The following is a 57,671-nucleotide window of genomic DNA, read 5'->3' on the forward strand; positions in this document are numbered from 1 at the left end:
TCGAGACGACATCGGAATCGTAGAAGTAAAGCCCGGTCACCGCCCAGTTGGATTTCGGGTTGGCGGGCTTCTCCTCGATCGACAGCGCCCTGCCGTCCTTGTCGAACTCGACGACGCCGTAACGCTCCGGATCCGGCACGTGATAGGCGAAGACGGTCGCGCCGCTGCTGCGGTTCGAGGCGCTCTCGGCGAGATCAGACAGGCCGGCGCCGTAGAAGATGTTGTCGCCGAGCACGAGCGCAGCCGGGTTTCCGGCAACGAAATCCTCGCCGATGACGAAGGCCTGCGCCAGCCCGTTCGGAACGGCCTGCTCGGCATAGGAGAACTCGACGCCCCAGCGCTTGCCGTCGCCGAGCAGGCGGCGGAACAGCGGCAGGTCGTGCGGGGTCGAGATGATCAGGATCTCGCGGATGCCGGCGAGCATCAGCACCGAGAGCGGATAGTAGATCATCGGCTTGTCATAGACCGGCACGAGCTGCTTCGAGACGGCGAGCGTGATCGGGTGCAGGCGGGTGCCGCTGCCGCCGGCGAGGATGATGCCCTTCATGTCCGCGTAGCCTTCGTTTCCTTGATGATCTCGTCCATGCAGCGCCCGAGCGCATCGCGCCAATCGGGCATCGCCAGGCCGTAAACCTGCTTGAGCTTGTCGCCGGACAGCCGCGAATTGGCCGGTCGGCTGGCCGGCGTCGGGTAATCGGCCGTGGTGATGGGCCTGACGCGGGCATGCGGCAAGCCGCGTCCGGCGGCCTGGGCGAAAATCTCCTCGGCGAAGCCGGCCCAACTGGTCTCGCCCGCGCCTGCCAAGTGGAAGACGCCGCGCATTGCAGCCTCCTGCGGCTTGTCGCGCAGGCGCTGGGCGACGCCGAGCACGATATCGGCGATATCGGGCGCATAGCTCGGGCAGCCCTGCTGGTCGGCGACGACCGAGAGTTCGTCGCGGGTCTCGGCCAGCCGCAGCATGGTGCGCAGGAAATTCTTGCCGTGCGCGGCATAGACCCAGGCGGTGCGCAGGATGACGTGATCCGGGTTCGCGGCTGCCACGGTCTCTTCGCCGGCGAGCTTGCTGCGGCCATAGGCACTGATCGGCCCGACCGGATCGTCTTCCAGATAGGGCGCTGTCTTGGTGCCGTCGAAGACGTAGTCGGTGGAGATCTGGATGATCGCCGCGCCCGCCGCGCGAGCGGCCGCGGCGACTGCGCCGGCGCCGGCGCCGTTCACCGCCATGGCCAGCTCAGGCTCGCTCTCGGCCTGGTCGACGGCGGTGTAGGCGGCTGCGTTGACGACGATATCGGGCGCGAGCGCGCGGATGGCGGCAGAGGCGGCCCGAGCATCGGCGAGATCGAGTTCGGGCCGGCCGATCGCGACGAGCGCAATTCCGGGGATGGCTGCCGCGCGAGCGCGCAGCGCCGTGACGACCTGGCCGTTCGTGCCGGTGACGACGATCTTCATCGTGTCAGCCAGCCTGCTTCAGCAAGCCGAGCCGTTCGCCCGCATAGACCTTGTCGCGTAGCGGGCGCCACCACCATTCGTTGTCGAGATACCAGCTCACCGTCTTCTCGATGCCGGTCTCGAAGGTCTCCTCGGCCCGCCAGCCGAGCTCGGTCTCGAGCTTGGTCGCGTCGATCGCATAGCGCTGATCGTGGCCGGGGCGGTCGGTGACGTAGGTGATCAGCTCCTCGTGCGGCTTGGCGCCTGGGCGCAGCCGGTCGAGGATGCGGCAGATGGTCTGGACCACGTCGATGTTGCGGCGCTCGTTGCGGCCGCCGACATTGTACTTCTCGCCGACGCGGCCTTCCGTGGCGATGACGTCGAGCGCTCGCGCGTGATCCTCGACGAAGAGCCAGTCGCGGATGTTGTCGCCCTTGCCGTAGACCGGCAGCGGCTTGCCGTGGAGCGCGTTCAGGATGACGAGCGGGATCAGCTTTTCGGGGAAATGGTAGGGGCCGTAATTGTTCGAGCAGTTCGAGATCAGGCCCGGGAAGCCATAGGTCCGCGTCCAGGCGGTGACGAGGTGGTCCGAGGCCGCCTTTGAGGCGGAATAGGGCGAGCTCGGATCATAGGCCGTGGCCTCGGTGAACAAGCCGTTCTCGCCGAGCGAGCCGTAGACCTCGTCGGTGGAGACGTGCAGGAAACGGAAGGCGTCGCGCCGCTCGCCCGGCAGCTTGTCCCAATAGCCGCGGGCGGCCTGCAGCATGCTGAACGTGCCGACGATGTTGGTCTCGATGAAAGCGCCGGCGCCGACGATCGACCGGTCCACGTGGCTCTCTGCGGCGAGATGGACGATCTGGTCGGGCTGGAAGTGCTGAATCTGCGCCGAGACGCTGTCGCCGTCGCAAATATCGACCTGCGCGAACTGATAGCGGGGCGAGTTCCCGATATCGCGCAGCGAGGCGGGATTGCCGGCATAGGTCAGCTTGTCGAGGTTGAGGACGTCATGACCGGCGCCGACGAGGTGCCGGCACAAAGCCGAGCCGATGAACCCGCATCCGCCTGTAACCATTATCCGCCGCAACGCCATACCCCTTTTAATCATTGCAAGCCCTGACCTCGCACGCGGTGCCCGATGTCCGGGCGGCGACGTGTTCGGTCAGTCTGAAGTGAAGGTTATCGTAAGGACCATACCGTGTGAAAGAATCGCTGCCCTTCAATGAGGAAAGGGCCCCGGCTGACGTGCCGCGTTACAGGACGCAGGTTTTCAAGGCAAGGGATGCTTGCCCAAAGGCAGATGTTCCATAGTCGAACATGGCGACCAGTTCTCCGCGATTTACTCCCATTGTCAGATGACAATTTGCTTACACTCGCAGCGACGGCCTGAACTGCTTCCGGCAAAGGCCGGGCAAGCCCTGGCCCTTTCAATTCAAGTTCCGGCCCTTTCAAATCTCGAGTCCGCGCTTGCGCAGCGCCGAAACCAGCATCTCTGCGGCCTGTTCGGGCGTCTGCTGGTCGGTATGCAGGTGCAGGTCCGGATTCAGCGGCTGCTCATAAGCCGCTCCCATGCCGGTGAAGCGCGGCATGCCGCCTTGCCGGGCGCGGGCGTAGAAGCCCTTCGGGTCGCGCTGCTGGCAGACCTCCAGAGGGGCATCGACGAAGACCTCGAGGAACCTGTCGGGCCCGATCACCTCGCGAGCCTCCTGCCGCTGTTCGCGGAACGGCGAGATCAGCGAGACGATGACGACGAGGCCGGCATCGGCCATCAGCGCGGCGACATGCGCGACGCGCCGCATGTTCTCGACGCGGTCGGCATCGGAGAAGCCGAGATCGGCGTTCAGGCCGGAGCGGAGGTTGTCGCCGTCGAGCACGGTCGCGTGGCGCCCGAGCGCGTGCAGGCGCCGGTCCAGCAGATCGGCGACCGTGCTCTTGCCGGCCCCGGACAGCCCGGTGAGCCACACCACCGCCGGACGCTGCCCCATGCGCTTGGAGCGATCCTCCGGGGTGACCTGCATCGCCTGCCACGGCGTGTCGCCGCTGCGCTTCTCGACCGAGAGGACGATGCCGGCCGCGACCGTCTGCGATGTCATGCGATCGACCAGGATGAAGCTGCCCAGCGCATGCGAGCCGCTGAAGGGCAGGGCCGGCAGCGGCTTCGCCAGGGTAAGTCGGCCCACCGCGATATCATTGGTCCCGATCTCCTCGTCGGTCGAGGCGATCGTCAGGTCCTGGAGGTCGAGCCGGCCCTCGATGCGCGAAACGGTCGCGTTCGTCTCGCCCTTGCCGAGCTGGAAGGAATAACTGGCGCCGGGTCTGAGCGGCTCGTTCCCCAGCCAGACGAAGCGCACCCGCAGCTGCGTCGCCTGGGCGATCTCGCCGTCGCCGGATACCAGGACGGCGCCCCGGCCGAGATCCCGCTCGGGAACCAGTTCCACGGCGACGGCCTCTCTGGCACCAGCGCGTTCGACGGCTTCGCCCGCAGACCAGAGGCGGGCGATCGTGACGTCGAGCCTGGCCTCCGTCTGCATCGCCTGGCCGACGGCAATCTCGCCGGCTGCGATCTCGCCGAAGGAGACCCGTCCGCCATGCGGCAGCCGGCCGGTGAGGGCGACCGGCAGGATCGCCGTGCCGCTGCTCGAAGCGGGCGGCTCGAAGGTTTCGAGCACGTCGAGCAGGGTTGGCCCCTCGTACCAGTCGAGGGCGGCACTGTGCTTGACGACATTGTCGCCGCTGCGGGCCGAGAGCGGAATCGCTGCGACGACCTTCAGCCCGAGGCTCGCCGCGAAGGCCTTCAGTTCGCCGGCGATCTCGTCGAAGGGCTCGCGGCGCCAGTCGACCAGGTCCATCTTGTTGATCGCCAGGACGACATGGCGCACGCCGAACAGAGCGGCGATCGCCATGTGGCGGCGCGTCTGCACCCTGACGCCGTCGGCGGCGGAGACGAGCACGTTGGCGAGCTGCGTCTGCGAAGCCGCCGCCGCCTGGTTGCGGGTATACTGCTCGTGGCCCGGAGCATCGGCGATCAGGAAGGCGCGCTTGGCGGTGGTGAAGTAGCGATAGGCGACGTCGATGGTGATGCCCTGCTCGCGCTCCGCCTTGAGGCCGTCGACCAGATAGGAGAAATCGAGCGTGCCGCCGCTCGCCCGCTCGGCTTCGAGGAGATGATCCTCGAAGACCGCGCCGGATTCGTAGAGCAGGCGGCCGATCAGCGTGCTCTTGCCGTCATCGACCGAGCCGCAGGTCATGATGCGAAGCCGCGGCAGCCGCAGCGGTTCGGGCAGCGTTTGCGCTGCGTGCGTTGCGTTCGCCATCAGAAATACCCCTCGCGCTTCTTGTCCTCCATCGACGAGCCGACATGGTCGATGATGCGACCAACGCGTTCGGAGGTCTTGGTTGCGAGGAGTTCCAGGATGATGTCCTCGACGCTGGTGGCGGGCGCTTCGATCGCGGCGGACAGGGGATAGCAGCCAAGCGTGCGAAAGCGCACCAGTGCGGTCTCGACCTGCTCGCCGGGGAGCAGCTGGAAGCGCTCGTCGTCGACGACGATGAACTGGCCGTTGCGGCGGACGACGGGGCGCTCCTTGGCGAAGTAGAGCGGCACGACGGGAAGCGCCTGCGCGAGGATGTAGCGCCAGATGTCGAGCTCGGTCCAGTTGGACAGCGGGAAGCAGCGCATGGTCGCGCCGGGCTGCAGCCGCGTGTTGTAGAGGCCGAAGAATTCCGGGCGCTGGCTGCGCGGATCCCAGACATGGCCGGGCTCGCGCAGCGAGAACACGCGCTCCTTGGCGCGCGAGCGCTCCTCGTCGCGCCGCGCCCCACCGATCGCGACATCGAAGCCATGCGCATCGATCGCCTGGCGCAGCGGCACCGTCTTCATCGCGAACGTATAGGTCGAGGCGTCGAAATCGAAGGGGTTGATGCCCTCGGCCAGCGCCTTGTCGTTGGTGGCGGTGAGTAGCTCGACCCCGTCGCGCGCGACCAGCTCGTCGCGGAACGCGATCATGTCCTTGAACTTATAGGTCGTGTCGACATGCAGCATCGGCATCGGCAATTTCGTCGGAGCGAACGCCTTCTTGGCGAGATGGTAGAGGACCGAGGAATCCTTGCCGATCGAGTAGAGCAGGACCGGCCGGGCAAAGCAGGCGCGGGCTTCACGAAGGATCGCGATCGCTTCGGCCTCGAGCGCGCGGAGGTGGGAATCCATTGCCATCTTTCTGCTGGAAACGCTGTTGCCGGCTAGGCGGCGCTGTTGCGCGGATGTCTCTGCGGCGGCGAAGGCGAAGTCAAGCGCCAGCCGGCCGGCGTCCGCAAGAACGAGCGGTTTGGCGCGAGCTTCCCGACCGCCCCCGAGACGGGTCAAGGCGGCAATCCTGCAAGCTCGGCCGAATGGTAATAGGAATATAATCTTGACATTCCCGTCTGTTTATGCCACGCATCGAGGCCTGCACAGGAGGTCTCATGGCCCATACGTCCCGTCTCGAACTGCCTTTGCTGGCCGCATCGCAGGCCCAGAAACACGTCACTCACAACGAGGCGCTGCTGGCGCTCGATGCGCTCACGCATCTTGCGGTGACCGATCGTCGCGCCACGCCGCCAGCCGCACCAGTCGAGGGCAGCCGCCATCTCGTGGAAGCAGGTGCAAGCGGCGCCTTCGCGGGGCAGGCCGGCAAGATCGCCGTCTTCGAGGATAATGGCTGGCGATTCCTCACGCCGCGCCAGGGATGGCTGGCCTGGGTGGCGCAGGATCAGGCGCCGCTGGTCCATGACGGCTCGGGCTGGACGGAGCTGAAAGTTCGCTCCTCCGATCGGCTCGGCATCGGCGCGACGGCTGACGCGACGAACCGGCTGGCGGTGGCGAGCCCGGCGGCGCTGTTCACCCATGCGGGGAGCGACAGCCGCGTCACCATCAACAAGGCCGCGGCCGGCAATACGGCGAGCCTGCTGTTCCAGACCGGCTATTCCGGGCGCGCGGAGATCGGCCTTGCGGGAAGCGACAATGTCTCGGTGAAGGTGAGCAGCGACGGCGCCACCTGGCGCCAGCCGCTGACTGTGAAACGCGACACCGGCTTCGTCGGTATCGGCACGCCGGATCCCGGCGCGCCCCTGACCGTCGACAGCAGCACCAATTCGCTGCCGGCAGGCAATGGCAGCCTGCTGATCCAGGGCGACGCCAACAAGGAGCGGCTCGATATCCGCAGCGCCGGCGTGGCGCCTGGCGCAGGCATCCAAGGCTTCGGTGCGCGCGGCACGCTCGCGTCGCCGCAGGCGCCGCTCAGCGGCGACCGGTTGATGGCGCTGCTTGGCTCAGGTTGGGACGGTACCCAGTTCGTCATTCCGCTTCCCGCCCAGATCGACATGGTGGCTGACGGCGACTGGTCCTCTTCAGCCAATGGCACCGCGGTTATCATCCGTACCACGCCGCCCGGACAGACAGTGGCTGCACGTGCGGATCGGATGAAAATTACGGGAGACGGCCGGGTCGGCGTGGGGACCGCGACGCCTCAGGCGCTTCTCGATGTCGCCGGCACTATGCGGGTGGGGCAGTACGGCAAGGCAGCTTTGCCCAGTGCGTCGGGAGTTGGCGCGGGCGGCCTCGTTTACGTTTCCGACGAAGTTGGCGGCGGCGTACTCGCCTTCTCCGATGGGGTCGCATGGAGGCGGGTCACAGATCGAGCTATCGTGAGTTGACGCGAATGGGCGGGAATTACTGATCTGGATAGTCGCCAAAAAACTCCTTCTGGAGCTCAAGAGGCCTCTTTTTTCTTTCCTTGATTCGCTTGGCAGGCGTTCCTGCGTAAATGCTCCACGGAGCTAAGGATTTGTTAACGAGAGAAAGCGCGCCGACGGTTGCACCGGTGTCGATTGTCACGCCGGGCAGAACGACCGTTCCGGCGCCGACGACCACATGCTGACCAATGACGATTTGACCGGACGTTACTTTCCGTAGCTCCGGACGGATAAGTGGTCCAGTCATCGCTTCGCCTGAGAAGTCATCTGTGGATGATACCAAGCGTACTCCTTGGGAGACTCCAGCAAAATTCTTGATTCTTGCTCCTCCTGAGCCCAGAATCGAGACGCCTGCCGCTATGTGAACGTAATCCTCAATGTATATTTCTCCAGATGCAGATAAAATGCAGAAGGCATCTATTCTTACATTGCTCCCTAGAAAAATCTTATCCGAATTCGCTATAATGCATGTTTTGTGAATTTTTACGTTATTCCCGATTTGTGCCCAATTAAAATTTGATATTTCACCATCGCTTAGGTATTCGGCATTATAGAATGTTTGCATTGCGCTGCGACCTATCTTTGATAGTGCCATTCTTTAAGGAGCGGAACAATAACGCTGTTCGCGTCATTGTTCATCGTGTCGGATAGTCCATTGACATAGTCCGGATCATATATCTTTGATCTATCTAATTCTGCAGTTCTTAGGTAATGAATCACCCGAAAATCCTCTCTTTTCTTATGATTCAGTTTTTGATGGGTGGAATCATTTGACATATTATATTCTGCTCCCAACGTAATAATCTTAAATTTTTCTCGCTGTGACACTAACGTTAGGCCAATCTGACAGCGCATGAAACTCTCTGTGACACTTGTTAAGCGCTCGTGCACTTCATCGATTTTGCGCCCCAGTATTTCAAGCGCTAGAGGGTTCATTGCGACAAAGCCAAGATTAAAATAGGGTGGAATTTTTGGTAATAGTCCCTCAGCGTCCATCGAATATTGATGTAGTTCTTTTGGCCATTCGATATTAAATATTCTAAATATTTCTGGCCAATATCGATCAGAAGTCGATTCCGGGAGTATGGTGCCTTTTGTTTCTGGTGGAGAATGAGCGTTGTGCCCAGCTATTGCTGGAAATGGGATATCAATTTGACGAATCACATCGTCTATGTCGCGCACAAGCACCGTGTCCGCATCGGATTGAATAACAACTTTAGCTTCAGTTTTATCATTGTAGCGCCAATTTGCAGTTCCGTACATGTCGTACTTATTAAAAATTTGTTCTGGAACTGCTTTCCACTCGACGTTGTAGTCGTTACTCCACGAATTTTGCTTTATAGCTTCGCCAATTTTAAAATTTTCTCCAACATATACGTTTATTTTGGCCTCGGTGTAGATTCCACCAAGCCTACGCAGGCAGAAATTAAAAAATTCAACTTGCCCAAAAAAACCTAGTGTTGGCGCGATCGGGATTCTGAACTCGATATTCATTCCGTGTTGCCTTCAATCTGTTCAATAAGTGAGGCTAGCGCTTCTACGATCTCCTGTCGTTTGGCGAGATCGTTAGTTGCTCTCACCGGAAGCGCGCACATCCTGTCTGCGAGCGACTCGGAGACAGGGCATGCATGGGCCGTGTCGATCTCGGGCCAATTCGATAGGCTGGGGCGGTAGTAGCGGCGAAGCTCTATCCCAGCCATCGCTGCGCGCTGTTCCAGCTGATCTGCGGCGGATTTGCTTGACAGAAGGTATGGGAAGCACTGCCAAGGCGAGGAGCTGGCCGAGCCGGGTAATATTGTCGGCAGCCGAGCGAGATAGGCTGCTGCAAACTCCTGTCTGTAGCGCACGGCCTCGTCGATGATGTCCAGCTGAGCCAGGCCGATTGCAGCCTGAAATTCGGAAAGCTTTCCGTTGAAGCCCCAGTTCACTTTGCTCTGATACCCCCGGCCGAGGCCGAAATTGAGCGCGCTCTGTATATCCTGCAGACGTTCGGCATGGCCGAATATGAGCCCGCCTTCCCCTACCGCAAATGCCTTTGTGGCGTGTAGGGAAAATACCTCGAATAGGTTGAGATCCGTACAGCGTGGCTTGCGTGGCACGCCAAGGCCTGCAGCGTTGTCTATGACAACCGCGATGCCCCGGGCCAAGCAGAACGCTATCTCCTCGTCGAACCCATGATTGATGCCAAAGGGGGATACCAGCATGACCGCCGCAGGCAGAGAAGCCTCACAGTGCCTCGCAATTATTTCGACAGAGAGAGCCCAGGTCTTCTCATCTACGTCAGCTATGACGGGTCTCAAATTCGCAGCTCGTACGGCGCCAGACGATGCCGGGAATGTGAATGCCGGGACGAGGACATCGCCCTTCACATTCGCGGCGATTAGCGCTGCAGAAAGCCCCGCGGTCGCGTTAGCTGCCGCTACGCAGCATTCGTTGGCGTCTCCGTACTTGGCGAGAATCTGTGCTTCGAACCGCCGAGAAACGGGGCCAAAATTGGAAAAAGTCCCGCTGTCATAGATTTGCTGGAAAAGCTCAAGGTAGGCGGAGACCGGTGGCAGCCTAGGCTCGATGAAGCGATGCTTGAAGGTTGGGGTATGGCGCATTGTTTTAAATTTCCGCGTGCTGATCCACGCTGACGGGGCCGGCTTTCAGATTGATGGTGCTGGAGCAGAGGAGATCTGCGCCGAACTGATGCACGCGAAACACAAAGCCGTCGACGATGCGATGAGCATACATGACCTCGCCGTCTTCGTACTTACCTACTCCGGCATTACAATAATACAATCCGGGTGACAGAAGATTTAGAAAGGGGAACGTAACGATTAATTTCTCACCTTTGTTGAATTTCTTTCCTTTTCCTATTTCTCCTGAGCTTTGTCCAAATAGATGGAGGCCGGAAGTGTCGCGTATGGCCATGCCGAAACCCGCATTCTCGGCGCTTTCTAAGAATTCAACATCATACTGATATCTATATGGCCTTCCGAAACTGATTGAATTAACGGCGTTTCCTGATTCATCCAATATTCTTATGTTTTTTATTTGCGCTCCATTTATCGTATATTCGACAATGGACTCGCTTCTAAGATTTTCATCAAATGAGTCGTAGTTATGCGATGAGGTTTTATCCTCTTCTTGGCGGCTCTCGTCTTTTTGCCAAAATGAAGCGGTGGTTTCACCTTTGGGCGATGTGGTAGCTCCTATGGCGAGCCCTGATTTGATTTCTTGTCGATATCTTTTCTGGTCTTCCAAAGAGGCGGAGATAAGCCGCTGATATTGGTTGACTACCGCCTTCGGCTCTCCCTCCAGCAGCTTCTCTCCCGCATCCAGCAGGATCGCGCGATCGCAGAGCTGCACGATCGTCTGCGCTCCGTGGGAGACGAAGAGGATGGTGCCGCCGCGCTCCTTGATCGCTTCGATGCGGGCGTAGCATTTGCGCTGGAAAGCCTCGTCCCCAACCGCAAGTGCTTCGTCGACGATCAGGATATCGGGCTCGACGGCCGTTGCGACAGCGAAGGCGAGCCGGACATACATGCCGCTCGAATAGGTCTTCACCGGTCGTTCGATGAACTCACCGATACCGGCGAACTGCGCGATCTGGTCGAAACGAGCGTCCATTTCCTCGCGGCTGAAGCCGAGGATAGCGCCGTTCATATAGACATTCTCGCGCCCGGTGAATTCGCCGGAAAAGCCGGCTCCGAGTTCGAGCAAGGCGGCGATACGCCCGCGGACTTTCACGGACCCTTGCGTCGGCTGGAGTGTGCCGCAGATGATCTGTAGCAGGGTGGATTTGCCGCAGCCGTTCCGGCCGATAATGCCGATGGTTTCGCCGCGCTTGACCTCCAGCGAGACATCGTGCAGCGCAGCGAACTCCTTGAACGGCCTGATGCGGCCGAGCGTCGCCATCTGCACGAGCCGGTGCTCCGGCTTGTTGTAGATGCGGTAAACCTTGGAGAGGTTGCCGACCGAGATCGCGACTTCAGAGGACATCGGCGAAGCCCTTGCGGGTTTTCTGGAAAAAAGCGTAGCCAAGCGCGGCGACGATCAGGCCGCCGACGATTCCAAGCAGCCACATAACGAGGTTGGGCAGGCGGCCGAAGATAACCGCCTCGCGCACCGTTTCGATGCTGAAGGCAAGGGGGTTGTTGGCTGCAAACGGGCGAATCCATTCCGGCAAATTGGAGGAAGGGTAAAAGATCGGACTCAGAAACATCAGCGCTGTGACGATAGATGGCATGAGCTGGCTGACATCGCGAACGTAGACACCTAAGGCAGCGAGAAACCACGTGACGCCCAGCGTGAACAGGCAAAGCGGGAGGACAAGCAGGGGCAATAGCAACACCACGGTGTGAAAGCCGGAGCCAAGCGTGATCTGGAATACGAGCAGGACGACGATCGCGATTGCCGCTTGGAAAAGCGCGGAGCCCATTGCAACAATCGGTAGAACCGCCAGAGGAAATACGACTTTCTTCACCAGATTGGGTTGCGCGGTCACCAAATTCGGTGCGCGACTTACCATTTCGGCGAAAAGGTTGAAGGGTGTAAGCCCCGCGAAAACAATCAGGCCGAACTCGGTCGGGCTTGTCTGCCCCTGACCCCAACGGGATTGAAACACCACCGCGAAGAAGAAGGTAAAGACGGCGAGCATGAATAGTGGTGTGGCGAGGCTCCAGATTAGGCCTAGCATCGAGCCGCGGTATCGAGATGCGACCTCTCGCACCGTGAGTTGGCTGATAAGGGAGAGGGGTATCTTATTCACGGCAACGGGAACTCAATTTCATTTTACTTCTCGCGGAGTTCGAAGGAAAAATTGTGTTTCTAAATTCCATCCCCTTTTGTTAAGAAATCTTTGGTTAATTTTAACCCATCGTAGAGATTTACCTTCGGCGCCCAACCTGTTTCCCTGCTGAGTTTATTTATGTCAAGTATATTCCTTTCAACGTCAAATGATCTTGAGGGCTTGTAAATGACATTTGGGGGTGTGCCGACAATGGTCGATACGATCGCCAAAAGCTCGTTTAAGGACGTTCCGATGCCGCTTCCGAGATTGAATATTCTTTCGCGCCCGCTGTAGGCCAAGCTTGTCATCAAGCCTGAAACCGCGTCCGAAATGTAGATGTAATCGCGTATGACCGAGCCATCGCCCCAAATCTCTATTGTTTCGCCGCGCAGCGCCCGCGCCAAGAATACGGTTACGGCCCCCTGGGCGCTGGATGGCCTCTGGAATCGTCCATAAGGATTTGAGAGCCTATAGACTAAATATGGCAATTGATGGAGGTGCCAAAAGAGTTCGAGATATTTTTCGATAGTAAGCTTGCAAATTCCATAGGATGAAAGCGGATGGTTTGGATGGGTTTCAGTGATCGGGATGGACTGAGGTTGGCCGTATACCGTTCCTCCTGACGAAACGAATACGATGCGGCGTACGCCTGCCTCTTTGGATTTCTGCAGGACGCCAAGCGTCGCGACAACGTTACTAATGACGTCATGACGAGGATTGTCGTTCGACGTCTTTGGCAGCGTGCTACTTGCCAGATGAAAGACATATTCCTGACCTTCCAAGGCTCGCTCGATATCGGAATCGACGGCGAAATCGCCATTGACCCATTCCAATCGCGGATTGTTCCGAAGGAACTCAGGGGGCTGCACGCCCGCACGCTCCAGGATTCGGACACAGTGCCCGGCGGCGAGTAGCGCCTCCGACAGGTTTAGACCGATAAATCCCGCGCCTCCTATGACAAGTGTTTTCATGCTCTCGGATTCCTGCCTGCAAGGAAGGATTGAACGGCTTCCTCGACATGGCGTTCGACCCTCTCCTCGAAGGCGGTCATTGTGAAGAATTTTTCGAAGACAGCGATCGCCGCCTTGCTCATGTCGCGACGCTGCGACGGTGACATGTTGTGAACCCGCTGAATGACGAGGGCGATTTCCTCGGGGCTATTGTGCGACAAGACGAAACCGGAAACGCCATGTTCCAGATAGGCGCTGGTACCTGTGGTCGCGCTGACGATCAGAATTTTACCCGACGCCAAGGCGTCGAGAGACACATAGGGCAGCGTGTCGTCCCTGGATGGAACGATAACGGCATCCGAGTCTGCGAGCAGCGCGGCGTATTCCCGAAAGGGCACTTCTCCGATGAAGGAAACAGTATCCGGTGCGGAGGATTTGACTATTCTTGCGTATTCCGGATCAAGCACTCGGCCTACGACGGACAAATGGCAGGAAGCTGCCGCCGCCGCGGGCAGGTACGACATCCCGAAAATCGCCAGGTCCTGCCCCTTGCGTGGCTCGAAAGAGCCGAACAGGCTGAGGCGGAGGTTCTTCGACGCCGGCCTTGTCTGTTCACGAAGCGAGGTGGGTTGAGATCGTTCGACACCGTACTCTAAAATTCTGCTCGGTATGGATAGCGCCTTCAGGGCATTCGAACCGCGCACGCTCCCGGTCACTACAAAAGGAAGCGATTTCGCGTCCGTAATGAGTTGGGATTTTGAGGCAGCCAAATCCAGGATCAGCTCACTCTCATGGGAGTAGAGCATGGTCGGTATCAGTCCTGCCAGTTGGGCGAGGGGCGGAGCGGACAGAATCGTATTGCCGATCGCAATATCGAACTGCTGATAAAGGTCTTTGATCGTATCGTGTCTGCGCATGACAAGCGCATCTGTGATTACAGTAACTCCTAACTCGGTAAGCTCTTGCCGTAGCGGTCCATCCGAAGGAGTTGTTACGACGACGAACCAGTTTTGGCGCGTTAGCAGCCTCGCGATCTCAAGGACAACACGGGGCGCGCCGCTTGAAGTAAGATCATGCGAAAATATCACGGCGGACTTGCCGTCCGCCTTGTAAGCTCTCTTCTGTGGGGGGTGAATTGTAAACTCTTCCTGAGAATCGACGAAAAGGATCGATCTCATGGCCTCAGGGAAGTATGGATCACGAGCCGTTTCCAGCGGCCAAACTTTGAGCAGCTCCAGGTCGTGTTTTTCGATAACCTTTTCTTTTGCCTCTTTCTTCGATGCTCCTATCGATAGGTGCCCAATATGCCTAAGAACGGAGTAGGGTGTGTAAATGCAACTTTTTCCAGCTTGCCGAACCTTGAAGCTGATATCAATGTCCGAATGTGCGATCGGGAATCGCTGTTCGTCAAAACCGCCGATTTCTGCATATAGGCTTGATCTGACGACCATGCAGGCTCCGCAGGCAATGGAGACTTCGCGCACACTTTGCGCGAAGTTGAAATGTGCGCTGGTATCCGGCGGGAACATGTGAAAGGCTGTGCCGACCAGCCGCCTTACGCCGGTCACCATGCCTGCATACTGAATTTTTCCGTTCTCATAGATAAGTTTCGGAGAAACTATTCCGACATCCTTATGAACAAAAATGTCGACGAGTTCGTCCAGCCAATCGCTCCTTATGGTGCGAACGTCATCATTGTAAAAACAGAGATATGTTCCATTGGACGCTAGAGCGCCGACGTTGCATTTCCTTGAGAAGGAGAATTTTTCGTCAAATGGAACGAATATAATGTTGCCATGCGGTTCTTCGCGCAGGCGACTGATGAGTTTACTGTTAGTTACAATAACGATCTCGTAGTTCTTATATTGTGTTTTGTCTCGGATGCTGTCGATGGAGTGCTTGATGTTGGTATAATTATCCGAAGGGATGATAATCGATACAAGTGGGAGAGACGCTCGATCTGCATCTCGAATCTCAATTCTATTCGCCGCCGGCAGGGGGGCTGCCTGTCCGGGAATGTTGCGGCGTCGCAGGGCGTCCTGCAACGCTGCGATATTCGATGATCGCGCGTAAGGCTTTCCATCTGCTGCGGCTGAGCCGGCTATGGCCCGCCACCCATAAAGGTAGCGTGCCACATGCCGCACCGAAGTGGTGTGCTCAAAGACACGTAGCGCCAGATCATAATCCTGAGAGAAATCATACTTGGAACGAAAAGCGCCAACCCGTTCCACGAGTTCTTTTCTGTAAACCGAAAAATGTCCGGTATACATGCAATTGATCATCAAGGTCGGTGAAAAATCGGGCTTCGGGAACAGTTCTACGACTTTCCCGCTCTCCGATATTTTGAATTCGTCCGAATAAACTACGTCGACTGATGCCTCTGAACTGATAGCATCGTTTATGGTCGCCAAGCATTCCGGCATCAAGACGTCATCATGATCAATGAGACCGATGAACGGCGCGGTCGCCATCTTCAATGCGCAGTTGGTGGCGTGGGCGATCCCGGCATTTGTGTCGAGCTTGCGATACTTAATTCTGGAATCTTGCTGACGATAGCGATCGAGGGCGGCGTCCAGCGCTTCGGACATCGACCCGTCATCGACAATGCACAACTCCCAGTGAAGGAAGGTTTGGCTTTGAACAGAGTGTATGGCGGCTTCCAAGAGCGCGATTGGAGTTTTGTACACCGGCATCAGCAGAGAAAAGTGTGGAGGTGTATGTGCCGCCAAAGCGCTGGGAAACTGGGGCTCGGTCTTGGTAAGCGCGACAGTCAGTTCCTTGCAAATGTGCCCATAGCGCCCTTCAATCGTTTCGAAGTTGAAGGACGCGTCATCCTGCCGGGTAAGCAGAAGATTCGCGTTATACGGTAAGGGGTTGCCATGGCCCGAGATGAGTCGGTTGATGGCAAGCCTGACGCGATAAGCGGCGGGTATTCTAGCCTCAATATAGAGTACCGCCGGCCGGAGTGTCTTCTTTAAGCTGTTTCTCATTGTCATTTCTTTGCTTGCTGGCGGCGCTCGCGAAGGCTATCTATTGTTAGGTTTTGTGTAAATTTGATATGGACTTAAGTTAAGATGTTTGGCCGTGAGTGAGAGAGCATAGGATCGAAATGTCTTCCGCTTCGTGACAGATCGGGAGACGATAAAAACTGATGAGTGCCGACGTGTTCAGGGCTGGTCGATTTGCATCGAAGCGGCAGGTCGTGTCACGGCTCAACCTAGATATCCTTCCCCGTCAGCCAGCGCAGCACAGATCTGAACGGATGCGTTCGAAGCCGATCCAATTTGCCCTGGAGCAGGTTTGCATGGGTTTGCATCTCAGCGAAAGAGGCCTCAAGATTGATGCGGCGCGCTTCCGCCTCGTCGATCTGGGCTTTCGCCTCCTCGATCTGGCAAGACAGTTCGGATCTCTCACGCTCATGCTGAGCGATATGCGCCGCATGCTCCTCGACCAGCGTGTCGTGTTGAACCCGTAGCTGATCGTAAGCTAAGTGCTGTTCTTGAAGCGCTTCAACCTTGGAAGCGAGCAGTTCATTAAGGTGCTGACGCTCCAAGGCGTGCTTTTGCGCTTCCTCACGAAGCGTTTCCTCAAGGTGGTGTCGCGTCTCGTTCGCTTGTGTCTGTTGCGCCTCAAATTGCGTTTCGAGCTCGACGATCTTCTGTTGATATGTGCCTTGCTCTTCGGCAAGATTATTTACGTGGCGCTGGCTCTCTTGCTCTCTGGCTAGCCTCTCACCAGAGAGCGCATCAGTCAGGTCCTTAATCTGATGTTCAAGGCTTCCTAGATCTCGTCCGAAAAGGCGCGTGGCATCATCAAACCTTATGCGTATATCGTCTAACGTCGCGCGCGCGCTGTTGGATTCCGGATTGCTAGCAAGCTCTAACAGAGCTTGGTAACTTGCCATCACCCATTCATGCATTTCAGGGTGAAGCTGGGCTTCATCATTTGAGACATTTTCGTGTTTCAGCTCGACTGTTAGAAAACCGTCCACCTCGGCGGCTATAAGGTCTGTCAGTCTGGGCCACTGGATGTTCAATTTAAGCGCAACTTGTGACGCTTGCTCCTGCCAATCTTTCAGGAAGGCATTCCATGGCAGGACGGCGCGGGTCATTTCACGGGTCGCTGCTTCAGCGTCGAGCGCGTGCCGTAGCCACAGCAGCAGTCCGTGACTAAGAGGCGAGCCGTCGCGGGCCTTCAGCGATCGAGCCACTTCCAGCGGGGACCGCACAGGCAGGATGAGCCTGGGCGTGATGTCCTCTTCGGCGAAAATGTCGAGCCAGAAGCCAGCGAAGCGGCAGATACGCGGATCCTTCAGCACAAAAATTGGCGCGTCGCCGAATTCCGAGGCGAGCAGCGTTTTGGCCTGTTCCTTGAACCGCCCGGCTATCGGTGTGTCGTACCAGTCCGCATTGAACGACCGCCAATCGCTCCAATGGCTTCCCGCACTTGCCAGGAGTTCGTCGTGCATGGCGGTGATGACGTTGGACTCCCAATGACCCTTAGGATTGTCCGCGCCGCCAAACATCAAGGTTTTCGGGGGGGTTGCGCCGAGTCTGGCAAGCGTCCCACTGATCGCCGAGGTTCCGCTGCGATGCATGCCTAGGACAAGGAAGCCGTCGCGCGCGTGCTTGGCCGGGGCGGCGCGAGTTCTCTGGCGAATCCGCTTGGTCTGATCGTTCATCACGGGGCGCTTAAACCAGGTCGCTGCCGAGCGCAACCTAGCAGCAAGTCAGATGTCCATGCCGCTTGAGCTCTTGGGCAAAAGCTGAAAGCTCGTGAATAAACGTCAGTCACGCCCGCTGTAGACGTTGTGCCGGCTCTCCTTATGCAACGGTGCAGCTTTTCGAGGAGGCAACGTCTTCTAGAAATGTCGGATCTCGTCATCGGAGCGCTGGAATCGTTGGTTCGACACCTCTGTTTCTGCTTTTGATCCATGATATCAGGCTTTGATCCGATATGATATTCGAGCGGCTGCCTTTTCTCCCTCGCGCGGTGCATTCCGGCTTGCGCGTGCCGGCAAGCCGGAATGTATCAGTTCACGTCCGTTTCAAACCGAGACCTTCTTGATCTGCTCCAGCACCTCGCCGCCGAATTTGCCGACGAACTCCTTTTCGACCTCCGCCTGGACGACCTTGGCGAAGGAATCGCGGTCGGGGTTTTCCACAGCCTGCATGCCGGCCTTCTTCAGGGCGTCGAGGCTGCCGGCTTCGGTGTCCTCGTTCATCTGGCGCTGCTGCACGGCGCAGGCGGCGGCGATCTCGACCAGGAGCTTCTGCACGTCGGCGGGATGAGCGTCGAACTTGGCCTTGTTCATCACCACCGGACCGGTGGTGAAGGCGTGGCGGGTCAGCGAGAGGTGCTTCTGCACCTCGTTGAACTTGGCGTTCAGGATCAGGGTGACCGGGTTCTCCTGGCCGTCGACCGCGCCGGTCTCGAGCGCCGTGAAGAGCTCGGTGAAGGCCATCGGGGTCGGGATCGCGCCGAGCAGCTGGAAGGCGCGGATATGGGCCGGGTTCGGCGTGGTGCGGATCTTCAGGCCCTTGAGGTCGGCGGCCACGGTGATCGGGCGCTTGCTGTTGGTCAGGTTGCGCCAGCCGATCTCCCAGGTCGAGAGCGCCTTCAGGTTGGAGCCTTCGAGATCCCGGCGCAGGCCGTCGCCGATCGGGCCGTCCATGACCGCGCCGGCATGCTTGCGGCTCTGGAACAGGAAGGGCAGGTCGAGCACGTTGAGCTTGGGGGCGAGGCCGGTGAAGAACGGGTTGCCGGTCAGGCAGATGTCGAGCGAGCCGCCGCGCACGGCGCTGATCGTCTGCGAATCCGAGCCGAGCGAGCCGTTCGGGAAGACCTGGACTTCGTAGCGACCCTGGGTGCGGGTCTTGACCTGCTCGGCGAAGGTGAGCGCGGCCTTGTGCCAGCTGTCGGATTCCGGGTGCGGGTGGGCGAAGCGCAGGCGGGCGGCCTGGGCGAAGGCGGGGTTGCCGATCGAAAACAGGGCGATGCCGGCGCCGGCGCCCTTCAGGGTGGTTCTGCGGGTCAGGGTCATTGGTCTCTCTCCTAGACTTCGTTTGTGAATTTCGAGTGGGCAGAGCAGGCGCTGGCTGGATGGTCAGCGCCCGTAGAAGAACTTGGCCGGGACCGTCACCAGCTCGGGGATGAAGATCAGCAGGGCGAGCACGAATATCTGGGCGAGGAGGAAGGGCATGACGCCCTTGATCACCTTGTCCATCGAGATGTTGCCGACGGCGCAGACGACGTTCAGCACCGTGCCGACCGGCGGGGTCAGCAGGCCGATGGCGTTGTTCACGATGAACATGACACCGAAATAGACCGGGTCGATGCCGGCCTGCTTGACGATCGGCATCAGCACCGGGGTCAGGATCAGCACGGTCGGGATGAAGTCGAGCGCGGTGCCGACGACGATGACGAGGAGCATCATCGCCAGCATCAGCAGCGTCTTGTTGTCGATCAGCGGGCCGAGCAGCCGGGCGACCTCGCCGGGGATGTCGGCGATGGTGATGAGCCAGGCCGAGACCAGCGCCGCCGCGACCAGGAACATCACCGCCGCCGAGGTCTTCAGCGCCGAGAGCATGGCCGGGCGGATATCCCCGAACTTGAGCTCGCCATAGATGAAGTAGCCGACCAGCCCGGCATAGACCGCCGCGACGACCGCGGCCTCGGTCGGCGTGAAGGCGCCGGCCTTCATGCCGCCGATGATCAGGAGGGGCAGGGCAAGCGCCCAGACCCCGTCGAGTGCCGTCTTGGCGACCTCGCGGGCGCTGGCGCGCTCGCTGCGCGCCACCGGCTCGTCGCGGGCGATGATGTACCAGGTGATGACGAGGGCGAGGCCCATCAGCAGGCCGGGGAAGATGCCGGCCAGGAAGAGCCTGGTGATCGAGACGCCGGCGGCGACGCCGAAGACGACGAAGCCGATCGAGGGCGGGATCACCGGGGCGATGATGCCGCCCGAGGCGATCAGGCCGCAGCAGCGGTCGAGCCTATAGCCGGCCTGCTTCATCATCGGCAGCAGGATCGCCGCGAGCGCGGCTGTGTCGGCGACGGCCGAGCCGGAGATGCTCGCCATGACGAGAGCCGCGATGACGGCGACGTAGCCGAGCCCGCCGCGGACATGGCCGATCAGCGAGACGGCGAGCGCGATGATGCGCTTCGACAGGCCGCCGGCATTCATCAACTCGCCGGCGAGCATGAAGAAGGGCACGGCCATCAGCGGGAAGCTGTCGGCGCCGCTGACGAGGTTCTGCGCCAGGATCTGGGCGTCGAAATTGTCGAGCTCGATCATCAGCGCGACGCCGCAGACGAGCAGGGCAGTGGCGATCGGCATGCCGATCGCCATGGCGCCGAGCAGGGAGCCGAGGAAGATGAAGACGGTCACTTGCGGCGCTCCTCGGCCTGCTTGGCCTCGAAGGCGGTGAGCTCCTCCGACTCAGCGCCGACGACGAGGGCGGAATCAGGCATACGGCCGGTGACGAGGTCGAACAGCGCGATCAGGTTGAGCGCGCCGATGCCTATGCCGCAGACGAAGCCGGCGGCGTAGATGACGGCGACCGGGATGCCGGTGACCGGCGCGGCGTTCTGGATGTTGATCGCCGTCTGGGTCCAGCAGCCGATGACGACGAGCGCCATGCAGAACAGCGAGAGCCCTTCCGCCGCAAGCCGGCACCACCAGCGCCCGTTGCGGCCGAGCCGCTCGACGACGCTGGTCATGCCGAGATGGCCGTTATCCTTGGCGACGAGGAAGGCGCCACCGAAAGTCAGCCAGACGAAGATCATGCGCGAGACCTCCTCCGACATGATGATGCCGGAGTTGAAGCCGTAGCGCAGGACGACATTGCCGAAGACCATGGCGATCATCACGGCGAAGCCGGCGATGAGCAGGTTCTCGACTGCCCGCAGCAGCCATGCTTGCACTGTCATCCCAGTTCTCCCGGCCCATTGGCCGGCTCGAGGCCGTACCAACGGGCTGCATTGTCGTGAAACAGCGCCAGCCTTTCCTCAGGCTTGCGCGAACGTGTCGCCGCCTTGAACACGTCGAAGATCGTGCCGAAGGAGGCGGTGAGGCCATCGACCGGGAAGTTGCTGGCGAAGGCGCAGCGTTCGATCCCGAAGGCCGAGATGACGCCGTCGATCACCGGCCTCTGAAGGTCGAGCGTCCAGGGCTGGCCGGGCACGCCGATGCCGGAGATCTTGGCGCGGGTGTTGGGCTCGGCCGCCAGCCGCTCCAGCGCCGCCTGCCAGGCTCTGAGCGCCTCCGGGCTGCGGTCGGCCGGCAGGCCGGCATGGTTGAGGATGATCGTGGTATCCGGAAAGTCGCGAGCGAGCTCGGCCGCCTCAGCGAGATGCCACCAGGGCGTCTGCAGGTCGAAATGCAGGCCGGCGGGCCCAAGCCTGGCATAGCCGTCGCGCCAGCGCGGATCGCGCATCGAGCCCGGCGCGGCGAAATGGGAATCATGCGCCTCGCGGGAGGTCGCAGCCGGCTTGTGGCGGACGCTGCGGACCTTCGGCATGGCCGCGCAGGCCGCCACGACCTCGGCCATATCGGCGCGGTCGAGCCAGATCTGGCCGATCAGCGCGCCGGCCAGGCCGTCGGCCTCAAGCCCGCTCGCCCAGCGCATCTCGCCGATCGGGTCCTTCGGATCCCATTCGCCCTCCATCAGCACGCTGCCGACGACGCGGTGGCCCTTGGCCGCCCGCCGGTAGTCCTCCGGCAGGAAGTTGCGGCAGATGGCCGAGTAGTCGCCGTAGCGGAAGGTGCTCAGCCGGTGGTCGCTGAGCCAGGGGTGATAGTTGCGGTCGAGGTCGAAGAAATGGTGGTGGGCGTCGATGATCGGCAGATCGGCATCGTCGCCGGAGGCGAGGAAGCGGGCTCGGAACTCTGCGGATGCTGCCGTCATGGGCGTCTAGGCAGCAGGCCGGGCCAGGCGCGGTGGCCTGGCGAAGTGCGGGTGAGGAGCGGATATGCGCATGCGCCATAGCCGTGCAGCAGGGCACGTCATCGCGATCTCCTGGCGATTCCTCGAGGGCTTCCGCGGCGCGCTTTACGCTACGGCGCCTTAATTTTTAGTATGCTGTATACTGCACATTAGGTACAGCGAGTCAAACCTCGCCGCGGCCATTCGGGATGCCGAAGCGGCTGAGCGACAGCGCTAGCGCGTTGCGATGTCGGTGATTTGAAGGCCTGCGGCCAGGGTCAGCCCGCGACGCCGTAGAACTCGCGATACCAGGCGACGAAGCGGGCGATGCCCTCTTCGATCGGGGTGTCCGGGCTGAAATCGGCACGGGCCGCGAGGTCGCGGACATCGGCATAGGTCGCCTGCACGTCGCCGGGCTGCATCGGCAAATGGCGCTTGATCGCCTGCTTGCCGCAGGCCTGCTCGATCACCGAAATGAAGCGGTCGAGCCGGACTGGCGTGTGGTTGCCGATATTGTAGACGCGATAGGGCGCCGCCGCCGAGGCAGGGTCGGGCGAGGCGGCATCGAAATTCGGGTCGGAGGCGGGCGGCAGGGCGGCGAGGCGCACGATCGCCTCGCTGACATCATCGACATAGGTGAAGTCGCGGCTCATCTCGGCCTCGGCGTAGACGTCGATCGGCCGGCCTTCGAGGATCGCCTTGGTGAACTTGAAATAGGCCATGTCCGGCCGGCCCCAGGGGCCATAGACCGTGAAGAAGCGCAGGCCGGTGACCGGGATGCCGTAGAGATGCGCGTAGGAATGGGCCATCAGCTCGTTGGCGCGTTTGGTCGCGGCATAGAGCGAGACCGGGTGGTCGGCGCCGTCATGCTCGCTGAACGGCACCTTGGCGTTGGCGCCGTAGACGGAACTCGACGAGGCGTAGATCAGATGGCTGACCGGGTTGTGCCGGCAGGCCTCCAGCACGGAGAGGAAGCCGTCGAGATTGGAATGGGCATAGGCGCGCGGGTTGTCGAGCGAGTAGCGCACGCCGGCCTGGGCGGCGAGGTGGATCACCGCATCGGGCTTATAGGCGGCAAAGCTGGCTTGCAGCGCGTCGTAATCGGCAATGTCGATCGGCTCGAAGGAGAAGCCGTTGCGGGGCGTGAGCCGGTCGAGCCGGGCCTGCTTCAGCGCCGGATCGTAGTAGGGCGTCATGTTGTCGATGCCGAGGACCTGGACGCCCTGGGCGAGCAGGGCCTCGGTGACGTGGAAGCCGACGAAGCCCGCGGCTCCGGTCAGGAGAATGCGGCGTGGAGAGGCGTTCGTCATCTAACCCCGCGCTACCAAGCTATCGTGGAGGCGCCGGGAGCCGGCAGCCATGGTCGAACGACCGGGATGCATGATCCGGGCCGCGACCGGAGCGATCGCGGCCTCATCCTATTCGGGCTATTCGCCGCGGAGATCAAGCAGGTGGCGCGGCAGCACTTTGCCCGGACAGGTGACGTGTCTCAGGCGCAACTAGCGATCACAGATTTCAACAGCGTGACATCGTGTCCGGCAGTTAATCTGGACAGGGCAGGGATATTCGAGCCAAATTCGGGCTCGCACAGCAGGTAAAATGTTCCGGGAGAGGGGCGGATGCGGTTTCGGGTTCTGGCGGTCCTGCTGGGAGTTGCTCTGCAAATCCCGGCGCAACTCTCCGCAAAGGAAGTCGAGCAGTTTCCGAACAATGCCGAGTCGCCGATCACCTTCTGGATAAAATTGGCCGAGCAGGGAAATCCCGTCGCCCAGTTCAACCTCGGCTCCTATTATCAGTACGGCTCGCGCGGACTTGGCCAGGACAACGCCCAGGCGGTGGCGTGGTATCGCAAGGCGGCGGAGCAAGGCTATGCCGCTGCGGAACTCGGCCTGGGGGCGATGATCCTGAACGGCCAGGCCGCCGGCGCCGAGAAGGCGCAGGCGGAGAGCTGGGTGCGCAGGGCGGCCGAGCAGGGCCACGCCGATGCCGAGAACTTCCTCGGCTTCATGTACCTGAACGGCAATGGCATCGCGCAGGACAGCGACAAGGCCCGGCAATGGTTCCGCAAATCGGCCGAGCAGGGGCAGCGGCAGGCGCAGAACAACCTGGCGCTGATGTACTATAACGCCACCGGCGTCGCCCGGGACGACCAGCAGGCGGCGTTCTGGTTCCAGAAGGCGGCGACGCAGAATCACGTTCCGGCCCAGAACAACCTCGCCAACGCCTATGCCGCCGGGCGCGGCGTGCCGCAGGATTTTGCCCAGGCCATGGTCTGGTATCGGCTCGCGGCCGAGGCCGGCGACCGCAACGCGCAATACAGCCTCGCCGGCCTGTACGATCTCGGCCACGTTTTCGGCATCAACCTGGAGCAGGCGGTCTATTGGCTCGGCCTCTCGGCGAGCCAGGGCATGCCGCAGGCGCAGCTGCGCCTCGGCCTTCTCAATGCGACCGGCCGCGGCGTCCCGCGCGACTACTCGCGCGCGGTGTACTGGTTCCGCCGGGCCGCGGAGCAGGGCAATGCCGAGGCCCAGTTCCGTCTCGGCGCGCTCTACGAGACCGGGCAGGGCGTGGCGCAGGACTACATCCAGGCTGCGCAATGGTTCCTCAAGGCGGCCGACCAGGGCTTCTCCGAGGCGCAGAACAGCCTGGGCGTGCTCTACGCCACCGGCCGCGGCTTCAGGCAGGACTACAGGCAGGCGGAGGTCTGGATCAGGAAGGCGGCCGAGCAAGGCAATGCCTACGCCCAGGTGACGCTCGGGGCCATGTACATCAAGGGCAACGGCGTCGAGCCCGACAAGGACAAGGCGATCGACTGGTATCGCAAGGCGGCGAAACAGGGCAACCGCGACGCGGCGACCAACCTGAAGGCGCTCGGGGTGACGACCGAACGGTTCTGAGAGACCGCTCGATACTTCTACTGGCGTGGCCGTCTGACGGCTGTCTGCGCTTCCGGTGCTCACGTACAAACGGACGCTCCGCTCCGGTCCTCGACAGCCACGCCAGCCGACTCGCGCCAGCGAAATCTCAAACGGTCTCTGACGCGTTCGATACAGTTCCGTCGCGCGCAGCGACATCCGCTGCACCTAAAATTGCTCTAATCTACCCATTGGGTGCCCCTCGACGGGCGCTCCGCTCGCAAGCAAGGGTGGATGCGATGCCTCTCTCAAATGCCTCGACGCTCGTCACGGGCGCGCCCGAAGCGCTCGCTGCCGGAGTGGTGGCCTCGAGCGTCTATCTCAACGGCCGGCGCTTCGCCGACATTGCCATCGACGAGGCCGGCGAATGGGCGCAGAAGCCGGGTCATGTCGTCTGGATCGGGCTGCTGGAGCCCGACCGCGACCTGCTGCACCGCGTGCAGGCGCAGTTCGCATTGCACGACCTCGCCATCGAGGACGCCGAGAACGCCCACCAGCGGCCGAAGCTGGAGCAATATGGCGATGCGCTCTTCGTCGTGGCGCGGACGGCGCAAATGCTCGACGGGCGGATCGCCTTCGGCGAGACGCATATCTTCGTCGGCAAGGGCTATGCGGTCAGCGTCAGGCACGGCGCCTCGACCTCCTATGGCGCCGTGCGGCAGCACTGGGAGACCTGCCCGAACTCGCTGGCAAAGGGCGAGGACTTCATTCTCTATGCCATCCTCGACTTTATCGTCGACAACTACATGCCGGTGCTGGAATCGATCAATGACGAGGTCGAGGCGATCGAGGACGGGGTGCTCAAGCAGCCGATGACCCGGGCCGACATCGAGCGGCTCTACATGCTGCGCCGCGACCTGCTGCGCCTGCGCAATGCGGTCGGGCCGCTGGTCGAGGTCTGCCGGCGCCTCAGCAACAGCGAGCTGCCGCAGATCAGCCCGGCCATGGGGCCGATGTTCCGCGACGTGACCGACCATGTCCGCACCGTGCAGGAGAAGATCGACAGCCTGCGCGAGGTGCTGGCCTTCGCCTTCGAGGCGAGCCTCCTGGTCGGCCAGAGCCAGGAGAACGCGACCTCCAAGCGCTTCGCCGCCTGGGCCGCCATCCTGGCGGTGCCGACGGCGATCGCCGGCATCTACGGCATGAACTTCAAGCACATGCCGGAGCTGGAGCTGGAGTTTGGGTACTATGTCGTGCTGGGCTTCATCCTGACGATCTGCGGCTTTCTGTATTGGCGCTTCCGGCGGAGCGGCTGGATTTAGGGGGGGCTGCGAGGCCGCTTCCGCTTTGGCTCCTCAAGGTGAGTGGCGGAGTCGAAAAAGCCCCGCCAAAGCACGACGCCTGGCGGGGGGCCATATGCGAGGGACGAGCGATCTGGGTGGGGTGAACTCGCCCATGCGCGGCGCCGTTATGACGTGGCCCGCGGGCGCTGGCATCATTCGTTCAAAGGATATGGCGAGCGCGTTTGGCGGGGCCGTCCTAGACTAGCGTCGCCAGATTCGCTCCAACCGCTTGTCGTGACCACCCAGCCAGAGGGCGACCGCAGCAGCTCGGCAATCTTGCGGGGCTGCCGTAGCGACCGTAGCGGCGGGCGAGTTCGACGATATCGGCCGTGAGCCGCTCCCCGTCGTCGCGTCCGCATTGGATCCGGCTTTGGGTCAAGCAATCCTGCCCGAGCACACGGCAGACCTACCGCTCGGACACCTTCAAGACAAGCCGCACATGCTCGATGCAGGCCCGGCGACGCGCGGGGCTTACGAGTTTCCCGACGCAGCCTCCTTGAGGATCAGTTTGTCGAGCGTCAGATCGACCGCGGTGTGGCGAAGCCGGGCATTCTCGGCCTCGAGTTCCTTCATCCGCCTCACCTGATCCGACTTCAGGCCGCCGAACTCTTGGCGCCAGCGGTAGTAGGTCGCCTCCGTCGCGTCGATCGAGCGGACCGCATCGGCGACGGGTTACCCCCGCGAGACTAAGCACATCGACCTGCCGCAACTTCGCGACGATCTCTTCAGGCTTATGGCGCTTCTTCAGCATTGCGGTCCTCCTGTCTGCCTCAAGACATATTCAGGGCGGACCAGTTCAATAGGGGGCCGCAAGCGTGCCGCAAAGTGGTGCGGCAGCTCCAAGCGAGTTTCAAAAGAGCTCTGGGCATGAAAAAAGCCACTGGAAGGCGGCGGATGGCGGCAAAAGGGTGGTTGTCCCTACTCGCGGGAATTGCGATAGGAAGGCAGAAATAATGTGATGGGTAGCCATGGCATCCGACCCGGAAACGGCCAACGACCTATGACAATGTCGCCGGACGCAGCCGAAATTCACGGAGCCAAGCGGGATTGCCATTCGGCAATGACGCAGGCGGAACTCGTTCAGTGGTCACCAGAATGAAACGCGCAAGAAGAGGAAACGTGCCGTGGCCTACGAATTGAGCCGATTGCTTCCACTGCTCCGCTGCCCGCGAAGAGGAACGGAGCTTAGGCTTGTTGATGACAAACTTGTTTCCTCTGCCGGTGAAACCTATCCGATCATCAACGGCATCCCGATTCTGGTCCGGGAAATCCAAGCGATGCACGTGACGCCGCCGGATCAGTCGCACGTCTCACAAAACATTGCCCGGTTCGATGTGCCGGAGCAGTACAGACCCGACGCATTGGTGATCAATCTGGGCTCCGGCAATGTGCCGGCGCCTGACCCCCGCGCCTTGTCGATTGATGTCTTGCCGAATAGCAATGTTGATCTCGTCGCGGAAGCGGAACATTTGCCGCTCGTCGGCGGCTCGGCAGACCTCATCTGTTCCGGCGCTGTCTTCGAGCACGTCTACGACCCGATGGCGGCGGTCGCCGAAGTTCGCCGCGTTCTCAAGGAGGGCGGCGAATTCTACATCGACACCGCCTTCCTCCAAGGCTACCATGGCTATCCCAGCCACTTCTTCAACATGACCATTCAGGCAGCCGAAACGCATCTGGTCGATGACTTCATTCTGCTGGAATCGACAATCCCGACGCCTGGATCGCCGCTGGAAGCGGTATCGACGATCACGCGCCGCTTCCTTGAGGCCATCCCGGCCGCTGATGCGAAGCGGCTTCGTGCCATGAGCCTCTCCGACGCGCTGGACGAGATCGAGCGCGACCGCAGCGGCCCAAATAAGCTGTTCAAGGCGATGAGCCCGTTCGATCAACGCGCCCTCGCAGCGAGCGTGCTGGTGCGAGGTAAGAAGCCGGCAAGCTACTCAGCGTTGCGGGGCGAGCTGAGTAGCCATATCAGGCGCGAATATTATGCAACTCGGCAGACAGTTTACCTGCGCCATCATCAGGCTCTGCTCTACCGAAACCTCGCCATCGAACTCGGCTCCAAGCACGAGGATGTCGCCCCACCTGCGCTCAATGACATTTTCGAAGCCGCCGCCGTCGCCAATCCCATGTTGAGCGGTGCGTTCGAATCTGGGATCAAATCGCTAAACGAGAGCGAGAGAGAATTGATGGCCCTCCGCGATCGCTGGGTTGGCGAATATCTCCGAATGCGGGATAAGCCATCATCTAGTTAAGTCGGCGACCCTTCTTGTCGCCATCCATATGTCGGAGGCGATGCATTCACGGCAGCCGGCGTCGCCCCGGATGAGCCGAACCGCTATTCGCTTTCGACATTCTATGCGGGTCAGATCATGGCAAACTGCCCGTCGGCCTAACGTGGCAGGGCTTTCTATTGGCCTTGTGCCGAGGCTGATGGGCGCTCGCGGATGGCACCCCATCCTCGGGCATTCTCGGAGTCTTGCGCTGTGTCGAACGGTGCTGCCCCAGAACGCGGCAGGTAAAGCGCGCCGACACGCCATGCCGAGCGATCATATCACCCACGTAGGCGCTGCGACGGGCGGGGCTCAGAAGTCTCCCGACGCAGTCTCTTTTAGGATCAGCTTCTCCAGCGTCAGACCCGATACCGCCCGCTGAAGCCGCGTGTTCTCAGCCTCGAGCTCCTTCAGGCGTTTGACCTGGCCGCCCTTCAAGCCGCCGTATTTCGACCGCTAGCGATAATAGGTGACTTCCGTCCCGCCTATCGATCGGAGCGCTCCCGCGACAGGGGGCCGGCGATGTCAGCACGTCGACCTGCCGCAGTTTGGCGACAATCTCCTCCGCCGTATGTCTCTTTCTCGGCCTTCTCTCGTTCCCCATCAGGCTCAAAGCCATACTTCAGGGAGGATCATTTTTCAGAGGGCAGACCACTCGGAGCCGGTGCCAAAGCTCAAGGGACGGGCTGATTTGCAAGCAATCGCAACAACTGACGATGAGTAAGGGAGGCTGAATTGACCTGTTCCAAGGTCGGATGTAAGGGGTACTGGAACCTAATTTCGGCTTGGCCTAAGACGCCATCCTAGAAATAGAAAGATGGAAGGCGTGATATTCAGCTCTGCGATATTCTTATTTGTATTTCTTCCTATCGTATTGGTGCTTTATTACTTATCTGATTATCGGTTTCGTAACGTTATTCTTTTTGCGGCGAGCCTATTTTTTTACGCCTGGGGCGAGCCAGGCTATGTATTTCTTATGATTTTATCTATTTTATTGAATTGGTTTACCGGTATTCTGATAGATAGAGTTAAATCACGGCGGGTTGCGTTTTTAATACTTAGCGCTGGGGTGACAATAAACATTATAATACTCGTGTATTTTAAGTATTTTACCTTCTTTGCGTCCGTAATCATCTCTGCGTTGTCGGGACTATACGATTTTGGCGACCAACCAGAGGCCATCCCGCTCCCTGCCGGGATTTCCTTTTTCACGTTCCACGCGATCTCTTACATCGTCGATATTTACCGCGGGCAGGCCGGCGCGATCCGCAACCCGCTGACGATGGGCCTTTACATCTCCCTGTTCCCGCAACTTGTCGCCGGGCCGATCATCAGGTTTCACGACATCGCCGAGCAGCTGAAGCTGCGCGTGAACTCATACGAGCGGTTTGGGTCAGGCATCGAGCGCTTCGTGTTTGGGTTGGCGAAGAAGCTGCTGATCGCCAACCCGCTTGGGCAGGTCGCGGATGCGGCGTTCGCCACTGCCGCCGCCGACCTGTCCACACCAACGGCGTGGCTCGGCATCACCTGCTATACGCTGCAGATCTACTTTGACTTTTCCGGCTACTCCGACATGGCCATCGGCCTGGGCCGCATGTTCGGCTTCGAATTCCCCGAGAACTTCAATTATCCCTACATTTCCCGCTCGGTGCGAGAGTTCTGGCGCCGCTGGCACATCTCGCTGTCGACCTGGTTCAGGGACTATCTCTACATCCCGCTCGGCGGCAGCCGCGCATCGAAGGCAACGATGCGGATCAACCTGATCATCGTGTTTCTGCTCTGCGGCCTCTGGCACGGCGCCAGCTGGAACTTCCTCGTCTGGGGTGCCTTCCACGGGGCGCTGCTTTCGCTCGAACGAGGGCCCTTCGGAAGCTTCCAGGCCCGCCTGCCGCGCCCGCTGGCGCACGCCTACACGATCTTCATGGTGATGATCGGGTGGGTGTTCTTCAAGGCGGATACGTTGAGCCATGCCGTCGGCTTCCTGCACGCGATGTCCGGCCTGTCCGATGCAGTCGGCATTGCAGGTGATATCGCGCCGTTGGTCACGCCGAAACTGCCGTTCGTGATCGCAGCGGGCGTTCTGCTCTCGACGCCGATCGCGACATTCTGGGCCAGGGACTGGAGGACGCGACGCTTTCCCTCGCATTCGAAGGAACCTTACCCTTCCCCTCTCGGCGAATGGCTGGATAAGGACGGGCCGCCAATTTTCTTGGCGCGGGCGCTGCTTGTCCCGATCCTATTTGCCCTGTGCGTCTCCGAGCTGGCGTCAGCGACCTACAACCCATTCATCTATTTCAGGTTCTAGAGATGCGACAGATTACGAACCTGATCATGACGATCACCTTCGTCCTCATGATTGGGGTTCCGTTCGTCGGCCTCTGGTTCGAGCCCGCAGCGAATGCCGAGCAAAGAAAGCTCGCATCGTTTCCCGAGTTGCAAACCGTGCGCGACGGAGCCCGGCCATTCACTCTCAAGCTGGAGGCCTTTGTCAATGATCGCTTCGGCTTCCGAAAGGCGTTCCTTGATCTGCAGGCATGGTTGAGTTTTTACGGCTTTGGCGTGTCATCGTCGCCAAGGGTCATCGCCGGAAAGGACGGCTGGCTCTTCTATACGGAGGATGGCTCGTTATCCGATCTTCTCGGAAAGACCCCTCCCGACCAGGCACTGACTGACGCCTGGGTAAGCAGCACGAAGCAACGCGCAGCATGGTTGGCCGAGCGTGGGATTCAATACCGGGTCGTCATCGTGCCCGACAAGCACTCGGTCTATCGCGATAAGCTGCCGCCGCTGTTGCGCCCCGCGAGGAAAACCAGACTAGACTATTTGATGGCGGGCCTTGCCGCTGAGCCTAGCGTCATCGACCTGCGTGCCGAGATGACCGCAAAGAGGAGCTTCCCGCACGACCTGTATTTCAGGACGGACACCCACTGGAATTCTTTGGGAGCCTCGGTCGCCTATTCGAGGATCATGGCCTCACTCGATGCGCCGGTGGCGGAGGGCGAATTCGCATTGGCTCTGGGACCATCAAGGCCGCGAGATCTGGCGGTCATGGCGAGAACCGAAAGCTCCGAGGCGGATATTGTTCCTTCGCAGGGATCCAAAGCGACCTGCGCGCCGGGGCAAGTCTTGCCGCCTCTCGGCCTGGACGTGGGGGCAGTCCTAGCCATGTCGGCCGCAACCTGCCCAGGCGAGCAATCAACCGCCCTGATCTTCCATGATTCGTTCATGGTCTCCCTTACACCGTTCATTCGTCAGGGATTCGAGCGAACGGTTTTCGCCTGGACGAGGCCTTCCGACGACCTTTTTGTCCGAATGGTCGAGCAGGAGAAACCCACCGTCGTGATCGAGGAACGCGTTGAACGGTTCATGAGCTTTGCGCCTGGGACCGATTTGGCCGGAGCTCGCGGCAGATACGCCAGCCTAGATTCCAGAAATTTCACAACAGCGTCGCTGGCAGCACGCGAGAACATCTACCAACTCATACGCAACGGCGCAGTCGTGGAGGGCGATCGGATCGTCAGTCGTGGAGAGACTTGGGCTGAGATAACGGGCGGCCCGGCGGACGGTGGATTCGTCGGCGTGGGCGCAAATCAAGACGGGAAGATTCTGCTTCACGGTTGGGCGGCGATGGTTCCCAAACTCAAACCCGCCGAATATGTTATCCTGACACGCGGAAAGAACGTCATTTTCACTGCTGGCGTAGGCACTTCCAGGCTCGATGTTGCCAATCACTATGACGCTCCAGCCATGGAGGATACAGGATTTGCTTTCCTGATGCCGAAAGATATCCTGAACAGCCGAAGCGGAGACGTCCGCATGTTCGCTGTGGCCGGCCGGATGGTGCATCGAATACAGCCTATCGACGGCGCGCTTGAGCGCCTCGGAGACTCCAAGCGCTAACGGATAAGATTAGCCACCCAGATGAATGGCGCGCGACCGACGCCCGGGTCGTTGCAGTAGCCAGATCTCGGCTCACTATAGGTTGTCTGCCCCAAGTTGGTTTAGGGTTCATCACGCAGCCCGTACGCGATCTGGAACTTCAGCATCGCTCCTGGCCCGCCCGCGATCGGTGGTCCGGGGTGATTGCTAATCCATGACTGGGCTTGGCGCCGAGGCTGGGTTGGCCGGCGAAGCTAGTCCGGGTTACGAGGCCGGCCACGATCTTCGGGGCGGGCGGCATGGAGCGCTACTGCGTCCTGTTGCATGGATCTCGCGCGGCCTTGTTGTAACCCGTTGAAATCAAACGGGACGTGTTGTGTACGGATGCAACACAAAATCACATTCCGTTCTAAGGACGCGCGAGGCGCAAGCACTTGATTTATCTTTTCAAATGGATGGTAGCGGGAGAGGGACTCGAACCCCCGACACGCGGATTATGATTCCGCTGCTCTAACCAGCTGAGCTACCCCGCCCCGACCTCGTGCGCCGCAGGGCGGCGCTCCATCGAGACGGCGCGATATAGGGGGAGGGGCGCTAGCTCGTCAAGCCTCAAGGGCGAGTTGCTCATCGCCATTTGCCGCCTGGGGCTGCGCGGAGGCGAGCTTGCGCAGCCGCACCACCCGGAAATAGCCTCGCCCGATATGCACGGTCTCGTAGCGGCCGGTGGCCTTGGCCCAGTCGGTCAGGCGGCTGACCTTGAAATCGGCGCTCCAGCCGATCGCCTTGGCGATCGGGGCGAGCGCACTCCAGAGCGGGGCGGCGAAGTCGCGGTCGTCGACGAGACGGCTGGCGATGACGATCTCGCCGCCCGGCTTCAGCACGCGGTCCATTTCTGCCAGCGCCTGCTCGGCATCCGGCACGAGCGTGATCACGAATTGCGCGGTGACCGCATCGAAGCTTTCGGTCGCGAAGCCGAGCCGGCAGGCATCCATCACCATCAGGCCGAGCACGTGGTCGAGGCCCTGGTTCGCGACCTTGCGCGCGGCCATCTTCAGCATGTCGAGCGAGAGGTCGACCGCGACGACGCGCGACCCGGGCGTGAAATATTGCAGGGTCAGCCCGGTGCCGACGCCGATCTCGAGGATGTCGGGCCCGCAGGCGCAGGCGGCGGCGACGGATTCGCGCTGCGGCTGCTCCAGCATGCCCTGGTAGATCTTGTCATAGACCTTCGCCCACACTGCATAGGCCCGCTTCTGGCTTTCCAGATGATGTGTCACGGGCATGGCGCGGCTCGGTCGGGTCGGGGTGGAACGGGCGCGGCAATCAGGAGGCGAGCGCTAGGTCGGGACTGGTGGTGCTGATGCGCGCCGTCGGCGACAGGATGGTGCCGCCGCCGAGGACGCGGGCGCCGGGGCGGGCATTCTCGTAGATCACGCAGGCCTGGCCGGGCGAGACGCCCTCCTCTTCGCCCGCCAGCACGACCTTGAGGCCGGCCTCGTCGCGCAGCAGCCTGGCTTCGCGCGGGGCGCGGGTCGAGCGCACGCGCACGGCGATGTCGAGCCCATCCTCCGGCAGCGCGTCGGGGGCGACGTCGCCGAGCCAGTTGAGGTCGCGCAGCCTGATCTCGCGGATGCCGAGCGCCTCGCGCGGGCCGACGATGACGCGGGCCGCGTCGGCATCGAGCCGGAGCACGTAGAGCGGCTCGGCGGCGCTGAGGCCCAGGCCCTTGCGCTGGCCGACCGTGTAGCGCAGCACGCCCTCGTGGCGGCCGAGCACCCGGCCGTCGAGATGGACGATCTCGCCGGGGCGGGCGGCGCCGGGCTTCAGCCGCTCGATCACGTCGGCATAGCGGCCGTTCGGGACGAAGCAGATGTCCTGGCTGTCGGGCTTGTCGGCAATGGCGAGGCCGAGTTCGGCGGCGAGCGCGCGGGTCTGCGTCTTGTCGATCTCGCCGAGCGGGAAGCGCAGCAGGTCGAGCTGCTCCTGCGTCGTCGCATAGAGGAAATAGCTCTGGTCGCGGTTCTCGTCGGCGGCGCGGAACAGGCCGCGATGGCCGTTCGCGAGCGCGCGGCTGCTGACATAGTGACCGGTCGCCAATGCGTCGGCGCCGAGCTCGCGGGCGAGGCCGAGCAGATCGCGGAACTTCACGGTGCGATTGCACTCGACGCAGGGGATCGGCGTCTCGCCGGCGAGGTAGCTTTCGGCGAAGCGCTCGATCACGGCGTCGCGGAAGCGGCTCTCATAGTCGAGCACGTAATGCGGGATGTCGATCGCCTCGGCGACGCGGCGGGCATCGTGGATGTCCTGCCCGGCGCAGCAGGCCCCGGCGCGATGCACGGCGGCGCCGTGATCGTAGAGCTGCAAGGTGACGCCGATGACGTCATAGCCCGCACGCTTCAGCAGGGCCGCGACCACCGAGGAATCGACGCCGCCCGACATCGCCGCGACGACGCGCGTGGCCGCGGGCGGCTTGGCGATGTCGAGGGAGTTGAGCGCGGTCATGAGGGGCGGGGCGGTCCGGTTAAAAAACGGTATGTGGCGGCTCTATACCGGCTTTGCCAGAAGGCTGCCAGTCATGTGCTCGGCAAATCCTGCCGTGCCAGTGCTGGAGGCCGGGCGATTCTTGCCCGTAACAGGTCTGGTTTGGCGAGCTAAGCCGTTGAAATCAAATCGGTGCGCCACTGGCAAGAGACTTGCTGACCGCGATACCGGGTGCGTCTCCTGCCCGCGATCCGGAATTGCCGATGTCCGCCGTGTCCTACCCGCTCCCGTCGCCCAGCCCCGATCCGGTGCCGCTGCGCCGCCGCGCGCCGGAGGCCGATAGCGGCCGCGACGCCGCGCCGTTCAGCCTGCCGGAGGAGCCGGCTGCCGAGGCCAGGCCAGCGGCGGAGGCGAAGGACGACGCCAAGGCGAGCGAGCCCGCGGTGCAAAAGCCGGTTCAGGACAAGGCCGATTCGACCGGCGCGCAAGCGGCCCCGGCGAAGCCCGCCGCCGGGCCAGCCGCGGCGAAACCCGTTCAATCCCAGCCGGCCGATGCCGCGGCACCAGCGAGTGTGCAGCCGAAGCCGGATGTCGGCGCGCTAGTCGCGATTGCGGAGGCGGCGCAGGCGGCCGCAGGCGGGGTCGGGGAGACGAATGCCAAGCCCAAGAAGGCGGAGGGCGAGGGCAAGGCAGAGGTCAAGGCGAAGGAGGGCGAGACGGCAGATGCCGGCGCCGCCTTGCCGATGCCCATGCCTGACCCCGCGTCGGCGCAGCCGGTCCAACCGGCGCCGGTGCTCCCTGTGGGAAGCGAAGCGGTGCAGCAGCCTGCCGTGACCGTCGGCGACGCTCCGGCTCCTGTCTCGGCCGAGGCGCCCGGAGTACAGGGCGCAAGCGGTCAGCAGGCCGTCATCCAGCTCGAGGTGGTACCCGTCGTGCCCGTGCCCGCGGTGCCTCCGGGGGCCGCTTTCACGGCAGCGGGAGGCGAGGCGGCTCCCGAGCCGGATCCGGCCTCGGCGCCCGCATCCGACAAGAGGCCGCGTTTGGCTGTAACCGCTCAATTGCCCTTCGATGCCGCTGCATTGGGACTCACTGGCGCGACCGCGCCTGGCACCGATGCGTCGCTGGAGAAGGTGACGGGGGAGGTGAAGTCCGCCGAAGCCGCCAACGCGAGCCATGCCAAGGCCGGGGGCGCGGAGGCGTCGACCTCCGCCGCTCCGGCCGAGATCGGCAAACCGGCCGAGACCGCGCAGCAACAGCCGAACCTGACCCCGATCGATTTTTCGGCGCTGCTCCATTCCCGTGCGGGCAGGTCCGACGCTCCGGTGCTGCCGACCGGCCTCGATCCGGCTGCCACGGCGCAAGCCCAGCTCGCCAACGGCCAGCACAACGCGGCGGATGGGCAGCCGACGCCGCTGCATGTCGTGCCGGTCGAGATCGGCCTGCGGGCGCTCGCCGGCAGCAAGCGCTTCGACATCAGGCTCGATCCCGCCGAGCTCGGCCGCATCGACGTGAAGCTCGAGATTTCCGACGCGGGCGAGGTCAGCGCCAAGCTGGTGGTCGACCGGGTCGAGACGCTGCACCTGCTCCAGCGCGATGCGCGGACCCTGGAGCGCGCCTTCGAGCAGGCGGGCCTGAAGCCCTCCGATGCCGGCGTCGACATCACCTTGCGCGACCAGAGCGATCAATCCGGCTTCCGCCAGAACCGGCAGGACGAGCAGGCGCCGCAGCGCGCGCGGCCGGGCTCCGACGCCGAGATCGACGACATCGCGATTGCCGCCCAGCCCGTTCCCGTCCGCCGCCTCGTCAGGCTTGGCGGCGTCGATCTCAGCATCTGAAGGGGTCAGCCATGACCATCACCAACGGCCCCGGCGCAGTCACCAACAATAGCGGCAGTGCTGCCGGCAGCGCGGCGAACAGCTCGTCGATCGCCGGCAATTTCGACCAGTTCCTGACCCTGCTGACGACGCAGCTCAAGAACCAGAGCCCACTCGACCCGCTCGACACCAATCAGTTCACCGAGCAGCTCGTGCAGTTCGCCGGCGTCGAGCAGCAGCTCAAGACCAACGAGACGCTGAGCACCCTGCTCAGCATCAACATGGCGACCACGGCGACGAACGCGGTCGCCTATATCGGCTCGACCATCACGGCGGACGGCGCCAGCAGCCAGCTCAAGAACGGCAAGGCCGAGTGGAGCGTCAACGCCGCCAAGGGCGGCACCGCGACGATCACGATCAAGGATGCGAAGGGCAGCGTCGTTCGGACGATGACCCAGAACCTGGTCGCCGGCGACCAGAAGTTCGTCTGGGACGGCAAGACCTCGATCGGCGGCGACGCTGCGCCGGGCGAATACCAGCTTACGGTCGATGCGGTCGACGTCAACGGCCAGCCGGTCACGACCAAGACGCAGATCAAGGGCATGGTCGACGGCGTCGATTTCAACGGGCTGATCCCGGTCCTGAAGATCGGCGACATCTCGGTGCCGATCGACAAGGTCAAGAGCGTCGTGCGCAGCGAGGGGACATGAGAGACCGTTCGATGCTTCTGCTGGCGAGGCCGTCTGATGCGGCTGTCTGCGCTTGCGGTGCTCACGGACCAAAGTTCGCTGCGCTCCGGTTCTTGACAGCCACGCCAGCCGGCTCGCGCCAGCGAAGGCTCAAACGGCCTCTGAGGCGGGGTGCTCGCAGGATAGCGAAATGCGGCGCTATCGCTTTAGGCAATTCTTAAAGCAGCTGGCTTATGGTCAACTCAAGTAGGTCTGTTGAGTTGTGTGAGTGTATCATGACCGAGCCTTTGCGACCGCGGGTGAAGTACGTGATCGGACCGGACGGAAGTCCGCTGACGATCGCCGATCTGCCGCCGATGAATACGCGCCGCTGGGTGATCCGGCGGAAAGCCGAGGTGGTCGCCGCCGTGCGCGGCGGGCTGCTCAGCCTGGAAGAAGCCTGCCAGCGCTATACGCTGACAGTCGACGAGTTCCTGAGCTGGCAGATGTCGATCGACCAGCACGGCCTTGCCGGGCTGCGCACGACGCGCATCCAGCATTATCGCCAGTAAACCGGCGATCCAGGCGACGGAGTTTCCGCTTCAGTTTCGAGGCGCGCTGAAAGGCGCGCCTTTCGTGCTTTCTGAAGCATCGGCCCGAAAAGTGGCATGCGGCCTTGGGAAAAGGCCGATGCTGGAGCTCTTGCCTCAGTCCAGCTCGAAGCTCTCCTTGTAATCGAGCTTCAGGCCCGGGTCCTGCTCTTCCTTGCGCAGCACGCTGTTGCCGACGACCAGCAGCTCGATCTCCGAGCCCATGAAGCAGCGGAAGGCGTCGCTCGCGCTGCAGACGATCGGCTCGCCGCGGACGTTGAAGCTGGTATTGACCACGACCGGGCAGCCGGTCAGCGCCTTGAACCGGCTGATCAGCGCGTGATAGCGCGGGTTGGTGTCGGCATGGACCGTCTGGATGCGGGCGGAATAGTCGACATGGGTGACGGCGGGGATGGTCGAGCGCGGCACGTTGAGCTTGTCGATGCCGAACAGTGCCTTCTCGGCCTCGCTCATCTCGCGGCGCAGGCCCTTCTGCACGTCGGCGACGAGCAGCATGTAGGGCGAGTCTTCGTCGATCTCGAACCAGTCGGCGACATCCTCCCGCAGCACCGAGGGGGCGAAGGGGCGGAAGCTCTCGCGGTACTTCACCTTGAGATTGAGCGTCTTCTGCATTTGCGGGGAGCGCGGGTCGCCCAAAATCGAGCGGCTGCCAAGCGCGCGCGGGCCGAACTCCATGCGGCCCTGCATCCAGCCGACAGCCTTGCCGTCGGCGAGCGCCTGGGCGGTGGTCTCGATCAGCGCGGCATCGTCGAGCGTCTCGAAACGGGCGCCGGCCGCCGTCAGTTCGGCCTCGATCTCGGCCTGGCTGAAGCTCGGGCCGAGATAGCTGCCCTGCATGGCGTCGCCGTTGCCTGAGCGGGGCGGGCGCTCATGGCCAGCATAGAGGTGATAACCCGCGAGCGCGGCGCCGAGCGCGCCGCCGGCATCGCCTGCAGCGGGTTGGATCCAGATGTTGTCGAAGACGTTCTCGCGCAGCAGCTTGCCGTTGGCGACGCAGTTCAGCGCGACGCCGCCGGCGAGGCAGAGGTTCTTTTGGCCGGTCTCGGCCCGCACGGAGCGGGCGAGGCGCAGCACGATCTCCTCGGTCACGGCCTGGACCGAGGCGGCCATGTCCATGTGGAACTGGGTGAGCAACTGCTCGGGCTGGCGCACCGACTGGCCGAAGAGCGCGGCGAAGCGCTCGTTGGTCATGGTCAGGCCCGAGGCGTAGTTGAAATAGCTCTGGTCGAGATGGAAGCTGCCATCGGGCTTGAGGTCGATCAGCTTGTCGAGCATCAGGGCGGCGAAGCGCGGCTCGCCATAGGGCGCCAGGCCCATGACCTTGTACTCGCCGGAATTGACCTTGAAGCCGGTATAGTAGGTCACCGCCGAGTAGAGCAGCCCGAGCGAATGCGGGAAGTGCAGCTCCTTGTGGATCTTCAGGTCCTTGCCGCTGCCGATGGCGAGCGTCATCGTCGCCCATTCGCCGACGCCGTCCATGGTCAGCACGGCGGCATCATCGAAGGGCGAGGGGTAGAAGGCCGAGGCAGCGTGCGAGAGGTGGTGCTCGGTGAAGAGCAGCTTCTCGACGTCGAAACCGGGCGCGATCTTGCGCAGCTCCTTGCCCAAAATGCTCTTCTGGAACAGCTTTTCGCGCAGCCAGAGCGGCATCGCCATGCGGAACGAGTTGAAGCCGCGCGGCGCGACCGCGAGATAGGTCTCCAGCAGGCGCTCGAACTTCACGAAGGGCTTGTCGTAGAAGACGACCGCATCGAGCTCGTCGAGGCCGCAGCCGGCGACCGAGAGGCAATAGTCGACAGCCTTGGCCGGGAAGTCGGCATCGTGCTTCCGGCGGGTGAAGCGCTCCTCCTGCGCCGCTGCCGCAATGACGCCATCGACGACCAGCGCGGCGGCGCTGTCATGGTAGAGGCCCGAGATTCCCAGAACGCGCATCGGCGATGGCGCTCTAGAACAGCGTGTAGACGAAGGGCGCGACCGCGCTGCCATGGGTCAGCACCAAGAGGCCGCCGAAGAGCAGGCTGATCAGCAGGACCGGCACCAGCCAGAACTTCTTTCTCGCCGCCATGAAGCGGAAGAACTCTCGCAGAAACGACATCAGCAGCGTCCCATCAGAATTGGTCTTTCATCGAGGCCGCTTCCGGCCCCGGCGGATCGCGACTGATCCAGTAGGTCTTGGCCTCGGGCTTGCGCTTCAGGCCGAGGAAATCCTTGCCGAACAGGCGTGCCAGCGCGCCGATCGGCGTGAAGACGAGGAAGAAGAGCAGGCCAAGCACGATCGGGTTGACGATGGCGCCGAGCAGCAGGCCGAGCCTGGTCCAGAGCTTGTTGAGCGGGGCGAGCAGCGAGGCCTTGATCAGGGCGACGGCCAGGAAGAGCGCGGCAAGCGCGATCAGCCAGGGCCAGGCACGGCCGGCATGCCAGCCGTTAAAGCCGGCGAGCAGCGTGAAGAAGCCGGCGAAGACCAGGCCGAAGGATCGGTCGCTCGACCCTTCCACCGCGTCATGGCCCGGCTGGAACTCGTGATGCACGCCCTTGCTCGCCACGCGATGCTCCCGCTTCCGTCGCGCGCTGTCTAGACGATTACGGCCGAATGCAAAACAGGCTTGTCCGGGCGGCGGCCCGTCGCCGGTCCTAGGCGGTGGCGTCCCGGCGCCATTGCATGGCGAATTGCTCGGCGCTTTCGGTCAGCATGTCGAGGCGCCCGGCCATGTCCTGGGCGGAGGCCGCGACCTGTCCGGCACGGCCGCTGACTTCGACGGCGTTGCTCAGCATGGCGTCGAGCGTCGCGGTCAGGTCGGTGGTGCTGCGCTTGGCCTGCTCGGTCAGGCTGGATCCGTCGCTCGCCTTGGCGGCGTCGGCCTCGACGGAGCTGCCGAGCACGGTCGAGGCGTCGTCCATGCTGGAGACGGCGTCGGTGATCGTCGCCATCGCGCCGAGCACGCTGGCGACGCCGGTCCGCATGGCCTGCACGCGTTTGGCGATTTCCGCAGTCGCCGCGGTCGTGCTGACGGAGAGCGCCTTGACCTCCGAGGCGACGACCGAGAAGCCGCGGCCGGCCTCGCCGGCTCGGGCCGCCTCGATGGTGGCGTTGAGCGCGAGCAGGTTGGTGTGGGCGGCGATGCCGCCGATCATGCCGACCGTGCTCTCGATCTCGTCGGCCGCCCGGGCGAGCTGGGCCGCGATCGCGTCCGTGCTGGCGGCCTCGCCGGCGACGACGCGGGCGCTCTGGGCGATGGCGCTGACGGCATGGCGGGTACCGATGATCGAGGAGAGCAGGCTCGAGGAGGTGACCGAGGAGACGGTGACGCAGTCGCGCAGCTCGTCGACGCTCAGCGCGCCGCCCTGGGCCATCAGCTCGGCCGAGGTCGCGAGCGTGCTCAGCTCGCCGGCGGTCTGGCGCAAGGTCTCGGCGATGGTCGCGGCATGGGTCACGGCGCCGTGGACGTCGCTCTCGAAGCTCGCCGCCATCGCCGCCAGCTCGCTCTGATGGGCGCTGCGGTTCTCGTCGAGGGCGCGGGCCAGCAGGCGCTCGGCCTCGCGGCTGTCGCTGAGATTGGAGAGCGCGCCGGCGATCATGCCGATCTCGTCCTTCCGCTCGGTACAGGGGATGACGGCGCGCTCGCCGGCCGCCATCTGCCGGATGGCATCGGTGAGCTTGCGCAGCGGCTGCAAGGTCGAGCGCAGCATCGCCCAGATCAGCAGCGCCGCGACGGCGCAGCCGCCCAGCGCGAAGAGCAGCACCAGGGTCCGCGAGGTGGCGTGGCTGGTCTCCAGGATGGCGTCGACCGAGCGGCTGATCTCCAGGATGCCGCGGACGTCGCCCTCGCGCCAGCCGGTCTTCGGCGCCATCGCCGGGTCGTTATGGCAGCTGAGGCAGCTCGCCTTCAGCCGGTCGCCGATGGCCATGCGGACGAAGTCCTTGCCGCCGATCGTCTCGCGCCGGACGAAGGGCTCGTCCGGCTTGGCCTGAAGCGCCTCCCAGGCCGCCTGCTGGAAGCCGTCGAGCTTGCGGTCGGCCCGGTAGGGGAAAGGGTAGGGGCTGACGAAGGCGGCCTTGGTGTCGGCGTCGCTGATCAGGTTGAGATAGTCGCTGATGAAGGATGCCTGGAACGGGACGCTGCCTGCCTCGGTGCGATAGCCCGGGGAGACCTTCATGGTGCCGTGCTCGGCGACCTTGTTGACCACGGTCTCAAGGTAGAAGCTGCGCAGGGCGAGGGTCTGCTTGGCCTTGATCAGGTTCTGCCGGGCGGCTTCCTCGAGGATCATCTGGTCGAAAGCAGGTGGAAGCAGGAAGATGACCGCCGCCGTCAAGGTCCCGATACCAAGGACGAGCGGCCAGATCACCCGAAGAACCAGAGATTTCTTGAGCATAAGTGGTCCGTTGCTGCATCTCGGGCGTCGGCCTGGGTGGATATCCGTAGCCGGCTTAAGCAATCCGGCGTCTCGATCCGTCGAATAGCCGGGTTTCTGCTAAGGAAAGCTTAGGGCGATTTCCGAAACAGGCCTCCTAGCGAGCGGCCCTGAGTTTATTCACCGATTCCGTAGCGTCGGGCCGGTTCGTTAACGGGTTGCTAACCATGCACTGGGAAAAACTTGCCTAGTGAGCCGCACCTTGCGCGCGGCCATCACGGCTTTGTGGAACGGGTGGCGGCGTGAACGGGATCGTCGAGCAATTCAGGAGATTCGGCGCGGCGCGGCTGGCGGCGATGCTAGCCGTCACGCTCGTGCTGATCGGCTTCTTCGGCTTCGTCATGCTGCGCATGTCGGAACCCGCGATGAGCGTGCTCTTCACCGACCTCTCGACCACCGACGTCAACGCCATCCTGAAGGAGCTCGACACGCGCGGCATCAAGTACGAGTTGCGCGCCGACGGCCAGACGGTGCTGGTGGCGAAGGCCGACGTGCCGCGGCTGCGGCTCGACCTCGCCGGCAAGGGCATCCCGTCGGGCGGCGGCGTCGGCTACGAGATATTCGACAAGGGCGACGCCTTCTCCTCGACCAGCTTCGTCCAGAACATCAACCATTTGCGCGCGCTCGAAGGCGAGCTGTCGCGCACCATCCGCTCGATCAGCCGGGTGCAGGCCGCGCGCGTCCATCTCGTCATCCCGGAGCGGCGCCTGTTCGAGCGCGACCGCGAGCTGCCGCGCGCTTCGATCGTGCTCAAGCTGGCCGGCGAACTCGACCCAGCCCAGGTCCGCGCCGTGCGCCACCTCGTCGCCTCCGCCGTCGACAGCCTGAAGCCCGAACGCGTCTCGATCGTCGACGAGCGCGGCCGGCTGCTCGCCGATGGCGCGCAGGGCGAGCAGGGCCTCGCCGGCCTCGGGCTCGACGAGCGCCAGTCGGCAATCGAGAAGCGGGTCAGGGCGCAGGTCGAGGAGATCGTCGCCAGCATCGTCGGCCAGGGCCGGGCGCGCGTGCAGGTCGCAGCCTCGCTCGACAGCAACCGCGTCGAGAGCCGCTCGGAGACCTTCGACCCCGAGAGCCGCGTCGTCCGCTCCAGCCAGAACCGGACTGAGACTTCCGCGACCAACGAGCAGAACGGTGCCGTGACGGTCGGCAACGAGTTGCCCGGCGCGCAACAGAACCAGGCGCAGCAAGGCGCGCGCGACAGCAACAACAAGAACGAAGAGGTCGTCAATTACGAGATCTCGCGCACGACGCGCACCGAGGTCGTCGAGGGCGGCCGCGTCCAGAAGCTCTCGGTCGCCGTGCTGGTCGACGGCACCTATAGCCGCGGCCCCTCCGGCGAGCTTGCCTATCAGCCGCGGGCGCCGGAGGAGCTGGAGCGCATCGGCCAGCTCGTGCGCACCGCGGTCGGCTTCGACCAGGGTCGCGGCGACAAGGTCGAGATCGTCAACCTGCGCTTCGCCGAGGCGCCGCAGCCGGCGCTCGACCTGACCGAGCAGACATTGATGCAGCAGCTCCTCGCCTTCACCAGGGAGGACCTGATCCGCTTCGCCGAGCTCGGCGTGATCTCGCTGCTGACGCTGATCGTGCTGATGACCGTGGTGCGGCCGCTGCTGAAGCAGGTGCTGGCCTCCGACAAGGTCCGGCCGATGCCCGCCTTCATGCGCAACGGCGTCGCGGTCGAGGACCAGGGCACCGGCGACCCGGCGAGCCCGCGCGTGCTCGCGGCCATCGGCGACACGCAGACCATCGAGGTCGACGCGCCGTCCGAGCGGATGCTCGCCATTGCCCAGATCAAGGGTCAGCTCAAGGCGCAGTCGGTCGAGAAGATCGGCGCCATGGTCGCGCAGAACCCGGCGGATTCGGTCGCGGTGCTGCGCGGCTGGATCCACGAAAAAGCCGCGGCATGAGGTCCTGAATCATGGCGATGGAGGCTCGCTCGATCGCGACACGGAACTCCGGGCGCGACACTGCGGACTACGAGTCCGCGGCGCCGGAACCGATGACCTATACCGGCATGAACGGGCCGCAGCGGGCTGCCGTGATCCTGCTCGTGCTCGGCGAGGAGCACGGCCGCGCCATCTGGCAGGAGCTCGACGACGAGGAGATCCGCATCATCACCCGCGCCATGGCGGAGCTCGGCACGGTCGATTCCGACATGGTCGAGCGGCTGATGCTGGACTTCGTCGGCAAGCTCTCCAGCGCGGGCGCGATCACCGGCTCGTTCGACCGCACCGTCTCGCTGCTGGAGAAGATCCTGCCGCCCGATCAGGTGGCGCTGATCATGGAGGAGATCCGCGGCCCGGCCGGACGCAACATGTGGCAGAAGCTCGGCAATATCGATGCCGTCGTGCTCGCGAACTTCCTCAAGAACGAATACCCGCAGACCATCGCCGTCATCCTCTCGCGCATCCGCTCCGAGCACTCGGCCAACGTGCTGCGCCACCTGCCGAACGAATTGTCGATCGAGGTCGTCGCCCGGATGCTGCGGATGGAATCGGTGCAGAAGGAGGCACTCGACCATATCGAGAACACGCTGCGCACCGAATTCGTCTCGACGCTGACCCAGACGCGCCGGCGCGATCCGCACGAGCAGATGGCCGAGATCTTCAATAGCTTCGACCGCCAGACCGAGATCCGCTTCCTCTCGGCGCTCGACGCCTCGAACCAGGAATCGGCGGCGCGCATCCGCGCGCTGATGTTCACCTTCGAGGACCTCGGCAAGCTCGACCCGGCCGGGCTGCAGACGCTGATGCGCGTCGTCGACAAGGACACTCTGGCGCGCGCGCTCAAGGGCGCCAACGAGCAGATGCGCAGCTTCTTCTTCGGCGCCATGTCGCAGCGCGCCGTCAAGAACATGACCGACGACATGCAGAGCCTCGGCCCGCTCCGGCTGAAGGAGGTCGACGAGGCGCAAATGAAGATGGTCACCCTGACCAAGGACCTCGCCGACAAGGGCGAGATCGTGATTGGCAAGGGCAATTCCGAGGACGAGCTGGTCTATTGACGATGGGCACTGCCAAGAAATTCATGTTCGGCACGGATTTCCGCGAGGGCGGCCGGCGTGCGACCACCGAGGCGGACATCGCCTCGGCGCGCGCGGAGGGCTTCAGCGCCGGGCAGGAGCAGGGGCGCCGCGAGGCCGAGAGCCAGTTCAACGCGCTCGTCGGCAAGCTCGTCCGCTCGGCCGACAAGCTTGTCGCGGACGAGCAGAAGCGCCTCGCCGAGATCGAGGGGCAGGCCGCCCAGGTCGCCATCGTCACGGCGCAGGGGTTGGCGCGCGCCGCGCTGGCGCAGCAGCCGCTGGCCGCGCTCGAGCGGGCGGTGCGCGAATGCCTGGGGCATGCCCGGCTGGCGCCGCACCTGGTGGTGCGGGTCAACGAAACAGCCGTCGAGCCGGTGGAGAGCATGCTTGCCGGATTGGCGCGCGAGATGGGCTTTGCCGGGCGCCTCGTCGTGCTCGGCCAACCCGACATCGCCATAGGCGATGGGCGAATCGAATGGGCCGATGGCGGCTTCGTCGTCGACGGCGCCAGGTTGGAACAATTGGTCGAGCAGGCGGTCGCTAGCCTGTTCGGGCCCCATCAGCTTGGCGGCACCGAGCGGAGATCGTCATGAGCCACGAAAACGACCTCAACCTGCCGCCGCTGAACCCGGCCGACCTCTCCTTCGACCACAACGCCTCGGTCGCGCGCTCCGGTCCGGTGCCGGTCAAGACGGCGGAGGACCTGGAGCAGGTCTTCGACGTGCCGGTCACGGTCTCGGCCGTGCTCGGCTCGTCGCGCATCGCGGTCGGCGACCTGCTCCAGGTCGCGCCCGGCACGGTGCTGGAGCTCGACCGGCGCGTCGGCGAGGCGATCGACATCTTCGTCAACGAGCGCCTGGTGGCGCGCGGCGAGGTCGTGGTCGTCGAGGACCGGCTCGGCGTGACCATGACCGAAATCATCAAGGCCGACCGCTGATGCGCGCCGCGCCCATTTCAGAATCAGGGAGAACCTGAGCCATGCGTCTCATCATCGTCGGCGGCCTGCGCGGCGCGATCATCACCGCGGCCAAGATCGCGATCTCGCATGGGGCGAACGTCACCCATACCGAGAACATCGAGCAGACGCTGGCGGTGCTGCGGGCCAAGGGCGCCGACCTCCTCATGGTCGACGTCGCCCAGCCGATCGCCAAGCTCGTCGCGGCGCTTGAGGCCGAGCGCATCCGCACGCCGATCGTCGCCTGCGGCACCTCGACCGATGCGCGCGCGGCCGTCGCCGCGATCCAGGCCGGCGCCCGCGAATACGTGCCGCTGCCGCCCGATCCGGAGCTGATCGCAGCCGTGCTGGAGGCGGTCGCCGCCGACCAGACCAGCCTGATCTGGCGCGATCCGGCGATGGAGCGCGTCGTCCAGCTCGCCGGGCAGATCGCGCGCTCGGACGCGCCCGTCCTGGTGACCGGCGAGAGCGGCACCGGCAAGGAGGTGATCGCGCGTCACCTGCACCAGAAGTCGCTGCGCAGGGACAAGCCCTTCGTCGCGGTGAATTGCGCGGCGATTCCCGACAACCTGCTCGAATCCGAGCTGTTCGGCCATGAGAAGGGCGCCTTCACCGGCGCCGTGGCGCGGCGCATCGGCAAGTTCGAGGAGGCCCATGGCGGCACGCTCCTGCTCGACGAAATCTCCGAGATGGACGTGCGCCTGCAGGCCAAGCTGCTGCGCGCCCTGCAGGAACGCATGATCGACCGGGTCGGCGGCACGCAGCCGGTCAAGGTCGACCTCAGGATCATCGCGACCTCGAACCGCAACCTCGGCGACGCCGTGCGCGACGGCTTGTTCCGCGAGGATCTGTTCTACCGGCTCAACGTCGTGCATCTCAGGCTGCCGGCGCTGCGCGAGCGGCCCGGCGACGTCCTGGCGCTGGCCGATCATTTCGCCAAGAAATATGCCGAGATCAACGGGCTGCCGCTGCGCCCGGTCGCGGCCGACGCGCGCAAGGTGCTGCTCGCCAATTCATGGCGCGGCAACGTCCGCGAGCTGGAGAATACGGTTCATCGCGCGGTGCTGCTGGCGCAGGGCGGCGAGATCAACGCCGAGGCGATGCTGACGCCGGAGGGCGAGACGCTCGGCCCGGTCTCCGGGCGCGATCCGGCGGGGCGGGCGGCCCAGACGGCCGATGCGATGACGCGCTCGCTGGTCGGGCGCACCGTCGCCGATGTCGAGCGCGACCTCATCCTCGATACGCTCGACCATTGCCTCGGCAACCGCACGCATGCGGCCAAGATCCTCGGCATCTCGATCCGGACGCTGCGCAACAAGCTGAGCGAGTACACAGCGTCCGGGATTGTCGTGGCGGAGCCCGGTCAGGCACGCATCAGCGCAGCCTGAGAGACCATCTGCGACTTCTACTGACGCGGCTGCCTGCGCTTCCGGTGCTCGCGGACGATAGTCCGCTGCGCCCCGGTTCTCGACAGCTACGCCAGCCGACTCGCGCCGGCGAAGTCTCAATACGGTCTAGGGACGGGCTCGCTACCGGATCTCAGTAGAACCGCCGGCGATAATAGGGCCGGCCATAGTAGCGCGGCCGGGCATAGTAACGCGGCCGGGCGTAGTAGCGCGGACGGTAGACGCCGTACGGGCGGTAATAGCGGCGGCGGTAGTAGTACTGGCTGAACTCCGCGTCGGTGCCGTCGAGGCCCTGCTTCGTCTCAGCGGATAGGTCGCCCTCGCTAGTCGGAGGCGTCGTTGGCTCCGGTGCGAGCTTGGCGGGGGTAGGGGCTGCTTCGGCTACGGCGATGCCGCCTAGGCTTGCTGCGGCAAAGCCGCCGATCAAAGTCGTTATGAATGAGCGTCTATCCACGGCATCCTCCGGGACATGGTTTCGTCCAGCGTTCCGCGTCGTTCTAGGACCCGAAACAGCATGAAACCATAACGCAGTTTTAGGCGATTTGTTGCCGGTCGCGAGAATTCTTCGCACATGGCTAAAATGCGCGCCGGCTACAGTGCCTGGGCATCGGCTCTTTCCGAAAACCGCATGCCACTTTTCGAGCCGATGTCCTGGTCAGTCCACGGCGTTCAGCGGCCGGGTGACGGCTTCGAGCGAACGGCGCTCGGCCTTGACCGCGTAGAGTGCCGCGATCAGCGCCGCGGCCAGCATCAAGACCGCGCCCAGCAGGTAGCCGCCGAAGACGCTCATGCGCGAGCCGGTGTCGATCAGGATGCCGAAGAGCCAGGGGCCGGCAATGCCGCCGGCGCCGGTGCCGATGGCGTAGAACACCGCGATGGCGAGCGCGCGCATCTCGAGCGGGAAGGTCTCGCTGACGGTCAGGTAGGCCGAGCTGGCGGCGGCCGAGGCGAAGAAGAAGACGACGCTCCAGCACAGCGTGAGCTGCGTCGCGGTGACGGCGTCCTGCGCGAAGAGATAGCCGGTTATCGCGAGCAACAGGCCCGAGAGCGCATAGGTCGCGGCGATCATCGGGCGGCGGCCCCAGGTGTCGAACAGGCGGCCGATGAGCAGGGGGCCAAGGAAGTTGCCGGCGGCGAAGGGCAGGATGAACCAGCCGATCATGCCGGAGGGCACCTGGTAGAAATCGGTCAGGATCAGCGCGTAGGTGAAGAAGATCGCGTTGTAGAAGAAGGCCTGCGCGACCATCAGCGCCAGACCGACCAAGGCGCGCTGCCGGTGCACCACGAAGAGCGATTCGAAGACCTCTTTGAGCGGCGTGACTGCGCGCGGCCGCAGCCGCATCTTCGGCAGGTTCTCGCTGGCGCTGTAGGTGATGCCGGATTGCGCCTCGATGCCGGCGACGATCGCCGCCGCCTCGTCGGCCCGGCCATGGCTGAGCAGCCAGCGCGGGCTTTCGGGAATCCAGAGCCGCAGGACGAGGATGACGAGGCCGAGCACGGCGCCGATGAAGAAGGCGAGCCGCCAGCCGATCTCGGGATCGATGATCGCGGCGTCGAGCAGGATGATGGCGCCGATCGCGCCCAGCGCCGCGCCGATCCAGAACGAGCCGTTGATGACGAGGTCGGTCCAGCCGCGCACGCGGGCGGGCACGAGTTCCTGGATGGTCGAGTTGATCGCGGTGTACTCGCCGCCGATGCCCATGCCGGTGAAGAAGCGGAAGACCAGGAAGCTCGCAACGTTCCAGGAGAAGGCGGTGGCGGCGGTCGCGGTCAGATAGACCAGCACGGTGATGGTGAAGAGCGTCTTGCGGCCGAGCCGGTCGGTCAGCCAGCCGAAGAACAGCGCGCCGAAGACCGCGCCGGCAATATAGGCGGCGCCGGCCAGGCCGATCTCGGTGTTGGTGAAGCACAGCGCCGGGCTCTCCTTGAGCGCGCCCGAGACGGAGCCGGCGAGCGTGACCTCGAGCCCGTCGAGGATCCAGGTGATGCCGAGCGCGACGACGACGAGCGTATGGAAGCGCGACCATGGCAGCCGGTCGAGCCTGGCCGGGATATCGGTCTCGATTACCTGCTGCTGAGCGTGTCCCGGCGCTGTCATCGCGGCTCTCCCTGCGCGTATGACAACGATGTCGGGGCCCGCTGGTTGCGGCCGGGCATAAAAAAAGCGGCCTCCCCGGAGGGAGGCCGCCTCTTGTCGGTATGGCTTCGTCTTAGCGGACGTAGACGCGCGGGCGACGCACGTAGACCGGACGGCGGACGACGACCGGGCGGCGCACGACGACCACGGGACGACGGACGACGACGGGGCGACGATACGGACGGCGGACGACGACGACCTGGCTGAACTCGGCGTCGGTCTGGTCGAGGGCGGCCTTGGTGGCGGCGTCGACGGCGCCGGCCTCAGGCAGGGCCGGGGCGACGGGGGCAATGTCCGTGGCGGCCTGAGCGATCGCAGCGCCGCCGAGGCCGGCAGCCGCGAGACCACCGAAAAGGCTCAAAACAAAAGAACGTCTATTCATGGAATTCCTCCAAAATCCGGCATCGAAACCAGTCTATCGACCCGCTTCGACATGCGCGGCCGAATGGGGCCGAATCGCGGCGAGTCGCTGACACCCTGTTCAGGTACGCCCGCCAAGTCGAGTTTTTTTGACGGTCTTAACCACTCGTTCACCATGCACCCGGCAAGAATTGCCGGGTGTCGTAACGGCATGTTCGGGCATGGATTTTCGCGCGGATCGCGCGGCTGCGGGGAATAGGCTCAGTCGATGACCGATGTGACGGCAGGGGCTGGCGGCGGCTTCAACATCCCGACCCGCGGTGCCATGGGCAACCTGCTCAACCGGCCCGACCTCTTCCTCGCCATCGGCGTCATGGGCATCCTCGTGGTGCTCATCTTCCCGCTACCGGCGATCCTGCTCGACCTCTTGCTGGCGCTCTCGATCATCCTCTCGGTGCTGGTGCTGATGACCGCACTCTTCATCGAGGAGCCGCTGGAGTTCTCCGCCTTCCCGACCGTGCTGCTGATCGTCACGATGTTCAGGCTGGCGCTGAACCTGGCCTCGACGCGCCTCATCCTCGCGCATGGCCACGAGGGCGCCTCGGCGGCCGGACACGTCATCGAGGCCTTCGCCAATTTCGTGATGGGCGGCAATTTCGTGATCGGGGTGATCGTCTTCACCATCCTGATCATCGTCAACTTCGTCGTCATCACCAAGGGCTCGGGCCGCATCGCCGAGGTCGCGGCGCGCTTCGCGCTCGACGCCATGCCCGGCAAGCAGATGGCGATCGACGCCGACCTCTCCGCCGGCCTGATCGACCAGGAGGTCGCCAAGACCCGCCGCAAGGCGCTGGAGGACGAGGCCAACTTCTTCGGCTCGATGGACGGCGCCTCCAAGTTCGTGCGCGGCGACGCCATCGCCGCCCTGCTGATCACCTTCATCAACGTGCTCGGCGGCATCATCATCGGCGTGGCGCAGCAGGGCATGAGCTTCGGCAATGCCGCCCACGCCTATACGCAACTGACCGTCGGCGACGGCCTCGTCAGCCAGATCCCGGCGCTGATCGTCTCGACCGCCGCGGGCTTGCTCGTCTCCAAGTCAGGCGTGCGCGGCGCGGCCGACAAGGCGCTCGGCAAGCAGCTCTCCGGCTACCCGAAGGCGCTCGGCATGTCCGCGGCGGTGATGCTGCTGATCGCGGTGCTGCCCGGCATCCCGGCCTTGCCCTTCCTGGTCCTGGCTGGCGGTGCCGGCTATCTCGCCCGGCGCTTCGGCCAGATCGCCAAGGTGCGCGACGACAAGCAGGCGGCCGCCGCCGACGCGGCCTCGCCGCTGGCGGCCGACGGCACGCCGAAGGAGGAGACGCTCAACGACCTGCTCAAGCTCGACGAGCTCAAGATCGAGATCGGCTATGGCTTGCTGCCGCTGGTCAACGCCGCCGGTGGGGCCGACCGGCTGACCGACCAGGTCCGCGCGCTCAGGCGCCAGCTCGCGGCCGAGCTCGGCTTCGTCATGCCGGCGGTGCGTATCGTCGACAACGTCCAGCTCGAGGCTAACCACTACTACATCAAGATCAAGGAGATCGATGCGGGCCACGGCATCGTCTATGCCGGCCAGTACATGGCGATGGACCCGATGGGCGGGCAGGTGAACCTGCCCGGCCACAACGTCATGGAGCCGACCTTCGGCCTGCCCGCGACCTGGATCGACGCGGCGCTTCAGGACGAGGCGCAGCTGCGCGGCTTCACCGTGGTCGACGCCGCCACGGTGATCTCGACGCACCTGACCGAGGTGCTGAAATCGCACATGCCGGAGCTGCTCTCGCATGGCGAGGTGCAGAAGCTGCTGCGCGAGCTGCCCAAGGACCATGCCGACCTGGTCAAGGAGATCGTGCCCAGCCAGATCTCGACCACCGGCATCCAGCGCGTGCTGCAGATGCTGCTGGGCGAGCGCATCTCGATCCGCGACCTCGCCACCATCATCGAGGGCATCGCCGAGGTGGCCGGCGCGCTCAAGAACCCGCGCGACATCGCCGAGCACGTGCGCTCGCGGCTGGCGCGGCAGATCTGCGCCCAGTTCGCCAACCATAACGGCGACTTGCCGATCATCACGCTCTCGCCGGCCTGGGAGGGCGTCTTCGCCGAATCGATCGTCGGCAACGGCGACGACCGGCACCTGGCGATGCAGCCCTCGCGCCTGCAGGAGTTCGTGCGGACGGTGCGCGAGAAGTTCGAGGACGCGGCGCGCATGGGCGAGATGCCCTCGCTCGTCACCTCCGGCATGGCCCGGCCCTTCGTGCGCCAGATCATCGAGCGCTTCCGCCGCGAGACGCCAGTGCTGTCGCAGGCCGAGATTCATCCGCGGGTGAAGCTGAAGACCGTCGGGACGATCTAGCGCCTGACCACCACGACGACGTAGCGCACCGCGCCGGGTCCTGGGTTGCTGAAGGCGCAATCGACTGGGGGGCCGAGCTCCAGGCAATCGCCGGCCTCCAGCCTTGTCGTCGCCTCGCCCTCCTCGAAGTCGAGAACGCCTGATTGCACCCAGATCTGCTGGCGGATGAAGGCGTAGGAGCTGGCGGGGTAGGAGATGCGGGCGCCGGCCGGCAGCTCGGCCTCGACCAACTCGAGCCCGGCTTCGCCGGTGGGCGAGACCGCCCGGCGGGTGAAGCCGGTCTGCGGATCGCGCCAGCTCGGCTGGTCCTTGAGGCGCCTGACGCGTTCGCCCTGCGTCTCGGCGCGGGCCAGCAGGTTCGACAAGGTCAGGCCGAAGGCGCCGGAGAGCTTGCCGAGCAGGATCGCGGTCGGGCTCGCCTCGCCGCGCTCGATCTTGCTGATCATGGCGCGCGAGACGCCCGACCTTTCGGCGAGGTCGCTCAGGCTCCAGCCGCGCGCCTCGCGCTCGATGCGCACGCGCTCGGCCAGCCTTGACGTGAGTTCATCCACTATCATAGCGTCGTATCTTCTATAGTGGAATTGCTGGAGCGCAAGCGCCGTGCGGCCCATTCCCTGCGGGACAGGTGATTACTTGGCCCTCGAAGGGTGGAGAAGCGAGCACAACAGTGCCGTCATCCCGGGCAAGCGCAGCGCAGTCCCGGGATCCATCATAGAGCGCCGAGCCCCACGATGGATCCCGGAGCTCCGCTTCGCTGCGTCCGGGATGACGGTGCGTTTGGGCCTGATGAGACATCCTTGAGATCACGCAAGACATTTCACGCCAGCCTCTCAGCGATGAGGGCTGGAGCTTCAGAGAACCGCTTGATGTCGCGCAACGCCCTCCTCTTCGCCGTGATGTGCCTCGTCTGGGGCCTGACCTGGCTGCCGGTCAAGGTCGGCGCGGCGCACGTGCCGCCGGTTTTCCTCGCGGCGGCGCGGTTCTCGCTTGCGGGCGTGCTGATGCTGCTCTGGGCCGGCAGGGACGTGCTGGCGGTGCCGCGCCAAGCCTGGCCGCGGCTGATCGGCACGGCGCTGCTGGTCAATACGGGCAACTACACCTTGCTGTTCTGGGGCACGGCCCATGCCACGACGGGGCTCGCGGCCATCGTCAATTTCGCGACGATCCCGATCTACACCCTGCTCGCGAGCCGGATGATCGAGGGCAACCGGATCACCGGCCGGCAGCTCGCCGCGATCGGGCTCGGCACGCTCGGCCTCGGCTTCCTGTTCGCGACGCGGGCGCTTGGCGGCCTCAGCGCCTCGCAGGGCGACCCGCTGGAGTTCTGGGGGCTGGTCGCGGTGGCGGCAGGCACCTTGCTCTATTGCTTCGGCGCGGTGCTGTCGCGGCGCATCGCCGGGACGATGCCGACGCTGACGCTTGCCGGCTGGCAGACCATGATCGGCGGCATCGGGCTGACGGTGATCGCGTTGCTCGTCGAGCCGATCGGGCTTCAGCAGGTGCAGGCGCTGGTGCAATGGCCGGTCTGGCCCTGCGTGGTCTTCCTGGTCATCGGCGGCTCGCTGATGGGCTTCACCATCTACATGCGGCTGCTGCGCGACTGGGGCGCCTTCCGGGCCGGGCTCTACGCCTTCATCAGCCCGGCCATCGCGGTTGCCGTCGGCGTGGCGGCGCTGAACGAGCCGTTCGGCTGGGCCGAGGGCATCGGCGCGCTCTTGATGTTCGGCGCGGCGGCGATTGCGCTGAGGCGCTGACGCCCTACGGGGGTGGGGCGATGCGGGTGTGCTTCTTGAGCTGGTCGCGCTCGAAGGCGAGCACGACTGGCAGCGAGATCACCAGCGGCAGGATCAGGTAGAACAGCCGCCAGACCACGAGCGCTGCGAAGACGGCCGGGGCCGGGACGCTGGGCATGACCGCCAGGAACACCGCCTCCATGACGCCGACGCCGCCCGGCACCTGGCTGAGCAGCCCGGCCGAGAAGGAGAGCAGGAAGGCGCCGAGCACGATGAAGAAGCCCGGATTGCCCTGGTCCGGCAAGGCGAAATAGATGATGCCGGCGGCGCCCATCAGTTCCAGCGGGGCGGCGAGGTACTGCCGCGCCACGATCGGCAGGCGCGGGTAGATCACCTCGAACTTGCCGATCTTCAGCGGCTTGAACTTGAGCCAGGAGCCGATCGTGTAGAGCGCGACGAAGGCGAGCAGGCCGAAGCCGATCAGCCGCCCCTGCGCATCGCCGATGCCGAACCATTCCGAGAGCCGCCTGAGCGGGCGCAGGATCTGCGGCTCGCCGACCAGCACGAGGCCCAGCAGTAGCAGCGTGCCGAAGGCGAAGGTGAAGGAGGTGAGCGCCACCAGCACTGCGACCTCGGCCGCCGTCAGCCCCTTGGCCGTATAGGCGCGGTAGCGCACCATGCCGCCGGAGAAGACCGAGGCGCCGATATTATGCGAGAGCGCGTAGGTCACGAAGGAGCAGAGCGAGGTGTAGAACCAGGAGATGCCCTTCTCCTTGCCGAGGTGGATCAGGGCGATGCGATCGTACCAGGCGAGCGCGGCATAGGCGACGAGCGTCGCCAGCGCCGCATGCAAGAAGGCCTCGGGCGGGATCAGCGCGATCTTCTGGCCGATGCCGCCGGCGACGATCTTGATGCTCTCCCACAGGCCGGCCTGCTCGAGCCGCGCGCTGACGGCCTCATTGGTCAGGGCCTCGGCCTTGAGCTTCTCCCAGAGCAGGTCGACCGACCAGATGACCGCGACGAGGCCGACGACCGGCCAGAGATAGTCGAGATAGCGTTTCATGAGACCCGCGGGCTGCGAGAAAGGCTGAGGAGGCATCGCGGCGCGCGTGGAAGCACGGGGAGTGCCTGCCTGGAGCGAACCCGCGACCTCTGTGCCAGCGGGCTCGCGCAAGTGCAAGAGCGGGCGGCGGAAACGCCGCCCGCTCGGCTGCGAACCGCTATTTTCCGTTCTTCTTGAGCCAGTCGCGCATCTGCGCGATCTCCTTTTCCTGGTCGGCGATGACGCCCTCCGCGAGCGTCTTCAGCGCGGGGTCCTTGCCGTTGGCGAGCACGACCTTGGCCATGTCGATCGCACCCTGATGATGCGGGATCATGCCGCGGACGAAATCGGCATCGGCATCGCCGCTGTAGGCGATGTCCATGTCCTTGTGCATCCGGGTATTGGCGGCCTTGTAGCCGGCCGTCGCGGCCGAATCCCTGGCGCTGGCCGGAGCCATGGCGCCGTGGTTCATGCCGTGGCCCTGGTGCTGCTGCGCCAGCGCGACGCCGGCGAGAGCGATGAGCCCGGTCAGGCCGACTGCGAGTTTCAGGCTTGCGTGCTTGGTCATCGAAACATCCTCGTGATCTGAGAATCCTGCGACCTCTCTGGGTTCGAGCAGGATGTCGTGAAGGCTGGGATTTCGGGGTGCTCTCAGCTCGACCGCGGCGGGCGTTCGGCGGGTTCGATCTCGGCGCCTTCGCCGGACCAGGGCGGCGGGGGTCCAAGCCGATGGCTGAGCGCCAGGACGCGCGGCATGGCGATCTCAGGCCCGAGGCCGATCAGGCCGCAGCCGATGATGCAGCAGGGCGGCTTGGTCGGCTGAGCGTGCTCATCCCCGGCGCTGGCCTGCTCGTGGCAAGGGGCGGAGGCGGAGTGGGCGCTGGCAAGGCCGTGCCCTGCCGGCGCATGCAGTTTCATCGCGGCCACCGCTAGCGGCTGGGAGATGCCGTGCAGCATCGAGGCGGCGAAGGTGACGTGCGGCAGCACAGCCACCAGCATGATCGCGAGCGCGGCCAGCAGGGCGCGATGGCGCCTGTGCGGCGCCGGCAATTTGCGGGACGGGGGCTGGCCATGCGTCATCGGGGCGTGATCTTGCGACCCCGATCGTGTCATGATCGCGGCGACCCCGGCAATCGTGCCGAGCCATCCTGCGTCAAGAAGCCCATCCAGAATTCGGACATGAGCGACAGCCTCACCATCAGCCTCACCGGCATCACCGACCTGCCGCCCGGCAAGATCGCCGCCATCGTCACCTCGCTCGAAATGTTGGCGGCGCCGCCGCTGCGGCCCGATCCGCCCGGGCTCGGCGGCTTCTCGCTGGAGCCGATCGGCCGCAATGATGCCACGCGCTACCTCGCGATCTACCGCCTGCTCGGCGAGCGCTGGATGTGGTTCAGCCGGCTGGTCAAGCCCGTCTCCGAGATCGAGGCGCTGCTCGCCGATCCGGCGATCGAGTTCTACGCCGTGCGCCACGAGAGGCAGGATGTCGGCCTGCTCGAACTCGACTTTCGCGTCGCCGGCGAGGGCGAGCTCGCCTTCTTCGGCCTCGCCGAGCCCGTCGTCGGCAAGGGCGCCGGGCGCTGGCTGATGAACCGGGCGCTGGCCAAGGCCTGGGCCAAGCCGATTCAGCGCTTCTGGGTCCATACCTGCACGCTCGACCACCAGGGCGCGCCGGAATTCTACCAGCGCTCGGGCTTCAAGGTGTTCAAGCGCAGCGTCGAGGTCGATGACGATCCGCGGCTGAACGGCCATATGCGGCGCGATTCCGTCGCCCACCATCCGGTGATCGCATGAAAAAGGCGGGAGGCTTTCGGCCTCCCGCCTTTCGCATTTCAAATTTGATCGAAGCTCAGGCGCGGGTGCGCAGGCCGATCGAATCCATCACCGCCTGATCGCGGGCCGTTTCGGCGGCGCGTTCGGAGGCGCGCTCGCGGTCGTCGAGGATCTCGACTTTCTTCATGTCCTCGAAGGCCTCCTGCAGCTCGGCCTTGGCCTCGTCGAGCTGGCCCTTCAGGTTGTCGGCCGATTGGCGCAGGTTGTCGCGCCGGCCGAGCGCCGCCTTGGCGTAGGTCGGATAGGCGAAATGAGCCGGGTCGGAGATGCCGGCCCGGGTTTCCTCGCTCTGGATCTCTCGGTCCAGATCGGTCGCCATCCGATGAAACTCGGCGATCATCATCTCAATCTGGCTCACCCGGCGACGCTTTTCGTCAACCTGGAAGCGTTTGAGACGCAAGAGGGTCTCCCGCGACTTCATGTCGTGTCCAACTCCTGATTTTACGCATGGCGACGAGCCATCCCCTCGGCGCGCCACCGGAACTCGATCCGCGAGACGAAAAGTACAATGAGCCAAGGAGGTTGACCGTTCCTTACCGGAAGGGCCCGCTTTCGATGCATATTGCGCGCGCGTCGCCACTGCTGACGCCGCTTGTCGGGAGCTTGTAGTGTCCACTCCCTTCATTGGGGTGAATCGCCCCGCCGCGC

Annotated in this window: 49 protein-coding genes, 1 tRNA gene and 2 pseudogenes (1 of these 52 only partly in view); 17 read left to right on the top strand and 35 right to left on the bottom strand. The window is 63.6% G+C overall.

What is annotated here, in order from left to right; all coding sequences use genetic code 11:
* The 5 genes from rfbA to cysD form a co-directional block, all read right to left on the bottom strand.
* Positions 1–547, bottom strand: partial view of a glucose-1-phosphate thymidylyltransferase RfbA gene (gene rfbA / locus DWF00_RS15530; RefSeq protein WP_114829461.1) — the 5' portion only. 335 nt of this gene lie to the left of the window's left edge; 547 of the gene's 882 nt are visible here — the first part of the coding sequence; the start codon lies at positions 545–547; its stop codon lies beyond the left edge, outside the window.
* Entirely contained in the window at positions 544–1,449 is a 906-nt protein-coding gene (gene rfbD / locus DWF00_RS15535; RefSeq protein WP_114829460.1) for a dTDP-4-dehydrorhamnose reductase, read from the bottom strand. Before rfbD ends, rfbA begins: the two co-directional genes overlap by 4 nt.
* Before the next feature lie 4 nt (positions 1,450–1,453).
* Positions 1,454–2,518: a dTDP-glucose 4,6-dehydratase gene (rfbB, locus tag DWF00_RS15540; protein ID WP_114829459.1), complete on the bottom strand. Its 1,065-nt coding sequence runs from the start codon at positions 2,516–2,518 to the stop codon at positions 1,454–1,456.
* A gap of 355 nt (positions 2,519–2,873) precedes the next feature.
* Positions 2,874–4,739: an adenylyl-sulfate kinase gene (gene cysC, locus DWF00_RS15545; protein WP_114829458.1), complete on the bottom strand. Its 1,866-nt coding sequence runs from the start codon at positions 4,737–4,739 to the stop codon at positions 2,874–2,876.
* Positions 4,739–5,722, bottom strand: coding sequence for a sulfate adenylyltransferase subunit CysD (gene cysD, locus DWF00_RS15550; RefSeq protein WP_281270157.1), 984 nt, complete (start codon positions 5,720–5,722; stop codon positions 4,739–4,741). Before cysD ends, cysC begins: the two co-directional genes overlap by 1 nt.
* Before the next feature lie 164 nt (positions 5,723–5,886).
* On the opposite strand from cysD, the gene DWF00_RS15555 reads away from it, so the two are divergent.
* Positions 5,887–7,116: a DUF2793 domain-containing protein gene (locus DWF00_RS15555; RefSeq protein WP_181832649.1), complete on the top strand. Its 1,230-nt coding sequence runs from the start codon at positions 5,887–5,889 to the stop codon at positions 7,114–7,116.
* A gap of 16 nt (positions 7,117–7,132) precedes the next feature.
* Here DWF00_RS15555 and DWF00_RS15560 read toward each other — a convergent pair whose 3' ends face one another.
* The 13 genes from DWF00_RS15560 to DWF00_RS15615 all read right to left on the bottom strand — a co-directional run bounded on the left by DWF00_RS15560 (position 7,133) and on the right by DWF00_RS15615 (position 23,119).
* A complete protein-coding gene (locus DWF00_RS15560; RefSeq protein ID WP_181832648.1) occupies positions 7,133–7,720 on the bottom strand; it encodes an acyltransferase in 588 nt (195 codons plus the stop codon).
* An 11-nt stretch (positions 7,721–7,731) separates the two neighbouring features.
* Positions 7,732–8,649, bottom strand: a complete 918-nt coding sequence (locus tag DWF00_RS29110) for a hypothetical protein (RefSeq protein WP_147283700.1) — start codon at positions 8,647–8,649, stop codon at positions 7,732–7,734.
* Positions 8,646–9,758 (bottom strand): DegT/DnrJ/EryC1/StrS family aminotransferase, encoded by a 1,113-nt coding sequence (locus DWF00_RS15565; RefSeq protein WP_114829454.1) that lies wholly within the window; start codon positions 9,756–9,758, stop codon positions 8,646–8,648. Before DWF00_RS15565 ends, DWF00_RS29110 begins: the two co-directional genes overlap by 4 nt.
* Before the next feature lie 4 nt (positions 9,759–9,762).
* Positions 9,763–11,142, bottom strand: coding sequence for an ABC transporter ATP-binding protein (locus tag DWF00_RS15570; protein WP_114829453.1), 1,380 nt, complete (start codon positions 11,140–11,142; stop codon positions 9,763–9,765).
* Complete coding sequence (locus DWF00_RS15575; protein ID WP_114829452.1) at positions 11,132–11,911, bottom strand: ABC transporter permease; 780 nt, start codon at positions 11,909–11,911, stop codon at positions 11,132–11,134. Before DWF00_RS15575 ends, DWF00_RS15570 begins: the two co-directional genes overlap by 11 nt.
* A 59-nt stretch (positions 11,912–11,970) precedes the next feature.
* Complete coding sequence (locus DWF00_RS15580; RefSeq protein ID WP_114829451.1) at positions 11,971–12,903, bottom strand: NAD-dependent epimerase/dehydratase family protein; 933 nt, start codon at positions 12,901–12,903, stop codon at positions 11,971–11,973.
* Entirely contained in the window at positions 12,900–15,872 is a 2,973-nt protein-coding gene (locus DWF00_RS15585) for a glycosyltransferase (protein ID WP_181832647.1), read from the bottom strand. The genes DWF00_RS15580 and DWF00_RS15585 overlap by 4 nt, the downstream gene beginning before the upstream one ends.
* A 227-nt stretch (positions 15,873–16,099) precedes the next feature.
* Positions 16,100–17,563, bottom strand: coding sequence for a hypothetical protein (locus DWF00_RS15590; RefSeq protein ID WP_114829449.1), 1,464 nt, complete (start codon positions 17,561–17,563; stop codon positions 16,100–16,102).
* Between the two features lie 366 nt (positions 17,564–17,929).
* The gene (locus DWF00_RS15595; protein WP_114829448.1) at positions 17,930–18,925 is read right to left on the bottom strand and encodes a TRAP transporter substrate-binding protein; all 996 of its coding nucleotides are present in this window, start codon (positions 18,923–18,925) and stop codon (positions 17,930–17,932) included.
* 63 nt (positions 18,926–18,988) lie between these two features.
* The gene (locus DWF00_RS15600; protein ID WP_114829447.1) at positions 18,989–20,272 is read right to left on the bottom strand and encodes a TRAP transporter large permease subunit; all 1,284 of its coding nucleotides are present in this window, start codon (positions 20,270–20,272) and stop codon (positions 18,989–18,991) included.
* Positions 20,269–20,814: a TRAP transporter small permease gene (locus tag DWF00_RS15605; protein WP_114829446.1), complete on the bottom strand. Its 546-nt coding sequence runs from the start codon at positions 20,812–20,814 to the stop codon at positions 20,269–20,271. The genes DWF00_RS15600 and DWF00_RS15605 overlap by 4 nt, the downstream gene beginning before the upstream one ends.
* On the bottom strand, positions 20,811–21,791 hold the full coding sequence (locus DWF00_RS15610; protein ID WP_114829445.1) for an amidohydrolase family protein: 981 nt from the start codon (positions 21,789–21,791) through the stop codon (positions 20,811–20,813). Before DWF00_RS15610 ends, DWF00_RS15605 begins: the two co-directional genes overlap by 4 nt.
* A 296-nt stretch (positions 21,792–22,087) precedes the next feature.
* Positions 22,088–23,119 (bottom strand): NAD-dependent epimerase, encoded by a 1,032-nt coding sequence (locus DWF00_RS15615; RefSeq protein ID WP_114829444.1) that lies wholly within the window; start codon positions 23,117–23,119, stop codon positions 22,088–22,090.
* 309 nt (positions 23,120–23,428) lie between these two features.
* On the opposite strand from DWF00_RS15615, the gene DWF00_RS15625 reads away from it, so the two are divergent.
* The gene (locus DWF00_RS15625) at positions 23,429–24,706 is read left to right on the top strand and encodes a tetratricopeptide repeat protein (protein WP_114829442.1); all 1,278 of its coding nucleotides are present in this window, start codon (positions 23,429–23,431) and stop codon (positions 24,704–24,706) included.
* A gap of 257 nt (positions 24,707–24,963) precedes the next feature.
* Positions 24,964–25,986: a magnesium and cobalt transport protein CorA gene (locus DWF00_RS15630; RefSeq protein ID WP_114829441.1), complete on the top strand. Its 1,023-nt coding sequence runs from the start codon at positions 24,964–24,966 to the stop codon at positions 25,984–25,986.
* A 225-nt stretch (positions 25,987–26,211) separates the two neighbouring features.
* On the opposite strand, the pseudogene DWF00_RS29855 reads toward DWF00_RS15630, so the two are convergent.
* Positions 26,212–26,758, bottom strand: a pseudogene (locus DWF00_RS29855) (transposase); the annotation flags it as partial.
* A gap of 373 nt (positions 26,759–27,131) precedes the next feature.
* On the opposite strand from DWF00_RS29855, the gene DWF00_RS15640 reads away from it, so the two are divergent.
* Positions 27,132–28,262 (top strand): methyltransferase domain-containing protein, encoded by a 1,131-nt coding sequence (locus DWF00_RS15640; protein ID WP_147283699.1) that lies wholly within the window; start codon positions 27,132–27,134, stop codon positions 28,260–28,262.
* 202 nt (positions 28,263–28,464) lie between these two features.
* On the opposite strand, the pseudogene DWF00_RS15645 reads toward DWF00_RS15640, so the two are convergent.
* Positions 28,465–28,884: pseudogene (locus DWF00_RS15645) on the bottom strand (transposase); the annotation flags it as partial.
* Positions 28,885–29,097: 213 nt separating this feature from the next.
* Here DWF00_RS15645 and DWF00_RS15650 point away from each other — a divergent pair.
* Together DWF00_RS15650 and DWF00_RS15655 are read left to right on the top strand one after the other, a co-directional pair.
* A complete protein-coding gene (locus DWF00_RS15650; protein ID WP_245973975.1) occupies positions 29,098–30,585 on the top strand; it encodes an MBOAT family O-acyltransferase in 1,488 nt (495 codons plus the stop codon).
* 26 nt (positions 30,586–30,611) lie between these two features.
* Positions 30,612–32,180, top strand: coding sequence for an alginate O-acetyltransferase AlgX-related protein (locus DWF00_RS15655; protein ID WP_181832646.1), 1,569 nt, complete (start codon positions 30,612–30,614; stop codon positions 32,178–32,180).
* 435 nt (positions 32,181–32,615) lie between these two features.
* Here DWF00_RS15655 and DWF00_RS15660 read toward each other — a convergent pair.
* The 3 genes from DWF00_RS15660 to mnmA form a co-directional block, all read right to left on the bottom strand.
* Positions 32,616–32,692: transfer RNA gene (locus DWF00_RS15660), tRNA-Met, on the bottom strand.
* Between the two features lie 69 nt (positions 32,693–32,761).
* Positions 32,762–33,442, bottom strand: coding sequence for a class I SAM-dependent methyltransferase (locus DWF00_RS15665; protein ID WP_114829437.1), 681 nt, complete (start codon positions 33,440–33,442; stop codon positions 32,762–32,764).
* Positions 33,443–33,482: 40 nt separating this feature from the next.
* Entirely contained in the window at positions 33,483–34,661 is a 1,179-nt protein-coding gene (gene mnmA, locus DWF00_RS15670) for a tRNA 2-thiouridine(34) synthase MnmA (RefSeq protein WP_114829436.1), read from the bottom strand.
* A gap of 242 nt (positions 34,662–34,903) precedes the next feature.
* Between mnmA and DWF00_RS15675 the strand changes: the two genes are divergently transcribed.
* The 3 genes from DWF00_RS15675 (at position 34,904) to sciP (ending at position 37,694) form a co-directional block, all read left to right on the top strand.
* A complete protein-coding gene (locus DWF00_RS15675) occupies positions 34,904–36,475 on the top strand; it encodes a flagellar hook-length control protein FliK (RefSeq protein WP_114829435.1) in 1,572 nt (523 codons plus the stop codon).
* Positions 36,476–36,486: 11 nt separating this feature from the next.
* Positions 36,487–37,164: a flagellar hook assembly protein FlgD gene (locus DWF00_RS15680; protein ID WP_114829434.1), complete on the top strand. Its 678-nt coding sequence runs from the start codon at positions 36,487–36,489 to the stop codon at positions 37,162–37,164.
* Between the two features lie 254 nt (positions 37,165–37,418).
* Entirely contained in the window at positions 37,419–37,694 is a 276-nt protein-coding gene (sciP, locus tag DWF00_RS15685; RefSeq protein ID WP_038359348.1) for a CtrA inhibitor SciP, read from the top strand.
* A 135-nt stretch (positions 37,695–37,829) separates the two neighbouring features.
* On the opposite strand, the gene DWF00_RS15690 is transcribed toward sciP, so the two are convergent.
* The 4 genes from DWF00_RS15690 to DWF00_RS15700 all read right to left on the bottom strand — a co-directional run bounded on the left by DWF00_RS15690 (position 37,830) and on the right by DWF00_RS15700 (position 42,104).
* Positions 37,830–39,665, bottom strand: coding sequence for a carbamoyltransferase family protein (locus DWF00_RS15690; RefSeq protein ID WP_114829433.1), 1,836 nt, complete (start codon positions 39,663–39,665; stop codon positions 37,830–37,832).
* Between the two features lie 13 nt (positions 39,666–39,678).
* Complete coding sequence (locus tag DWF00_RS29460; protein ID WP_181832645.1) at positions 39,679–39,828, bottom strand: DUF5989 family protein; 150 nt, start codon at positions 39,826–39,828, stop codon at positions 39,679–39,681.
* A gap of 13 nt (positions 39,829–39,841) precedes the next feature.
* Entirely contained in the window at positions 39,842–40,276 is a 435-nt protein-coding gene (locus DWF00_RS15695; RefSeq protein ID WP_245973977.1) for an SxtJ family membrane protein, read from the bottom strand.
* An 88-nt stretch (positions 40,277–40,364) separates the two neighbouring features.
* On the bottom strand, positions 40,365–42,104 hold the full coding sequence (locus DWF00_RS15700) for a methyl-accepting chemotaxis protein (RefSeq protein ID WP_114829432.1): 1,740 nt from the start codon (positions 42,102–42,104) through the stop codon (positions 40,365–40,367).
* Between the two features lie 281 nt (positions 42,105–42,385).
* Here DWF00_RS15700 and fliF point away from each other — a divergent pair, with 281 nt between their 5' ends.
* From fliF to flbD, 5 genes are all read left to right on the top strand, one after another.
* Positions 42,386–44,050 (top strand): flagellar basal-body MS-ring/collar protein FliF, encoded by a 1,665-nt coding sequence (fliF, locus tag DWF00_RS15705; protein WP_114829431.1) that lies wholly within the window; start codon positions 42,386–42,388, stop codon positions 44,048–44,050.
* Positions 44,051–44,142: 92 nt separating this feature from the next.
* On the top strand, positions 44,143–45,147 hold the full coding sequence (gene fliG / locus DWF00_RS15710; protein WP_245973999.1) for a flagellar motor switch protein FliG: 1,005 nt from the start codon (positions 44,143–44,145) through the stop codon (positions 45,145–45,147).
* A complete protein-coding gene (locus DWF00_RS15715) occupies positions 45,144–45,758 on the top strand; it encodes a FliH/SctL family protein (RefSeq protein WP_147283698.1) in 615 nt (204 codons plus the stop codon). Before fliG ends, DWF00_RS15715 begins: the two co-directional genes overlap by 4 nt.
* A complete protein-coding gene (fliN, locus tag DWF00_RS15720; protein WP_114829429.1) occupies positions 45,755–46,102 on the top strand; it encodes a flagellar motor switch protein FliN in 348 nt (115 codons plus the stop codon). The genes DWF00_RS15715 and fliN overlap by 4 nt, the downstream gene beginning before the upstream one ends.
* A gap of 41 nt (positions 46,103–46,143) precedes the next feature.
* Positions 46,144–47,508 (top strand): sigma-54-dependent transcriptional regulator FlbD, encoded by a 1,365-nt coding sequence (flbD, locus tag DWF00_RS15725; protein ID WP_114829428.1) that lies wholly within the window; start codon positions 46,144–46,146, stop codon positions 47,506–47,508.
* 151 nt (positions 47,509–47,659) lie between these two features.
* Here flbD and DWF00_RS15730 read toward each other — a convergent pair whose 3' ends face one another.
* From DWF00_RS15730 to DWF00_RS15740, 3 genes are all read right to left on the bottom strand, one after another.
* Complete coding sequence (locus DWF00_RS15730) at positions 47,660–47,980, bottom strand: hypothetical protein (RefSeq protein WP_147283697.1); 321 nt, start codon at positions 47,978–47,980, stop codon at positions 47,660–47,662.
* A gap of 201 nt (positions 47,981–48,181) precedes the next feature.
* Positions 48,182–49,624 carry an MFS transporter gene (locus DWF00_RS15735; RefSeq protein ID WP_114829426.1) on the bottom strand — a complete coding sequence of 481 codons (1,443 nt, stop codon included), beginning with the start codon at positions 49,622–49,624 and terminating at the stop codon, positions 48,182–48,184.
* Positions 49,625–49,736: 112 nt separating this feature from the next.
* Positions 49,737–50,045 (bottom strand): hypothetical protein, encoded by a 309-nt coding sequence (locus DWF00_RS15740; RefSeq protein ID WP_147283696.1) that lies wholly within the window; start codon positions 50,043–50,045, stop codon positions 49,737–49,739.
* A 246-nt stretch (positions 50,046–50,291) separates the two neighbouring features.
* Between DWF00_RS15740 and flhA the strand changes: the two genes are divergently transcribed.
* The gene (flhA, locus tag DWF00_RS15745; RefSeq protein WP_114829424.1) at positions 50,292–52,415 is read left to right on the top strand and encodes a flagellar biosynthesis protein FlhA; all 2,124 of its coding nucleotides are present in this window, start codon (positions 50,292–50,294) and stop codon (positions 52,413–52,415) included.
* On the opposite strand, the gene DWF00_RS15750 is transcribed toward flhA, so the two are convergent.
* Positions 52,412–52,972: a helix-turn-helix domain-containing protein gene (locus DWF00_RS15750; RefSeq protein ID WP_114829423.1), complete on the bottom strand. Its 561-nt coding sequence runs from the start codon at positions 52,970–52,972 to the stop codon at positions 52,412–52,414. The two genes, flhA and DWF00_RS15750, sit on opposite strands and share 4 nt — an antisense overlap.
* A gap of 309 nt (positions 52,973–53,281) precedes the next feature.
* On the opposite strand from DWF00_RS15750, the gene DWF00_RS15755 reads away from it, so the two are divergent.
* Positions 53,282–54,169: a DMT family transporter gene (locus tag DWF00_RS15755; protein WP_181832644.1), complete on the top strand. Its 888-nt coding sequence runs from the start codon at positions 53,282–53,284 to the stop codon at positions 54,167–54,169.
* A gap of 4 nt (positions 54,170–54,173) precedes the next feature.
* On the opposite strand, the gene DWF00_RS15760 is transcribed toward DWF00_RS15755, so the two are convergent.
* From DWF00_RS15760 to DWF00_RS15770, 3 genes are all read right to left on the bottom strand, one after another.
* Positions 54,174–55,211 (bottom strand): lysylphosphatidylglycerol synthase transmembrane domain-containing protein, encoded by a 1,038-nt coding sequence (locus tag DWF00_RS15760; RefSeq protein WP_114829421.1) that lies wholly within the window; start codon positions 55,209–55,211, stop codon positions 54,174–54,176.
* Between the two features lie 157 nt (positions 55,212–55,368).
* Positions 55,369–55,758, bottom strand: a complete 390-nt coding sequence (gene copM, locus DWF00_RS15765; RefSeq protein WP_114829420.1) for a CopM family metallochaperone — start codon at positions 55,756–55,758, stop codon at positions 55,369–55,371.
* Positions 55,759–55,841: 83 nt separating this feature from the next.
* Entirely contained in the window at positions 55,842–56,270 is a 429-nt protein-coding gene (locus DWF00_RS15770; protein ID WP_114829419.1) for a hypothetical protein, read from the bottom strand.
* A 99-nt stretch (positions 56,271–56,369) separates the two neighbouring features.
* Between DWF00_RS15770 and DWF00_RS15775 the strand changes: the two genes are divergently transcribed.
* Positions 56,370–56,984, top strand: coding sequence for a GNAT family N-acetyltransferase (locus DWF00_RS15775; RefSeq protein ID WP_114829418.1), 615 nt, complete (start codon positions 56,370–56,372; stop codon positions 56,982–56,984).
* A gap of 55 nt (positions 56,985–57,039) precedes the next feature.
* On the opposite strand, the gene fliJ is transcribed toward DWF00_RS15775, so the two are convergent.
* Positions 57,040–57,444 (bottom strand): flagellar export protein FliJ, encoded by a 405-nt coding sequence (fliJ, locus tag DWF00_RS15780; protein ID WP_114829417.1) that lies wholly within the window; start codon positions 57,442–57,444, stop codon positions 57,040–57,042.
* Between the last annotated feature and the right edge of the window lie 227 nt (positions 57,445–57,671).

Origin of the sequence: Allobosea caraganae (genome assembly GCF_003351345.1) — a bacterium.
GTDB lineage: Bacteria > Pseudomonadota > Alphaproteobacteria > Rhizobiales > Beijerinckiaceae > Allobosea > Allobosea caraganae.

Coding starts and splice junctions, on each gene's coding strand:
- DWF00_RS15735 (WP_114829426.1), bottom strand. CDS start 49,624: ATGACAGCGCCGGGACACGCTCAGCAGCAGGTAATCGAGACCGATATC.
- DWF00_RS15610 (WP_114829445.1), bottom strand. CDS start 21,791: ATGACGGCAGCATCCGCAGAGTTCCGAGCCCGCTTCCTCGCCTCCGGC.
- cysC (WP_114829458.1), bottom strand. CDS start 4,739: ATGGCGAACGCAACGCACGCAGCGCAAACGCTGCCCGAACCGCTGCGG.
- DWF00_RS15680 (WP_114829434.1), top strand. CDS start 36,487: ATGACCATCACCAACGGCCCCGGCGCAGTCACCAACAATAGCGGCAGT.
- DWF00_RS15700 (WP_114829432.1), bottom strand. CDS start 42,104: ATGCTCAAGAAATCTCTGGTTCTTCGGGTGATCTGGCCGCTCGTCCTT.
- DWF00_RS15650 (WP_245973975.1), top strand. CDS start 29,098: ATGGAAGGCGTGATATTCAGCTCTGCGATATTCTTATTTGTATTTCTT.
- DWF00_RS15570 (WP_114829453.1), bottom strand. CDS start 11,142: ATGTCCTCTGAAGTCGCGATCTCGGTCGGCAACCTCTCCAAGGTTTAC.
- fliN (WP_114829429.1), top strand. CDS start 45,755: ATGAGCCACGAAAACGACCTCAACCTGCCGCCGCTGAACCCGGCCGAC.
- DWF00_RS15665 (WP_114829437.1), bottom strand. CDS start 33,442: ATGCCCGTGACACATCATCTGGAAAGCCAGAAGCGGGCCTATGCAGTG.
- DWF00_RS15740 (WP_147283696.1), bottom strand. CDS start 50,045: ATGAATAGACGTTCTTTTGTTTTGAGCCTTTTCGGTGGTCTCGCGGCT.
- DWF00_RS15750 (WP_114829423.1), bottom strand. CDS start 52,972: ATGATAGTGGATGAACTCACGTCAAGGCTGGCCGAGCGCGTGCGCATC.
- DWF00_RS15625 (WP_114829442.1), top strand. CDS start 23,429: ATGCGGTTTCGGGTTCTGGCGGTCCTGCTGGGAGTTGCTCTGCAAATC.
- DWF00_RS15770 (WP_114829419.1), bottom strand. CDS start 56,270: ATGACGCATGGCCAGCCCCCGTCCCGCAAATTGCCGGCGCCGCACAGG.
- sciP (WP_038359348.1), top strand. CDS start 37,419: ATGACCGAGCCTTTGCGACCGCGGGTGAAGTACGTGATCGGACCGGAC.
- DWF00_RS15655 (WP_181832646.1), top strand. CDS start 30,612: ATGACGATCACCTTCGTCCTCATGATTGGGGTTCCGTTCGTCGGCCTC.
- DWF00_RS15585 (WP_181832647.1), bottom strand. CDS start 15,872: ATGAGAAACAGCTTAAAGAAGACACTCCGGCCGGCGGTACTCTATATT.
- DWF00_RS29460 (WP_181832645.1), bottom strand. CDS start 39,828: ATGTCGTTTCTGCGAGAGTTCTTCCGCTTCATGGCGGCGAGAAAGAAG.
- DWF00_RS15605 (WP_114829446.1), bottom strand. CDS start 20,814: ATGACAGTGCAAGCATGGCTGCTGCGGGCAGTCGAGAACCTGCTCATC.
- flhA (WP_114829424.1), top strand. CDS start 50,292: ATGACCGATGTGACGGCAGGGGCTGGCGGCGGCTTCAACATCCCGACC.
- DWF00_RS15755 (WP_181832644.1), top strand. CDS start 53,282: ATGTCGCGCAACGCCCTCCTCTTCGCCGTGATGTGCCTCGTCTGGGGC.
- DWF00_RS15760 (WP_114829421.1), bottom strand. CDS start 55,211: ATGAAACGCTATCTCGACTATCTCTGGCCGGTCGTCGGCCTCGTCGCG.
- rfbB (WP_114829459.1), bottom strand. CDS start 2,518: ATGGCGTTGCGGCGGATAATGGTTACAGGCGGATGCGGGTTCATCGGC.
- fliJ (WP_114829417.1), bottom strand. CDS start 57,444: ATGAAGTCGCGGGAGACCCTCTTGCGTCTCAAACGCTTCCAGGTTGAC.
- fliG (WP_245973999.1), top strand. CDS start 44,143: ATGACCTATACCGGCATGAACGGGCCGCAGCGGGCTGCCGTGATCCTG.
- DWF00_RS15615 (WP_114829444.1), bottom strand. CDS start 23,119: ATGACGAACGCCTCTCCACGCCGCATTCTCCTGACCGGAGCCGCGGGC.
- DWF00_RS15565 (WP_114829454.1), bottom strand. CDS start 9,758: ATGCGCCATACCCCAACCTTCAAGCATCGCTTCATCGAGCCTAGGCTG.
- DWF00_RS15630 (WP_114829441.1), top strand. CDS start 24,964: ATGCCTCTCTCAAATGCCTCGACGCTCGTCACGGGCGCGCCCGAAGCG.
- copM (WP_114829420.1), bottom strand. CDS start 55,758: ATGACCAAGCACGCAAGCCTGAAACTCGCAGTCGGCCTGACCGGGCTC.
- DWF00_RS15560 (WP_181832648.1), bottom strand. CDS start 7,720: ATGCAAACATTCTATAATGCCGAATACCTAAGCGATGGTGAAATATCA.
- DWF00_RS15675 (WP_114829435.1), top strand. CDS start 34,904: ATGTCCGCCGTGTCCTACCCGCTCCCGTCGCCCAGCCCCGATCCGGTG.
- mnmA (WP_114829436.1), bottom strand. CDS start 34,661: ATGACCGCGCTCAACTCCCTCGACATCGCCAAGCCGCCCGCGGCCACG.
- DWF00_RS15775 (WP_114829418.1), top strand. CDS start 56,370: ATGAGCGACAGCCTCACCATCAGCCTCACCGGCATCACCGACCTGCCG.
- DWF00_RS15590 (WP_114829449.1), bottom strand. CDS start 17,563: ATGAACGATCAGACCAAGCGGATTCGCCAGAGAACTCGCGCCGCCCCG.
- DWF00_RS15595 (WP_114829448.1), bottom strand. CDS start 18,925: ATGACCCTGACCCGCAGAACCACCCTGAAGGGCGCCGGCGCCGGCATC.
- flbD (WP_114829428.1), top strand. CDS start 46,144: ATGCGTCTCATCATCGTCGGCGGCCTGCGCGGCGCGATCATCACCGCG.
- DWF00_RS15580 (WP_114829451.1), bottom strand. CDS start 12,903: ATGAAAACACTTGTCATAGGAGGCGCGGGATTTATCGGTCTAAACCTG.
- DWF00_RS15555 (WP_181832649.1), top strand. CDS start 5,887: ATGGCCCATACGTCCCGTCTCGAACTGCCTTTGCTGGCCGCATCGCAG.
- DWF00_RS15690 (WP_114829433.1), bottom strand. CDS start 39,665: ATGCGCGTTCTGGGAATCTCGGGCCTCTACCATGACAGCGCCGCCGCG.
- DWF00_RS29110 (WP_147283700.1), bottom strand. CDS start 8,649: ATGAATATCGAGTTCAGAATCCCGATCGCGCCAACACTAGGTTTTTTT.
- rfbD (WP_114829460.1), bottom strand. CDS start 1,449: ATGAAGATCGTCGTCACCGGCACGAACGGCCAGGTCGTCACGGCGCTG.